The sequence below is a fragment of the Variovorax soli genome, assembly GCF_031454625.1.
Classification (GTDB): Bacteria; Pseudomonadota; Gammaproteobacteria; order Burkholderiales; family Burkholderiaceae_C; genus Variovorax; species Variovorax soli_A.
Map to the genome: position 1 here is coordinate 1 of NZ_JAVDRF010000001.1, position 54,725 is coordinate 54,725.

58 protein-coding genes (1 of these 58 running past the window's edge) are annotated in these 54,725 nt (G+C 68.7%); 21 read left to right on the forward strand and 37 right to left on the reverse strand.

The genetic code is table 11. The features are described 5' to 3' along the window. The 9 genes from J2739_RS00005 to J2739_RS00045 all read right to left on the reverse strand — a co-directional run. On the reverse strand, positions 1–92 hold a 92-nt coding region (locus tag J2739_RS00005; protein WP_082519739.1), incomplete at its 3' end, for a GTP-binding protein. Between the two features lie 150 nt (positions 93–242). Continuing rightward, the gene (gene fusA / locus J2739_RS00010; protein ID WP_309897649.1) at positions 243–2,342 is read right to left on the reverse strand and encodes an elongation factor G; all 2,100 of its coding nucleotides are present in this window, start codon (positions 2,340–2,342) and stop codon (positions 243–245) included. A gap of 85 nt (positions 2,343–2,427) precedes the next feature. After that, positions 2,428–2,901, reverse strand: a complete 474-nt coding sequence (gene rpsG / locus J2739_RS00015) for a 30S ribosomal protein S7 (protein ID WP_028249583.1) — start codon at positions 2,899–2,901, stop codon at positions 2,428–2,430. Positions 2,902–3,045: 144 nt separating this feature from the next. Then, the gene (rpsL, locus tag J2739_RS00020) at positions 3,046–3,423 is read right to left on the reverse strand and encodes a 30S ribosomal protein S12 (protein ID WP_028249584.1); all 378 of its coding nucleotides are present in this window, start codon (positions 3,421–3,423) and stop codon (positions 3,046–3,048) included. Positions 3,424–3,659: 236 nt separating this feature from the next. Next, a complete protein-coding gene (locus J2739_RS00025; protein ID WP_309897650.1) occupies positions 3,660–4,832 on the reverse strand; it encodes a D-alanyl-D-alanine carboxypeptidase family protein in 1,173 nt (390 codons plus the stop codon). 22 nt (positions 4,833–4,854) lie between these two features. After that, positions 4,855–5,487, reverse strand: coding sequence for an alpha/beta hydrolase (locus tag J2739_RS00030; protein WP_309897651.1), 633 nt, complete (start codon positions 5,485–5,487; stop codon positions 4,855–4,857). 5 nt (positions 5,488–5,492) lie between these two features. Further along, the gene (locus tag J2739_RS00035; RefSeq protein WP_309897652.1) at positions 5,493–5,846 is read right to left on the reverse strand and encodes a (2Fe-2S) ferredoxin domain-containing protein; all 354 of its coding nucleotides are present in this window, start codon (positions 5,844–5,846) and stop codon (positions 5,493–5,495) included. A gap of 9 nt (positions 5,847–5,855) precedes the next feature. After that, the gene (locus J2739_RS00040) at positions 5,856–6,947 is read right to left on the reverse strand and encodes a VanZ family protein (RefSeq protein ID WP_405053796.1); all 1,092 of its coding nucleotides are present in this window, start codon (positions 6,945–6,947) and stop codon (positions 5,856–5,858) included. 30 nt (positions 6,948–6,977) lie between these two features. Then, a complete protein-coding gene (locus tag J2739_RS00045; protein ID WP_309897654.1) occupies positions 6,978–7,406 on the reverse strand; it encodes a CopD family protein in 429 nt (142 codons plus the stop codon). 302 nt (positions 7,407–7,708) lie between these two features. On the opposite strand from J2739_RS00045, the gene hemB reads away from it, so the two are divergent. Both hemB and J2739_RS00055 read left to right on the forward strand, forming a co-directional pair. Next, complete coding sequence (gene hemB, locus J2739_RS00050; RefSeq protein WP_309897655.1) at positions 7,709–8,713, forward strand: porphobilinogen synthase; 1,005 nt, start codon at positions 7,709–7,711, stop codon at positions 8,711–8,713. Positions 8,714–8,784: 71 nt separating this feature from the next. Next, the gene (locus tag J2739_RS00055; RefSeq protein WP_309897656.1) at positions 8,785–9,918 is read left to right on the forward strand and encodes a magnesium transporter CorA family protein; all 1,134 of its coding nucleotides are present in this window, start codon (positions 8,785–8,787) and stop codon (positions 9,916–9,918) included. A gap of 53 nt (positions 9,919–9,971) precedes the next feature. Here the strand turns inward: J2739_RS00055 and J2739_RS00060 are convergent, their stop codons facing one another. The 3 genes from J2739_RS00060 to J2739_RS00070 all read right to left on the reverse strand — a co-directional run bounded on the left by J2739_RS00060 (position 9,972) and on the right by J2739_RS00070 (position 11,956). Next, on the reverse strand, positions 9,972–10,340 hold the full coding sequence (locus tag J2739_RS00060; protein WP_309897657.1) for a DUF4148 domain-containing protein: 369 nt from the start codon (positions 10,338–10,340) through the stop codon (positions 9,972–9,974). 290 nt (positions 10,341–10,630) lie between these two features. Then, positions 10,631–11,314: a dienelactone hydrolase family protein gene (locus J2739_RS00065; RefSeq protein WP_309897658.1), complete on the reverse strand. Its 684-nt coding sequence runs from the start codon at positions 11,312–11,314 to the stop codon at positions 10,631–10,633. Between the two features lie 39 nt (positions 11,315–11,353). After that, a complete protein-coding gene (locus tag J2739_RS00070) occupies positions 11,354–11,956 on the reverse strand; it encodes a 2-hydroxychromene-2-carboxylate isomerase (RefSeq protein ID WP_309897659.1) in 603 nt (200 codons plus the stop codon). A gap of 73 nt (positions 11,957–12,029) precedes the next feature. Between J2739_RS00070 and J2739_RS00075 the strand changes: the two genes are divergently transcribed. Next, on the forward strand, positions 12,030–12,776 hold the full coding sequence (locus J2739_RS00075; protein WP_309897660.1) for an SDR family oxidoreductase: 747 nt from the start codon (positions 12,030–12,032) through the stop codon (positions 12,774–12,776). After that, the gene (locus tag J2739_RS00080) at positions 12,776–13,432 is read left to right on the forward strand and encodes a MarC family protein (RefSeq protein ID WP_309897661.1); all 657 of its coding nucleotides are present in this window, start codon (positions 12,776–12,778) and stop codon (positions 13,430–13,432) included. The genes J2739_RS00075 and J2739_RS00080 overlap by 1 nt, the downstream gene beginning before the upstream one ends. Positions 13,433–13,436: 4 nt before the next feature. Here the strand turns inward: J2739_RS00080 and J2739_RS00085 are convergent, their stop codons facing one another. From J2739_RS00085 to J2739_RS00105, 5 genes are read right to left on the reverse strand one after another with little or no spacing between them, the layout of a single operon-like run. Further along, positions 13,437–13,901, reverse strand: coding sequence for a metallophosphoesterase family protein (locus tag J2739_RS00085; protein ID WP_309897662.1), 465 nt, complete (start codon positions 13,899–13,901; stop codon positions 13,437–13,439). A 14-nt stretch (positions 13,902–13,915) separates the two neighbouring features. After that, positions 13,916–14,596 (reverse strand): ABC-type transport auxiliary lipoprotein family protein, encoded by a 681-nt coding sequence (locus J2739_RS00090; RefSeq protein WP_309897663.1) that lies wholly within the window; start codon positions 14,594–14,596, stop codon positions 13,916–13,918. A 5-nt stretch (positions 14,597–14,601) separates the two neighbouring features. Beyond that, positions 14,602–15,585 (reverse strand): MlaD family protein, encoded by a 984-nt coding sequence (locus J2739_RS00095; RefSeq protein ID WP_309897664.1) that lies wholly within the window; start codon positions 15,583–15,585, stop codon positions 14,602–14,604. 5 nt (positions 15,586–15,590) lie between these two features. Further along, positions 15,591–16,448, reverse strand: coding sequence for an ABC transporter ATP-binding protein (locus J2739_RS00100; protein WP_309897665.1), 858 nt, complete (start codon positions 16,446–16,448; stop codon positions 15,591–15,593). Continuing rightward, a complete protein-coding gene (locus tag J2739_RS00105; RefSeq protein WP_309897666.1) occupies positions 16,445–17,614 on the reverse strand; it encodes an MlaE family ABC transporter permease in 1,170 nt (389 codons plus the stop codon). Before J2739_RS00105 ends, J2739_RS00100 begins: the two co-directional genes overlap by 4 nt. A 185-nt stretch (positions 17,615–17,799) precedes the next feature. On the opposite strand from J2739_RS00105, the gene J2739_RS00110 reads away from it, so the two are divergent. Both J2739_RS00110 and J2739_RS00115 read left to right on the forward strand, forming a co-directional pair. Next, positions 17,800–19,440 (forward strand): GMC family oxidoreductase, encoded by a 1,641-nt coding sequence (locus J2739_RS00110; protein ID WP_309897667.1) that lies wholly within the window; start codon positions 17,800–17,802, stop codon positions 19,438–19,440. Between the two features lie 147 nt (positions 19,441–19,587). Then, positions 19,588–19,740, forward strand: coding sequence for a hypothetical protein (locus J2739_RS00115; RefSeq protein WP_309897668.1), 153 nt, complete (start codon positions 19,588–19,590; stop codon positions 19,738–19,740). A gap of 17 nt (positions 19,741–19,757) precedes the next feature. On the opposite strand, the gene mrdA is transcribed toward J2739_RS00115, so the two are convergent. The 4 genes from mrdA to J2739_RS00135 form a co-directional block, all read right to left on the reverse strand. Further along, positions 19,758–21,725, reverse strand: a complete 1,968-nt coding sequence (gene mrdA, locus J2739_RS00120; protein ID WP_309897669.1) for a penicillin-binding protein 2 — start codon at positions 21,723–21,725, stop codon at positions 19,758–19,760. Positions 21,726–21,782: 57 nt separating this feature from the next. Further along, the gene (gene mreD / locus J2739_RS00125) at positions 21,783–22,304 is read right to left on the reverse strand and encodes a rod shape-determining protein MreD (protein WP_309897670.1); all 522 of its coding nucleotides are present in this window, start codon (positions 22,302–22,304) and stop codon (positions 21,783–21,785) included. Next, positions 22,301–23,338 (reverse strand): rod shape-determining protein MreC, encoded by a 1,038-nt coding sequence (gene mreC / locus J2739_RS00130; protein ID WP_309897671.1) that lies wholly within the window; start codon positions 23,336–23,338, stop codon positions 22,301–22,303. Before mreC ends, mreD begins: the two co-directional genes overlap by 4 nt. 130 nt (positions 23,339–23,468) lie before the next feature. After that, complete coding sequence (locus J2739_RS00135) at positions 23,469–24,512, reverse strand: rod shape-determining protein (protein ID WP_309897672.1); 1,044 nt, start codon at positions 24,510–24,512, stop codon at positions 23,469–23,471. A 241-nt stretch (positions 24,513–24,753) separates the two neighbouring features. Here J2739_RS00135 and gatC point away from each other — a divergent pair, with 241 nt between their 5' ends. The 3 genes from gatC (at position 24,754) to gatB (ending at position 28,217) form a co-directional block, all read left to right on the forward strand. Next, positions 24,754–25,053, forward strand: a complete 300-nt coding sequence (gene gatC / locus J2739_RS00140) for an Asp-tRNA(Asn)/Glu-tRNA(Gln) amidotransferase subunit GatC (protein WP_309897673.1) — start codon at positions 24,754–24,756, stop codon at positions 25,051–25,053. Beyond that, positions 25,050–26,540: an Asp-tRNA(Asn)/Glu-tRNA(Gln) amidotransferase subunit GatA gene (gene gatA, locus J2739_RS00145; protein ID WP_309897674.1), complete on the forward strand. Its 1,491-nt coding sequence runs from the start codon at positions 25,050–25,052 to the stop codon at positions 26,538–26,540. The genes gatC and gatA overlap by 4 nt, the downstream gene beginning before the upstream one ends. Positions 26,541–26,729: 189 nt before the next feature. After that, entirely contained in the window at positions 26,730–28,217 is a 1,488-nt protein-coding gene (gene gatB / locus J2739_RS00150) for an Asp-tRNA(Asn)/Glu-tRNA(Gln) amidotransferase subunit GatB (RefSeq protein WP_309897675.1), read from the forward strand. 14 nt (positions 28,218–28,231) lie between these two features. Here gatB and J2739_RS00155 read toward each other — a convergent pair whose 3' ends face one another. After that, positions 28,232–28,864: a DUF4124 domain-containing protein gene (locus J2739_RS00155; protein WP_309897676.1), complete on the reverse strand. Its 633-nt coding sequence runs from the start codon at positions 28,862–28,864 to the stop codon at positions 28,232–28,234. A gap of 55 nt (positions 28,865–28,919) precedes the next feature. Then, complete coding sequence (pyrE, locus tag J2739_RS00160; RefSeq protein ID WP_309897677.1) at positions 28,920–29,591, reverse strand: orotate phosphoribosyltransferase; 672 nt, start codon at positions 29,589–29,591, stop codon at positions 28,920–28,922. A 32-nt stretch (positions 29,592–29,623) separates the two neighbouring features. Here pyrE and J2739_RS00165 point away from each other — a divergent pair, with 32 nt between their 5' ends. Further along, entirely contained in the window at positions 29,624–30,427 is an 804-nt protein-coding gene (locus J2739_RS00165) for an exodeoxyribonuclease III (RefSeq protein ID WP_309897678.1), read from the forward strand. A 10-nt stretch (positions 30,428–30,437) separates the two neighbouring features. Here the strand turns inward: J2739_RS00165 and J2739_RS00170 are convergent, their stop codons facing one another. After that, entirely contained in the window at positions 30,438–31,328 is an 891-nt protein-coding gene (locus J2739_RS00170; protein WP_309897679.1) for a LysR family transcriptional regulator, read from the reverse strand. Between the two features lie 106 nt (positions 31,329–31,434). On the opposite strand from J2739_RS00170, the gene J2739_RS00175 reads away from it, so the two are divergent. Then, positions 31,435–32,697 (forward strand): flavin-dependent oxidoreductase, encoded by a 1,263-nt coding sequence (locus J2739_RS00175; RefSeq protein ID WP_309897680.1) that lies wholly within the window; start codon positions 31,435–31,437, stop codon positions 32,695–32,697. Between the two features lie 25 nt (positions 32,698–32,722). After that, a complete protein-coding gene (locus J2739_RS00180; protein ID WP_309897681.1) occupies positions 32,723–33,685 on the forward strand; it encodes a tripartite tricarboxylate transporter substrate binding protein in 963 nt (320 codons plus the stop codon). Between the two features lie 116 nt (positions 33,686–33,801). On the opposite strand, the gene J2739_RS00185 is transcribed toward J2739_RS00180, so the two are convergent. The 13 genes from J2739_RS00185 to J2739_RS00245 form a co-directional block, all read right to left on the reverse strand. Further along, complete coding sequence (locus J2739_RS00185; RefSeq protein ID WP_309897682.1) at positions 33,802–34,536, reverse strand: GntR family transcriptional regulator; 735 nt, start codon at positions 34,534–34,536, stop codon at positions 33,802–33,804. A 10-nt stretch (positions 34,537–34,546) separates the two neighbouring features. Further along, positions 34,547–35,209, reverse strand: a complete 663-nt coding sequence (locus J2739_RS00190; RefSeq protein WP_309898672.1) for a cysteine hydrolase family protein — start codon at positions 35,207–35,209, stop codon at positions 34,547–34,549. A 17-nt stretch (positions 35,210–35,226) separates the two neighbouring features. Beyond that, positions 35,227–36,825: an ABC transporter ATP-binding protein gene (locus tag J2739_RS00195; protein WP_309897683.1), complete on the reverse strand. Its 1,599-nt coding sequence runs from the start codon at positions 36,823–36,825 to the stop codon at positions 35,227–35,229. Positions 36,826–36,840: 15 nt separating this feature from the next. Then, the gene (gene biuH / locus J2739_RS00200) at positions 36,841–37,542 is read right to left on the reverse strand and encodes a biuret amidohydrolase (protein WP_309897684.1); all 702 of its coding nucleotides are present in this window, start codon (positions 37,540–37,542) and stop codon (positions 36,841–36,843) included. Positions 37,543–37,558: 16 nt separating this feature from the next. Then, positions 37,559–38,479, reverse strand: coding sequence for an ABC transporter permease (locus J2739_RS00205; RefSeq protein WP_309897685.1), 921 nt, complete (start codon positions 38,477–38,479; stop codon positions 37,559–37,561). Beyond that, positions 38,476–39,663, reverse strand: coding sequence for an ABC transporter permease (locus J2739_RS00210; RefSeq protein ID WP_309897686.1), 1,188 nt, complete (start codon positions 39,661–39,663; stop codon positions 38,476–38,478). The genes J2739_RS00205 and J2739_RS00210 overlap by 4 nt, the downstream gene beginning before the upstream one ends. Positions 39,664–39,685: 22 nt before the next feature. After that, positions 39,686–40,801, reverse strand: coding sequence for a BMP family ABC transporter substrate-binding protein (locus tag J2739_RS00215; protein WP_309897687.1), 1,116 nt, complete (start codon positions 40,799–40,801; stop codon positions 39,686–39,688). A gap of 41 nt (positions 40,802–40,842) precedes the next feature. Next, on the reverse strand, positions 40,843–41,238 hold the full coding sequence (hpxZ, locus tag J2739_RS00220) for an oxalurate catabolism protein HpxZ (protein ID WP_309897688.1): 396 nt from the start codon (positions 41,236–41,238) through the stop codon (positions 40,843–40,845). Next, complete coding sequence (locus tag J2739_RS00225) at positions 41,235–42,662, reverse strand: AtzE family amidohydrolase (protein ID WP_309897689.1); 1,428 nt, start codon at positions 42,660–42,662, stop codon at positions 41,235–41,237. The genes hpxZ and J2739_RS00225 overlap by 4 nt, the downstream gene beginning before the upstream one ends. Further along, entirely contained in the window at positions 42,659–42,865 is a 207-nt protein-coding gene (locus tag J2739_RS00230) for an AtzG-like protein (protein ID WP_309897690.1), read from the reverse strand. The genes J2739_RS00225 and J2739_RS00230 overlap by 4 nt, the downstream gene beginning before the upstream one ends. Positions 42,866–42,986: 121 nt before the next feature. Beyond that, a complete protein-coding gene (gene atzF / locus J2739_RS00235; protein ID WP_405053797.1) occupies positions 42,987–44,705 on the reverse strand; it encodes an allophanate hydrolase in 1,719 nt (572 codons plus the stop codon). 153 nt (positions 44,706–44,858) lie between these two features. Continuing rightward, positions 44,859–45,296: an SDR family NAD(P)-dependent oxidoreductase gene (locus tag J2739_RS00240; protein WP_309897691.1), complete on the reverse strand. Its 438-nt coding sequence runs from the start codon at positions 45,294–45,296 to the stop codon at positions 44,859–44,861. 146 nt (positions 45,297–45,442) lie between these two features. Next, the gene (locus J2739_RS00245; protein WP_309898677.1) at positions 45,443–46,276 is read right to left on the reverse strand and encodes a M48 family metallopeptidase; all 834 of its coding nucleotides are present in this window, start codon (positions 46,274–46,276) and stop codon (positions 45,443–45,445) included. 37 nt (positions 46,277–46,313) lie between these two features. Here J2739_RS00245 and J2739_RS00250 point away from each other — a divergent pair, with 37 nt between their 5' ends. The 9 genes from J2739_RS00250 to J2739_RS00290 all read left to right on the forward strand — a co-directional run. After that, complete coding sequence (locus J2739_RS00250) at positions 46,314–47,672, forward strand: AmpG family muropeptide MFS transporter (protein WP_309897692.1); 1,359 nt, start codon at positions 46,314–46,316, stop codon at positions 47,670–47,672. A 21-nt stretch (positions 47,673–47,693) separates the two neighbouring features. Continuing rightward, entirely contained in the window at positions 47,694–48,011 is a 318-nt protein-coding gene (locus J2739_RS00255) for a FitA-like ribbon-helix-helix domain-containing protein (protein ID WP_309897693.1), read from the forward strand. After that, complete coding sequence (locus J2739_RS00260) at positions 48,008–48,451, forward strand: type II toxin-antitoxin system VapC family toxin (protein WP_309897694.1); 444 nt, start codon at positions 48,008–48,010, stop codon at positions 48,449–48,451. Before J2739_RS00255 ends, J2739_RS00260 begins: the two co-directional genes overlap by 4 nt. Positions 48,452–48,537: 86 nt before the next feature. Continuing rightward, the gene (locus J2739_RS00265; protein ID WP_309897695.1) at positions 48,538–49,734 is read left to right on the forward strand and encodes a beta-ketoacyl-[acyl-carrier-protein] synthase family protein; all 1,197 of its coding nucleotides are present in this window, start codon (positions 48,538–48,540) and stop codon (positions 49,732–49,734) included. After that, positions 49,731–50,531, forward strand: a complete 801-nt coding sequence (locus J2739_RS00270; protein WP_309897696.1) for a beta-ketoacyl synthase chain length factor — start codon at positions 49,731–49,733, stop codon at positions 50,529–50,531. Before J2739_RS00265 ends, J2739_RS00270 begins: the two co-directional genes overlap by 4 nt. A gap of 7 nt (positions 50,532–50,538) precedes the next feature. Next, positions 50,539–52,167: an NAD(P)/FAD-dependent oxidoreductase gene (locus tag J2739_RS00275; protein ID WP_309897697.1), complete on the forward strand. Its 1,629-nt coding sequence runs from the start codon at positions 50,539–50,541 to the stop codon at positions 52,165–52,167. Between the two features lie 146 nt (positions 52,168–52,313). After that, positions 52,314–53,030, forward strand: coding sequence for a response regulator (locus tag J2739_RS00280; protein ID WP_309897698.1), 717 nt, complete (start codon positions 52,314–52,316; stop codon positions 53,028–53,030). 7 nt (positions 53,031–53,037) lie between these two features. Further along, positions 53,038–54,222 (forward strand): ATP-binding protein, encoded by a 1,185-nt coding sequence (locus tag J2739_RS00285; RefSeq protein WP_309897699.1) that lies wholly within the window; start codon positions 53,038–53,040, stop codon positions 54,220–54,222. Positions 54,223–54,321: 99 nt separating this feature from the next. Next, positions 54,322–54,725: the start of an O-antigen ligase family protein gene (locus J2739_RS00290; RefSeq protein WP_309897700.1), read on the forward strand. 874 nt of this gene lie beyond the right edge of the window; only the first 404 of its 1,278 coding nucleotides appear in the window; it begins with the start codon at positions 54,322–54,324; its stop codon lies off the right edge, out of view.

Here is a 54,725-nt window from a genome sequence, read left to right on the forward strand (position 1 = left end):
GCCGCCGTCAGGGTGGTCTTGCCATGGTCCACGTGACCGATCGTGCCCACGTTCACGTGCGGCTTCGTGCGGGTGAATTTTCCTTTTGCCATTTTTCAATCCTTGAAAGAGCAGGCCCGTGTGTTGGTTTTACGTCTGCACCTTGTTGCTGGTTCCTCCGCCACGGGCAACGAAGGGCACAAGATCGCAGACAGAACCGGAAAGAACGAGGACGGCCGGGCCGCCTCGTTCAGGGCGCACGATTACTTGGTGCGCGCAGCGACGATGGCTTCGGCAACGTTTCGCGGTGCTTCCGCGTATTGCTTGAATTCCATCGTGTAGGTGGCGCGGCCTTGCGACATCGAGCGCAGCGTGGTCGAGTAGCCGAACATCTCCGACAGCGGGACTTCGGCCTTGATGGCTTTGCCACCGCCGACCATGTCTTCCATGCCCTGGACCATGCCGCGGCGGGAGGACAGGTCGCCCATGACGTTGCCGGCGTAATCTTCAGGCGTCTCTACTTCCACGGCCATCATCGGCTCGAGGATCACGGGGTTGGCCTTGCGGGCACCTTCCTTGAAACCGAAGATGGCGGCCATCTTGAAGGCCATTTCGTTCGAGTCCACATCGTGGTACGAACCGAAGTGCAGCGTGACCTTGACGTCCACGACCGGATACCCGGCCAGCACGCCCTGCGTCAATGCTTCCTGCACCCCCTTTTCGACGGCGGGGATGTACTCGCGCGGCACCACACCGCCCTTGATGGCGTCGACAAACTCGAAGCCCTTGCCGGCTTCCTGCGGCTCGATCTTCAGCACGACATGGCCATACTGGCCCTTGCCGCCCGACTGGCGCACGAACTTGCCTTCGGCCTCCTCGACGGTCTTGCGGATGGTCTCGCGGTAAGCCACTTGCGGCTTGCCCACGTTGGCTTCCACACCGAACTCGCGCTTCATGCGGTCCACGATGATTTCGAGGTGCAGTTCGCCCATGCCCGAGATGATGGTCTGACCCGATTCCTCGTCGGTCTTGACGCGGAACGAAGGGTCTTCCTGCGCAAGACGCTGCAGGGCAATGCCCATCTTTTCCTGGTCGGCCTTGGTCTTGGGCTCTACGGCCTGCGAGATCACAGACTCGGGAAACACCATGCGCTCGAGCATGACGATGGCACCCGGATCGCACAGGGTTTCGCCCGTGGTCACTTCCTTCAGGCCCACGCACGCGGCGATGTCGCCGGCGCGGATTTCGCTGACTTCTTCGCGGTTGTTGGCGTGCATCTGCACGATCCGGCCGATGCGTTCCTTCTTGCCGCGCACCGGGTTGTAGACGCTGTCGCCCTTGGACAAGACGCCCGAGTAAACGCGCACGAAGGTCAGCTGGCCCACGAAGGGGTCGGTCATCAGCTTGAACGCCAGTGCCGAGAACTTTTCTTCGTCGTCGGCCTTGCGCACCACCGGTGCCTCGTCCTCATCAGTGCCGGCCACCGGGGGAATGTCCGTCGGCGCGGGCATGTATTCGATGACAGCGTCGAGCATGGCCTGCACGCCCTTGTTCTTGAAGGCCGAGCCGCACAGCATCGGCTGGATCTCGCCGGCGATGGTGCGCTGGCGGATGGCCTTCTTGATTTCTTCCTCGGAAAGCGTCTCGCCTTCCAGGTACTTGTTCATCAGCTCTTCGCTGGCTTCGGCCGCGGCTTCCACGAGCTTCTCGCGGTACTCGTTGCAGACATCGACCAGGTCGGCCGGGATCTCGCCATAGGTGAAGGTCACGCCCTTGTCCTCGTCCCAGATGATGGCCTTCATCTTCACGAGGTCGACGATGCCGCGGAACTTGTCTTCGGCGCCGATTGGGATCTGGATCACGACGGGGTTGGCCTTCAGGCGGTCGACCATCATCTGGCGGACGCGCAAGAAGTTGGCGCCGGTGCGGTCCATCTTGTTGACGAACGCGAGCCGGGGCACCTTGTACTTGTTGGCTTGGCGCCAGACGGTTTCCGACTGAGGCTGCACGCCACCGACCGCGTCATAGACCATCACGGCGCCGTCGAGCACGCGCATGGAGCGCTCCACTTCGATGGTGAAGTCCACGTGGCCGGGGGTGTCGATGATGTTGATGCGGTGCTCGGGGAAGTTCTGCGCCATGCCCTTCCAAAAGCAGGTGGTGGCAGCCGAGGTGATGGTGATGCCGCGCTCTTGCTCCTGCTCCATCCAGTCCATCGTGGCGGCGCCATCGTGCACTTCACCGATCTTGTGGTTCACACCGGTGTAGAACAGGATGCGCTCGGTCGTGGTGGTCTTGCCGGCGTCGATGTGCGCAGAGATACCGATGTTGCGGTAGCGCTCGATGGGGGTCTTGCGGGACATGAAATTACTCCATTAACGGATGAAAGCCCGCCCACCACAGGATGGGTCGGGCTTCCAGCCAGTGCTCTGGTGAAGAGCGGTTTTCTTAGAAGCGGAAGTGGCTGAAGGCCTTGTTGGCTTCGGCCATGCGGTGCACTTCGTCGCGCTTCTTCATCGCGCCGCCGCGGCCTTCCGTGGCTTCCATCAGCTCGTTGGCCAGACGCAGGGCCATCGATTTCTCGCCGCGCTTGCGGGCGGCTTCCTTGATCCAGCGCATCGACAGCGCCAACCGACGCACAGGACGCACTTCCACGGGAACCTGGTAGTTCGCACCACCGACGCGGCGCGACTTCACTTCGACCATCGGCTTGACGTTGTTGATGGCCATGGTGAAGGCTTCGAGCGGGTCCTTGCCCGGGTTCTTCTTCTCGATCTGGTCGAGGGCACCGTAAATGATGCGCTCGGCCACTGCCTTCTTGCCGCCTTCCATGATCACGTTCATGAATTTGGACAGCTCGACATTGCCGTACTTGGGATCCGGCAGGATTTCACGTTTGGGGACTTCGCGACGACGTGGCATTTTTCTAACCTCTTTGCTTCAGTTGGCGTCTCTTCGAGACACCGCGAGAACCGACGGGAGTTCTCACTTACTCGACCCGACAGCGGGTCACTTCGTTCGATGCACCCACCAGGCGCGCCGAACACCGATTGAACATTCGAAGGCTCAAGCCTTCTTGGGACGCTTCGCGCCGTACTTGGAACGCGACTGCTTGCGATCCTTCACACCCTGCAGGTCCAGCGAGCCGCGCACGATGTGATAGCGCACACCGGGCAGATCCTTGACACGACCGCCGCGAACCAGCACCACGCTGTGTTCCTGCAGATTGTGGCCTTCACCGCCGATGTAGGAAATGACTTCGAAGCCGTTGGTCAGGCGCACCTTGGCGACCTTGCGCAGCGCCGAGTTCGGCTTCTTGGGGGTCGTGGTGTAGACCCGGGTGCAGACGCCGCGGCGTTGCGGCGAGTTCTGCATGGCAGGGCTCTTCGACTTGATCTTTTCGACCTCGCGACCCTGACGCACCAGTTGATTGATGGTTGGCATGAATGAATGAATCCCAAAACACCCGGATCGAAGCCCTCACCGTGACATGAGGAAACCGGGAGATGACGAAAACGTGAAACCCTTCGGATTTTTCCGAAAAGCCCGCGAGTATAACACCCACTTCAGGGCCTGCCCACTCCGCCTGCCCGGCAACGCCCTCGTCCGGCACGCTGCCAGCGGCGAACGAAACCAAGCCGCCGCGGCCAGTTGGAAAGAGGCGGATCCCGGCCGGTGCTCTACTTGATCCAGAGGCGCACGGCGTCCCAAGCGCGCCCCAGCGTGCCTGCCTGCTCGACCGGTTCGAGGGCGACCAGCGGCACGTCAGCGACCGGCTGGTCGGCCAGGGTGATCCTCAGCGAAGCGATCGGCTGGTTGCGAGCGAAAGGGGCCACCAGTGGATCAGGCCGCGCGATCTGTGTCTTGATCTTGCTCGCAAAGCCCGCGGGCACGGCCACCACGATGGGCTCGGCGCGGCCGAGCTTGACGGTGTTTTCCTTGCCCTTCCAGACCGGCGGCGCAGCGACCGGCTGGTTGGCATCGAACAAGCGCACCGCGTCGTAGGCGGTGTAGCCCCAGTTCAGCAGCTTCTGCGACTCGTTGGCGCGCGCGTTCTCGCTGGCCGCACCGAGAACGATCGACAACAAGCGCCGCCCGCCTGAGAGATTCGGGAAGTCGCGTTTCGAGGTCACGACCATGCAATAGCCGGCCGCCTCGGTATAGCCGGTCTTGAGACCGTCGACGGTGGGGTCGCGAAAGAGCAGCAGGTTGCGGTTGGTGTCGTTGGTCGAGGGGGTGCCGGGATAACGGTACTTCTTGATCGAGTAGTAGTGCACGTACTCGGGAAAGTCGCGAATCAGCCGCGTTGCCAGGATGCTCAGATCGCGCGCCGTGGTCGTATGGCCGGGTGCGGTCTGGCCCTCGGGGTTCTTGTAGCGGGTGTTCTTCATGCCCAGCGCCTTGGCCTGCTCGTTCATGAGCTCGACGAAATGCTCCACCGTGCCGCCCACGCTCTCGGCCAGTGCGACAGTGGCGTCGTTGCCCGACTGCACCACCAGGCCCTTGATCAGGTCTTCGACCGGCACCTGCATCTTCGGGTCGATGAACATGCGGGAGCCAGGCATCTTCCAGGCACGGGTGCTGACCGGCAAGGTCTGCTGCAGGGTGATTTTCCTGGCCTTGAGCGCGTCGAAGACCAGGTAGGCGGACATCAGCTTGGTGAGCGAGGCCGGCTCGACAGGCGAGTCGATGTCCTTCTGCGCCAGCATCTGGTTGGCCGTCATGTCCAGAAGCAGGTAGCTGCGCGCGGCGACTTCGGGCGGCTGCGGCACCTGGGCCGCGGCGATGAGGCAGAAGAAGAATGCGGCGGCAGCCGCGGCGAAGGTGCGCAGCGCGCCCGGAAGTCGATTCATGGCGTTGCGAAAAGAGACGAAACTAACCCGCCCGCAGATGGCGGACGACCAGACTCTTGAGCAGCGGCAATTGCCCGTGAAAGAAGTGGGCGCCCCCGGGGACGACTGTGACAGGAAGTGCCTGCGGCCGGGCCCAATCCAGCACGGCCGCCAGGGGGACGGTGTCGTCCTGCTCGCCGTGCACGACCAGCGTGCGCTCATGCGCGTCGGCAGGCAACGTCGCCACCGAGAATCGCGAGGCGGCAGTGCCGACCAGCACCAGTTGGCGGATGTCCCGACGCGTCCACAGCTGCTCGACCGCACGGCTCGCCACGAAGGCGCCGAACGAGAAGCCGGCGATGGCCAGCGGCCCCTCGGGAGCCACCTGCTCGATGACCTGGAGCATGTCCTCGCGCTCGCCGCGACCCTCGTCGTGCACGCCCTCGCTGCCGCCCACACCGCGGAAATTGAAACGCACCGCGGCCCAGCCACAGGCGACGAAGGCCCGTGCCAAGGTCTGCACCACCTTGTTGTCCATGGTGCCGCCGAAAAGCGGGTGCGGATGGGCGATCACCGCGACACCCCGCGCCTGAACGCCCTCGCCCGCGGCATCGCGCAAAGCGGCGATCGCGCCTGCGGCGCCCTGGAGCTGGAGCTTCTCGGTCTTCGAATTCATGAGCCTCAGCGCCCCACGTCCGGTGGCAGCAACAAACGCTCGACCACCTTGCCGTCACGCAGGTGCGAATCGACGATCTCGTCGATGTCCTCCTCGTCGACGAAGGTGTACCAGATGGCTTCCGGATAGACCACCGCCACCGGCCCGCCGGCGCAGCGGTCGAGGCAGCCGGCCTTGTTGACCCGCACCTTACCCGGTCCGGCCAGCCCCATCTCCTTGATGCGCGCCTTGCAACGGTCGAAGCCTTGCTGCGCGTTGTGCTGCGAGCAGGAGTCCTCGCCGTTCTTGCGCTGATTCAAGCAGAAGAAGATGTGGCGGCCATAGTAGCCGCGCGGCGGCGCAGTGCTGGAGGTGGACATCCGGTCATTCTATTGAGCGTGCGCCGCCCCTCGGCGCGACAAGGCCGCCAGCACGTAGACCAGCGTTGCAAAGGGCCAGAGCCAGCCCAGCCATTGCGCCAGCCCATGAAAGCGTATGAATCGCCCCTGCTCCCAGGTCGCCAGAGTCTGGGCGAAATAGGCGCTCTCCGGCGCCTGATTGAGCAGGCTCAGGTGCACGACCAGGGCGATCAACAGCAGGGCCGCGCACAGACGGCGCGACGCGGGCAGCAGCAGCACACCGAGGAAGAACGCGGCCGCGATCCCGACCTGCACCGGCAGGCTCAGCCAGGCCCAGGCGTGCTCCGGGCCGTAGCTCAGCGCGGCCGAGAGGGCAGAGGCCGCCACCCCGCTCAGCAGCACCAGCGGCAGCAGCACGGCCCGGCGCACGACCGGCCGCGTCACCAGGAAGGCCAGCAGGCAGGGCACCAGCGCACCCAGCGCGACGCACAGCAGTTCGACGCCCGGCACCAGCGGCTCGAGCTCGAACTGCCGCACCGGCATCCAGTCGATGAAAGGCGTGTCCGACAGCCACTCGGAGATGGCCGCTTCCAGGCGCTCGAAGACCTGGCCGAGCCCGAAGGTGACCGCGGCCGGGAACAGCAGCGCCAATGGCCAGAGCGCCAGCAGCACCAGCGCGCCGCGCGAATCCTCGACGAACCAGTTCGAACGCGTGCGATGCCAGTGCGCCACGGCGCCCAGACGCTCGAGCGCCGAAGCCAGCACGGCGCCCGCCAGCGCACCAAGGCTGTTGAGTCCCAGATCCACATTCGACGGAATTCGCGCGGGCAGGTAGCTCTGCAGCGTCTCCATGGCGAAGGAAATCGCGATGCCGATCGACGTCGCGGCCAGCGCCGCACGCACCGGTCCGAGGGCGGGTCGCGTGCGCAGCAGGGCGATCGCCGCCAGGAAGCCGAGCGGCATGTAGCCGGCCACGTTCACGCCGAAATCGAAGCCGGTCCAGTACTTGGGCCAGGACGCGGCCAGGTAAGACCAGGGGGCGATGCCCTGGTCGCGCCAGTCCGCGAAGGGGTAGAGGCTCGCGTAGACGATCAGCGCCGCATAGGCGAGTGCCAGGGGCAAGGCCGCGGACTTGTGCTGTGTCGCCACCGCTCAGAAAGGCTTGACGACGACCAGCACCACGATCGCCAGCAGCAGCAAGACCGGCGCCTCGTTGAACCAGCGGTACCAGCGCTCGCCGTACCGATCCTGGCCGGCCACGAATCTGCGCAGCAGCACACCGCAGCCGTGGTGGTAGCCGACGACACCCAGCACCAGCGCCAGCTTCGCATGCATCCAGCCGTTGCCGGGTCCGCGGCCGATGCCATAACCCAGCCAGAGCCACAAGCCGAAGCCGAGCGCCGGGACCGCCAGCAAGGTGGTGAAGCGGAACAGCTTGCGCGCCATCAACACCAGGCGGGCACGCTCGGCCACCGACTCCGGCGCCACCATGGCCAGATTCACGAAGATGCGTGGCAGGTAGAACAGCCCGGCGAACCAGCTGGCGACGAACACGATGTGCAGCGATTTGACCCAGAGCATGGCGGCAGTTTAGTGGGGGGCCGTTCGCAGACGGGGCCACCGCCAGGGCAAAAAAAAGCCCGGCGCCAAAACGCCGGGCTGGGAAGCCCTTTTGCTGTCACACATCAAGGCACCCGCTCAGGGAGGAAAAGCGGGGAGCGGCAAGCCGCCCACCGCGGAATTTAGCAAAGGCATTACGTACGATCAAGCAAGTTCTAATTTTTCTGCTGCTTTTTTGCAGATCAAGTAGTTCTAAGGTGTTATTAATTTGGGCAGACGTGCCGCCATCGTCGCTCAAACGCACTTGGGGCACAATTTTCGGCATGACCCTCCACGCCCCCTTCCCTTCAGGCCGGCCGCGCCGGTTGCGCCGGGACGCCTTCACGCGCAACCTCGTACGTGAGCACACGCTCAGCGTCCATGACCTCATTTATCCGGTGTTCGTGCAGGAAGGCGAAAAGCGGCGCGATGCCGTGCCGTCCATGCCCGGTGTCGAGCGGCTCAGCCTGGACCTGTTGCTGCCGGTGGCAGAACAATGCCTCTCGCTCGGCATCCCGGTGATGGCGCTGTTCCCGGTGATCGAAGCCAGCCGCAAGACCCCGGCCGGCGACGAGGCCTTCAACGCCGACGGGCTGATTCCGCGGGTGGTGGCGGGGCTCAAGTCGCGCTTCCCGGAACTCGGCGTGATGACCGACGTTGCACTCGACCCCTATACCAGCCATGGGCAGGACGGCCTGCTCGACGAAACCGGCTACATCCTCAACGACCCGACCGTCGAGGTGCTGGTCAAGCAGGCGCTGGTGCAGGCCGAGGTGGGCGTGGACATCGTCGCGCCCAGCGACATGATGGATGGCCGCATCGGGGCGATCCGCGGCGCCCTCGAATCGGCCGGCCAGATTCACACCCGGATCATGGCTTACAGCGCCAAGTACGCGAGTGCCTTCTACGGCCCGTTCCGCGACGCCGTGGGTTCGGCCGCCAACCTTGGCAAGAGCAACAAGAAGGTTTACCAGATGGACCCGGGCAACAGCGACGAGGCACTGCGCGAGGTTGGCATCGACATCGCGGAAGGCGCCGACATGGTGATGGTGAAGCCCGGCATGCCCTACCTGGACATCGTGCGCCGCGTGAAGGACGAGTTCCGCGTACCGACCTTCGCCTACCAGGTCAGCGGCGAGTACGCGATGCTCAAGGCTGCGGCGCAGAACGGCTGGCTGGACCACGACGCCGTGATGATGGAGAGCCTGCTGGCGTTCAAGCGAGCCGGCGCCGACGGTGTGCTCACCTACTTTGCGCTCGACGCCGCGCGGCTGTTGCCGAAGCCCTAGCCTGTAGCGATCGGAACGGCCCCGAGCGCGGACCGTCTCTCTCTAGCCAGAAGAAGAACAGGACCGCCTGCATGCGAATCTTCGAGATCAGCGGCCCCCGCGTCACCGAGCATTCCACGCTGGCGCCAATGGCCGCGCCCGGCGCCTGTGCCGGCTATTTGTGGCTGTCGCTCACGCGCGGCGAATTCCGCAGCGCGCTGGCCGAGGTTCAGGGGATCCTGCAGTCGATCTGCGGCTCGCAGCTGGTCGACCTCCACGTGGCGGATCTCCTCAACGACCACCTCCCGTCTCGTTACGACTACACCTCGCAGTACGACGTGCTCGTGTTTCGCCGCCTCGCCGCCGCCAATGGCCAGGACGCCGCGGGCACCGGGTCCGACCTGCAGCGCGTCGGTCCGCCGGTACTGCAGCGCATCGATACGCGGTCGGTCGGCTTCGCGGTCTTCGATCGCGTGCTGCTGTCCGTCCATCCGGACGAAGGCACGGTGCGCGACGCCTTCGCCGCCCGCCTCTTGAACGCCGCGACACCCGATGTGCGCGGCGGCCCCGCGGCGCCCGCGCTCGACGTGCGTGCCGTCTCGGCCCGCGTACCGGCCGGTCCTGCCGACCTGATGCTGCGCGTGATCAACCTGATCGTCGACGCCTACCTGGACCTGCGCCGCGACCTCACCCGGCAGCTGGACCACTGGCAGGCCGAGCTGATCGACCCGCGCAGCCACTTCACGAACTGGAGCGCGCTGATGCAGGCGCGGCAGGCGCTGCACCATCTGGGCGAGATCTGCGAAGACCAGCGCGCCGCGGTGCAGGATTGGATCGACGCCTTCGAAGCCCTGCCCGCACCCGAAGGCACGGCCGAGTCGCGCGAACGCGAGCTGATCATGGTGCGCAGCCGCGATGTACTCGAGCACATCCAGCGGGTGGTGCATCACGTGCGGCGGCTCGAGCAGAACGCCGAGACCGCCGTACAGCTGCATTTCAGCGTCCAAAGCCACCGTACCAACGACATCATGCGGATACTGACGGTGCTCACAGCCGTCTTCCTTCCACTGAACCTCATCGCCGGCATTTTCGGCATGAACTTCGAGTTCGTCCCGCTGGTGCACAAGGCAGGCGGCTTCTGGATCGCCATGGCCGCGATGGCTTCGATCGCAGTGCTGCTGGTGCTGGTGTTCTGGCGCAAGCGCTATCTGGCGAGGAACAAATAAAAAACCGGCCAGCGCATCGGCGCTGGCCGGTCTTCCGATGCGCCATCGATGAATTACTTCGCCGCAGGCGCGCCTTGCTTCTGCGCTTGCTGCAGCGTGTCGGCGCGGTTCGGCATGGTCGAGATCACGCGGCTGTTGACGCGCGATCCGCTGCTCACGTTCTGGTCCGGCGCGCTGGCGGTCGCCACGGCCTGGGCATACACGGATTCCGAACTGGCGACCGCCTTGAAGGGCTCCGCGCCGCGCGAACCGCGCACCACGTTCTGATTGGGCGCTGAAGCGGCGCGGGCGGCTTCGGCCTCGACGTCGGCGCGGTTCACCGCGGACACCGGCGCTTGCACGCCTTCGTAGTTTTCTGCATGGGCACCGGCTGCGGCCAGAACGGAGAGCGCAGCGGCGGCGAGGATGTGAGAGGTCTTCATGTCAGGTCCTTGGGTTCGTCGGAGGCGGTTTAAAACCAGGCCTGCGGGTGGGGCGGGCCTGTGCGACGAAGTGTCCGGTCGAAGAACCTCGGGAAATCCATTGGAAAAGAGATACGGCGTTTCCCGGATCGAAACAATCCGGAGGCGCCGGTTGGAAGGCGACGACCGCGCGAGGCTGCGGATGCCGGCCCGTTCGAGGCACTCGGAACAGCGCCGCCGCGTGCCTCTGGGCGATGCGCGGCCCCCTTCTTCGGCGGCCGCACGCCTAGCCGGCGGCGGCAGCCACTTCCTCAGCCGAGGTGCTTCGCAAAGAATGCCAGCGTTCGCTCGCGCGCCAGCTTTGCGGCCTCGGCGTTGTAGGAGCCGCGCTGGTCGCAGTTGAAACCATGGCCCGATTCGTAGACATGCACCTCCACCTCGGGGTGCGCCTTCTTGAAGGCCTCGATGGTGTCCAGCGGAATCCAGTGGTCGTTGTTGCCGAAGTGGGCCATTACCGGCACCTTGGGCGTGATCGCGCTTTCCTCCGGCGTGGTCATCCCGCCGCCGTAGTAAGGCACGGCGGCCGACAGGCCTGACACCTTCGCCGACGCGCGCCAGGTCAGGAGCCCGCCCCAGCAGTAGCCGACGATGCCCACCTTGCCGGCACGGGCCGCGTACTCGACCGCGGCCTGGATGTCCTGCAGCACGCCAGGCGCCGGCAGTGCATCGACGGCGGTCTTGAGCGCGAAGCCGGCTTTCATGTCCTCTTCGCTGTAGCCCAGGTCGACGCCCGGCTTGACGCGGTGGAAGGTCGAAGGCGCGACGGCCAGATAGCCCTCCGCTGCATAGCCGTCGGCCACCGAGCGAATGTGCGAGTTGACGCCGAAGATCTCCTGCACGACGACCACTGCGCCCTTGGGCTTGCCCGACGGCTCCGCGACGTAAGCGGGAAAACTGAAGCCATCCTTGGCGGTGAGGTCGATGAATTGGCCCATGGTCATGCTCCTGTGATGGTGGGTGGGGTTGTTGTTGCTTCAATGCGCGTTCAAGGCGCGCGCGACGAAATCGAGCCGGTCCTGGCCCCAGAAGATCTCGCCGTCGATCACGTAGCTGGGCGCGCCGAAGACCTTGGCATCGATGGCCTGCTGCGTGTAGTCCTCGTAGCGCTCCTGCACGGTCTGGCTCTGCGACTGCTCGATGCGCTTGGCAGCCAGGCCGCACTCGGCAGCCAGGGCGTCGAGCACCTTCGGATCCGCGATGTTGCGCTCCTGCACCCAGACCGAGGCGAACACCGCCCCGCACAGTTTCATCGCCGCCTCGCAGCCGTCGTGCAGATCGACCGCGATGATCAGCTTCGCGGCATCGTCCCCGGCGACGGGAAAGAATTTCGGGGTCGGATTGAGCGGGATGTCCAGGTGCCTCGAGAAGCGCGCCAGGTCGGCCAGCCGGTAGGCTTGGCGCTGCGGGGCGCGCTTGCCCAGCGGCAGGCCTCCAGAGACGGGATAGACCGCGCCGAGATCGATCGGCCGCACGCGCACCGCGGCGCCGGCGGCCTTGGCGAGCGCGGCGAAGCGCGCGTGTCCCAGATAGGTCCAGGGGCTCTGGGGCGTGAAGTAGTAGTCGACGTTTCGGGTCACGGGCCTCTCCTCGATGATGTAATCGACGTCGACGGTTTTAACTGAGGCACGGCTTTCGTGCAGGAGGCGGGATTTGGACCAGGTGCTCTTGATCACAGGCGGCAGTCGCGGAATCGGTGCCGCGACCGCACTGCTCGCCGCGCGGCGCGGCTTCGCGGTGGCTGTCAACTATGCCAGCAATTCCCTGGCCGCCGACGAGGTGGTGCGCGCGATTCGCGACCAGGGCGGGCGCGCGATGAGCGTGCAGGCCGACGTGGGCGACGAGGCCCAGGTGATCGCGATGTTCGAAAAGGTCGATGCCAAGTTCGGCCGTCTCGGCGCGCTGGTCAACAACGCCGGCGTGGTCGACGTGCAGGCGCGGGTGGACGGCATGAGCGTGGCTCGGCTGGAACGCATGTTGCGCATCAACGTGATCGGCAGCTTCGTCTGTGCGCGCGAGGCGGTGCGGCGCATGAGCACCAAACAAGGCGGCAGCGGCGGCGCGGTCGTCAACCTCTCCAGCGCCGCGGCGCGCCTGGGCTCGCCGGGCCAGTACGTCGACTATGCGGCCAGCAAGGGCGCCATCGAGAGCTTTACCGTCGGGCTGGCCAAGGAGGTGGCGGACGAAGGCATCCGCGTCAACGCGGTGCGCCCGGGCCTCATCGACACAGAGATCCACGCCTCGGGCGGCATGCCGGACCGCGCCTTCCAGCTCGCGTCCACCGTGCCGATGAAGCGCACCGGCAGCGCGCAGGAAGTCGCCAACGCGATCGTGTGGCTTCTCACCGAGGAGGCGAGCTACGTCACCGGCGCTTTCCTGGACGTCACCGGGGGGCGCTGATGGCCACTCCCGCCATGGACCTGGTCAAGCCGTTGATCACGCTGATGGCCATCGTGAACCCGCTGGCGATCGTGCCCTTCTTCATCCACTACACGCAGGGCTACACCGAGGCGCAGCGAAAGCGCACGGCCTGGGTATCGGCCTTCAGCGCCTTCGTGGTCATCGCGATCAGTGCGCTGCTCGGGCTGCAGCTGCTGGCCTTCTTCGGCATCTCGATCGCGAGCTTCCAGGTGGGCGGCGGCATGTTGCTGCTGATCAGCTCGCTCAACATGCTCAATGCGCAGCCGGCGGAATCCAAGAGCAACGAGGAGGAGATCCGGGCCGCGGAAATCAAGGCTTCGCTGGGCGCCTCCATTGCCGTGGTGCCGCTGACCATCCCGCTGCTGACCGGGCCGGCCACCATGTCGACCATGGTGATCTATGCCGATAAGACGCAGCATGTGTGGGAGCTCGCGATCCTGGTGGGCTACGGCGTGGTGGTCGGGCTGGTCACCGGCGTCATCTTCTCCCTGGCCGACCCGATCGCGCGCGTGCTCGGCAAGACCGGCATCAATGTCATGACCCGGCTCATGGGCCTGATCCTCGCGGCGCTGTCGGTGGAAGTGATGGCCGACGGCCTCTCCACGCTGTTCCCGGCGCTGGCCCGCGCGCACTGACCGGTCAGCGCTTCACCAGCTCGACGATGCACGGCATGACGGCGCCGTCCGCCACGCGCAGCTCCGCCGCCGAGATCGGCAGCCGGAAGCGCGGTGGCCCGGCGCTGCCGGGGTTGACATACCAGACGCCGCCGCGCTCCTCGGCCTTGGGCCGGTGCGAATGGCCGCTGACCACCACGCGCACGCCCGCGGCCGCCGGGTCGATGCGCAGGTCCGCGAGGTCATGGATCACGTAGAGCCGAAGGCCGTCGAACTCGACCTGCGCCGTCGCCGGCACGGCTTCCGCCCAGGCGCCGCGATCGTTGTTGCCGCGCACTGCCGTCAGCGGAGCGAGCGCGGCCAGCTGGGCAAGGATGCGCGAATCGCCGATGTCGCCGCCGTGCACGATGTGCTCGCAGCCCTGCAGGAACGCCAGCGCCTCGGGCCGCAGCAGCCCATGCGTGTCGGAGATCAAGCCGATGCGACGCATGGCCGGCTTCGTTTTCAGCGGACCTGGTCGACCCAAGCCACCAGCTCGGCCACCGCCGCATCGCTCGCGGCCGCCAGTCCCTTGACGCCGCCGGCCGCATCGGGGCTGGGCGCCGGCCGCTGCACCGCGAAGCCGCGTTGCGCCAGCACCCGATCGCCGCCGCTGCCGCTGCGGATCAGCGTGGCGCGCAGGCGCACGAGGCCCACGCTCTTGGCCGGCGACTCGAAGTAATGGCTGAACTCGTCGAGCGAGACCCGCAGGGTGTCGGGCACCCGGCCCTCGGTGCGCGCGATGGTTGCAGTTTCCTCCGGGCCGAGGACCGTGCGCCGCATGGCCAGCGCATCGCGCAGACGCTGGTGCAGCAGCTGGGCCGGCGCGAGGCTCCAACGCGCCTGGCCATAGGGATGCAGCTCGTTGGCGTCGGCGTAGCCCAGGCGGTAGAGCAGCTGCGTGCCCTCCAGCCGCATGCTCGCATCGATCTCGGGCAGTGAGATCGGCGGCAACGCCGAAGCGTTCGTCGATGCCGGCGCGGCCGCCGCCAGGTTGGGTCCGAAATCGTAGAGCGTCGCGCGGCTGGGCTTGTCCGGCAGTGCGCCGCAACCTGCCGCGAGCAGTGCGGCGCTTGCGGCGAGGACGGCGAGGATCGGCAGGTGCCGGGCAGGCGCGCGTGGGCGCGAGTGTGCGTTGTTCTTCATGTTCGTCACGGTGAGGGGCGCGCGGCCGGTGCGGAAAAGCCGGGCTCGCCCGGCCCCGCCACCACGCCTCCGTTGCCGAAGAGCAGCGATTGCGGGTTGTCGTTGATGCTGTCGGCCGTGCGTCCCAGGCGGCGCACTGCCCGCGAGGTGTCGTCGGCGACGCGGTTCACGCGCGGCAGGGTGGCGGCGTTGAAGGAGTCGACCGCATGCGCCAGCGCCCGCGTGCCGTCGCCCAGGCGCTCGACCGGGCCGTCCTTCGCGTTCAGCCGGTTCACCGTGGTGTTGGCATTGTTCGCCACGCGCGAGACGTCGCTGGCGGCCGCTTTCACCGTGCCCATCGTGTCCCTGGTCCGCTCGATGAGCGGCGGCAATGCCGCCAGTGCCGGGTTGAGCCCGTTCTTGACCGTGTTGTCGAGCGAGCGCGTGAGCTGGTTGGCGCTGGCGGTGGCTTGCGCGATGCTCTCCAGCGCCTCGGCGATGCGCTTCTGGTTGGGGTCGCCGAGAAGCGTGTTGGCGCGCTTCGTCACTTCCTCGATCTGGCCGATGATGGCCTCGCCGCGGTCCTGCAGCTGCGCCAGCACCGAGGGCTTGAGGGGGATGCGCGGCGGGTCGTCGTTGTTCGGGGAGAGCGGCGTCTGCGATTCGCCCTTGTCGTCCAGCGCGATGAAGGCCAGGCCGGTCACGCCCTGGTAGGCCAGGGTGGCGTAGCTCGAAGTGGTGAGTGGCACCCGCTGGTCGACCGTGATGCGCACCCGCACATTGCCCTTGATCTTGGGGTCGAAGTCGATCAGGGACACCTTGCCGACCGCGATGCCGCGGTAGCGCACCATGGCCTGCGGCTGCAGGCCGCTGACGGCGTCGCGCGTGGACAGTTCATAGACATTGCGAACCGTTTCGTCGCGCGTGAGCCAGACCACCAGCGCGATCAGCGCAGCGGCCAGCCCGAGCACGAAGGCGCCGGCGGCGATGGCATGGGCCTTGTTTTCCATGGCAACTACCTTTCAGTGGAGGGGACCGGGCGCGCGCCGGAGCGCCCTGCGACGAGCGCCGAGGGCGCGCCTTCGTGCAAGGCCTCCATGGCGCGCTGGCCGCGGCCGCCGAGGAAGTACTCGTGAATGAAGGGGTGCGGGTAGGCAATGACGTCGCGCGCGGTGCCGGCGACGATCACGCGCTGGTCGGCCAGCACCGCGATTCGGGTGCTCAGGTCGAACAGCGTGTCGAGGTCGTGCGTGACCATCACCACGGTGAGCCCGAGCTCGCGGTGCAGGCCGCGCAACAGGTCGCAGAAGCCGTCGGCGCTCTCGGGGTCCAGTCCGGCGGTGGGCTCGTCGAGCAGGAGCAGCGGCGGGTCCATGATCAATGCGCGTGCCAGCGCCACGCGCTTGATCATCCCGCCCGAAAGGTCTGCCGGGCTCTTGGTGGCATGCTGCGGCTCGAGGCCGACCATCTGCAGCTTGACCAGCGCGGCATCGCGGATCAGGTCCTCCGGCAACAGCTTGAGCTCGCGCAGCGGGAATGCGATGTTGTCGAGCACGCTGAAGGCCGAGAACAGCGCGCCGTGCTGAAACAGCATGCCGACCTGGGCTGCACCGGTGGCGCTCATGCGCCCGGGCGGATGGCCGAGCACCGAGACTTCGCCCTTGTCGGGGTTCTCGAGGCCAAGGATCTGGCGCAGCAATACGGTCTTGCCGGTGCCCGATCCCCCCACCAGCGACAGCACCTCGCCGCGGTAGATCGTGAGGTCGAGGTCGCGGTGCACGACCTGGTCGCCGTCAGGGGACTCGAACACGGTCCAGAGCTTGCGGATCTCGACGACCGCTTCGCCGCTGCCCTTGCCGTTGCCATCGCTCATGCCCGGAACCCCACGCCCTTGAACAGCACCGCGAACAGCGCATCGACCAGGATCACGATCGTGATCGACGCCACCACCGACGAGGTGGTGCCGCGCCCCAGGCTTTCGGTATTGGGCTTGACCTTCATGCCGAAGTAGCAGGCGATCAGCGCGATCAGCACGCCGAACACGGCCGACTTGCCCATCGCCAGCCACAGGTTGGACAGCGGCACCGCGCGCGGCAGCGCCGTCATGAAATAGGCCGGCCCGATGTCCAGCGTGAGATCGGCTGCGATCATGCCGCCGATCAGCGCTGCCATCGAGGTCCACATGCTGATCAGTGGCATCGCGATGGCCAGCGCCAGCACGCGCGGCATGACCAGGCGGAACCCGTGCGGGATGCCCATCACGCGCATCGCGTCGAGCTCCTCGGTCACGCGCATCACGCCGATCTGCGCGGTGATGGCCGAGCCCGAGCGGCCGGCGATCAGCACGGCCGCCAGCACCGGGCCGAGCTCGCGGATCAGCGACAGGCCGAGGATGTTGACGATGAAGGCCTCTCCCCCGTACTGGCGCAGTTGCTGCGAGGTCAGGTAGGCCAGCACGACGCCGATCAAAAGCCCCACCAGCGCGGTGATCGGCAGCGCCGTGGCGCCGAAGTGATAGAGATGCCCCGAGAAGTCACGCCACGGCGCGCGATGCGGCGCGCGCAGCAGCTTGCCGATGTCGAGGGTGAGCTGGCCGATCAGGCGCAGAAAGTCGCGCGCCACGAACATGATGCGCGGGCCGATGTGAGCGAAGGCGCGCAGGTGCTCGGCCAGGGTCTTGCCCGGCTCGGCCGGCGGGCGGCAGGTGTATTGCGCCACCTGGTCGAGCACGGCCTTGTGCTGCGACTCCATCTCCAGCCGCGCCGGCCATTCGTGCTGCCAGTGGTTCCACAACAACTGGGCGCCGATGTGGTCGAGCTGGTCGATCGGGCGCAGGTCCCATGCCCGGCCGTCCTGCGCCGGCGCGCCCGCGAGACTCTTCTCGAGCGCATCCCAGGTGGTGCGGGAAGACATGGCCATGGCGGTCCAGCGACCGCGGGCGACCGCCCACTGCCCGCCGGCCTCCTCGCGTTGCTCGACGCGGGGACGCACGCTGTCCGCGGCTTGTGCGGGAGCGGGCGGCAGCGACTCGGTCGGCATGGAGAGCAGGTGCTTCTGGAGAACGGGGATCGCGACATCGTAACCGCGCGACTTGACGGCCGGTCAAGCGATCGTCGCGTTGGCGGCCGCGCAATGCCGGTCGGGCTTTGCCACAATGGCCGGCTCGGCATTGCGCCGGGACCGGCAGCGGGCGAACAGGCACAACGACAGCGAGACAGACAGGCATGAGCGACACGACTTTCGACTACGTCATCATTGGCGCCGGCACCGCCGGCGCGCTGATGGCCAACCGCCTGAGCGCCGACAAGAACGTGCGCGTGCTGCTGATCGAGGCCGGCCGCAAGGACGATTACCACTGGATCCACATCCCGGTGGGCTACCTCTACTGCATCGGCAACCCGCGCACCGACTGGCTCTACACGACCGAGCCGGACGCCGGCCTGAATGGCCGCAGCCTGCGTTATCCGCGCGGCAAGACACTGGGCGGCTCCTCCTCCATCAACGGCATGATCTACATGCGCGGCCAGTCGCGCGATTACGACCGGTGGGCTGCGCTCACCGGCGACGACACCTGGCGCTGGGAGCAGGTGCTGCCGGCCTTCAAGCAGCACGAGGACCACTACCTGGGGGCAGACGCGTTGCACGGCGCCGGCGGCGAGTGGCGGGTCGAACGCCAGCGCGTGCGCTGGGACATCCTCGACGCCTTTGCCGAGGCGGCGCAGCAGGCCGGCATCCCGCACACGACCGACTTCAACCGCGGCAGCAACGAGGGCGTCGGCTATTTCCAGGTGAACCAGAAGAATGGCTGGCGCTGGAACACCGCCAAGGCTTTCCTGCGGCCCACCTGCTACAGCCGCCCCAATTTCGAGCTGTGGACCGGCGCGCAGGTCTCGCGCCTGCTGCTCGACACCAGGCCCGACGGCCGAAAGCACTGCAGCGGCGTGCAGGTCTGGGACGGCCATGAGATGGTCGTGGCCCACGCGACGCGCGAGGTGATCCTGTGTGCCGGCAGCATCGGCTCGCCGCAGATCCTGCAGCTTTCCGGCATCGGGCCGGCCGAGCTGCTGCGCCGGCACGGCATCGAGGTGGCGCTCGACGCGCCCGGCGTCGGCGCCAATCTGCAGGACCACCTGCAGATCCGCGCCGTCTACAAGATCAAGGATGCGCCGACGCTCAACATGATGGCGTCGTCCTCCTACGGCAAGGCCAAGATCGGCCTCGAATACCTGTTGAAGCGCAGCGGGCCGATGAGCATGGCCCCGTCGCAGCTCGGCGTCTTCACCCGCAGCTCGCCCGAGCACGAGTGGCCCAACCTCCAGTACCACGTGCAGCCTCTCTCGCTCGACGCCTTCGGCGAGCCGTTGCACAGCTTCCCCGCGTTCACCGCGAGCGTGTGCAACCTGAACCCGACCAGCCGCGGCACGGTGCAGATCAAGAGCCACCGCTTCTCGGATGCGCCGGCCATTGCGCCCTGCTACCTGAACACGGAGGAGGACCGCAAGGTCGCGGCCGATTCGCTGCGCGTCACGCGCCGCATCACGGCCCAGCCCGCGCTGGCGAAATACCGGCCCGAGGAATGGAGGCCCGGCCTCGAATTCCAGACCGACGAGGAGCTGGCGCGGCTGGCCGGCGACATTGCCACCACCATCTTCCACCCGGTGGGCACCACCCGGATGGGCGCCGACGGCGATCCGATGGCCGTGCTCGATTCGCGCCTGCGGGTGCGCGGCATCGCCGGCCTGCGCGTGGTCGATGCCGGTGCCATGCCCATCATCACCAGTGGCAACACCAACAGCCCCACCCTGATGATCGCGGAGAAGGCCGCAGGCTGGATTCGCGAAGCCGCAGATTCAGCGCAGTCGTAGCGAGCTTTGTTTCCGCTTGTTGCAGATGGCGGGTAATCCCCGATGCACTGGCACGGTGCGTCCGCCTAAAGTCTCGCCACTCGCAAACGGGCCTGCCCGCAGCGCGGGGGACCGAGGAGACAACTCGCCGAAGAACCAGAACAAGCTATGGACAAGGCATCCGTACGAGATGCCGTTTTTTTGATCAAGGCGCCGCTGGTCGGCGCCTTTTCTTTTTCACCGGACCCGCTTGCCGCCGGCGCCGAACATCGCGAAATCCACGAAGCGCGAGCCAGTCTGCCCTCGAAGCTTCTGGGTTAACCCGATGCCAGTGCGGCTCAGGGCGCGGTCGACGCGCCGCTCACGATGGGCCAGGGCATCTCGCTTGCGACCCGCGGCTTGCCCATCGGCGCGACGGCCTTGCCGGCCTGCACCGCCGCCAGGTCCTGCTCGTTCGGGTACTGGTCGGCCAGCCAGTAGTCGAAGACGCGGCGCACGATGGGCGCCGCCGCCGCGGCGCCGAAGCCGGCGTTCTCGACGATGATGGCAATCGCGATCTTCGGCGCCTCGGCGGGCGCGAAGGCCGCGAACAACGAGTGGTCGCGCTGGTGCTCCTCCAGCGCCTTGGCGTTGTACTTGGTGTTCTGGCCCCACGCCACCGCCTGCGCGGTGCCGGTCTTGCCGGCCGAGCTGTAGGGTGCGCCGGCGAACACGCGCGTGCCGGTGCCGCCCTTGTTCACCGCCACCAGTGCATTGCGCACCAGATCGACGTGCTTGGGCTGAAAGCCCAGGTTCTCGCCCGGCGGCTGCACGAGCTCGGTCACCTCGCCGGTGACCGTGTCCTTGATGGCCTTGACGACATGCGGCCGGTACTTGGTGCCGCCATTGGCCAGTGTGGCCTCGGCCACCGCCAGTTGCAGCATGGTGAAGTTGTTGTAGCCCTGGCCGATGCCCAGGGAAACGGTCTCGCCCGGGAACCACTTCTTCATCTCGGGCCGCTTGTAGGCCTCGCGCTTCCAGGTGGTGCTGGGCAAGAGGCCGCGCACTTCGCCCTGGACGTCGATCCCCGTGATCTGGCCGAAGCCCAGCGGCTTCATGAAGTCATGGATCGTGTCCACCCCCATGTCCACGGCGAGCGAATAGAAGTACGTGTTGCTCGACATCTGGATCGCGCGGTGCATGTCCACGCCACCCAGGCCGCCTTCGTGGCTGCGGAAGGTGTGGCCGCCGAAGGTGTAGAAGCCGGGGTCGTTGACCACCAGGCTGGGGGAGCGCTTGTTGAGCTGCAGCGCGGCCAGGGCCATGAAGGGCTTGTAGGTGGAACCGGGCGGGTAGGTGCCGCGCAGGGCTCGGTTCAAGAGCGGCTTGTCGATCGATTCGTTGAGCGCCTGCCAGCTCTCGCTGTCGATGCCCTCGACGAACAGGTTCGGGTCGAAGGTGGGCTTGGAGACGAAGGCCAGGATCTCGCCGGAGTTGGGATCGATCGCAACCAGCGCGCCGCGGCGCTCGCCGAACATGTCCTCGATCAGCTTTTGCAGCTTGATGTCGAGCGAGAGTTGGACGGTGTTGCCCGGCGTCGCCGGATGGCTGGCCAGCCTGCGCACCGCCCGGCCGCCGGCCGAGGTTTCCATCTGCTCGACGCCGGTGTGGCCGTGCAGCGTCTTCTCGTAGCTCTGCTCGACGCCCAGCTTGCCGATGTAATCGGTGCCCTTGTAGTTGGCCTGGTCCTCCTCGCTCCAGTCCTCCATCCCTGCCTTTTCGCGCTGGTTGATGCGGCCGATGTAGCCGAGCACGTGGGAGGCGAGCTCGCCGTTCGGGTAGTTGCGGAACAGCCGGGCCTTGATCTCGACGCCGGGGAACCGGTAGCGCTGGGCTGCGAAGCGGGCGACCTCCTCGTCGCTCAGGCGGGTGCGGATCGGGATCGAGTCGAAGCTGCGCGAGTCTTCGCGCAGGCGCTTGAAGCGGCGGCGGTCGCGCTGCGAGATCTCCACCACCTCGCCGAGGCTGTCGATGGTGTCCTCCAGGCTCGCGACTTTGGAGGGCGTGATCTCCAGCGTGTAGGCCGAGTAGTTGGAAGCCAGCACGATGCCGTTGCGGTCGAGGATGAGGCCGCGGTTGGGCACCACCGGCACCACGGCCGTGCGGTTGCTCTCGGCCTGTTCCGCCAGGTCCTCGTGCCGCACCACCTGCAGGAAGAAGAGCCGCGCGCACAGCAGCCCGAAGGCGACCAGCACCACCAGGCCGATCACGATCACCCGGCGCTTGAAGCGCGCGAGATCGGCGGCGACGTTGCGCAGTTCGGTCATGGCGCGCGAAGCCTACGCTGCCCGGGGCAGCGCGACAAGACAGGAGCCGCCGGGCTGTTACAAAGGCCGGTTGGCATCGGGTTCGGGGGCGCGCCGTTGCGGCGCCAGCAACAGCAGGGTCACGAAAGGCCAGAGGGCCGCCTCGATGGCCGGCGCAAGCAGGAAGCTCCAGCCGGGGAAGATGCCGCCGCCGACCATGCGGATGGCCATCTCGATCAGGTGGGAGATCGCGAACAGCGGCAGCACCTGCAGCGCCTGCGACAGCAGCGGATACCAGAGCAGCCGCCGGTGGATCATGATCGCGAAGAAGCCCAGCGTGGTGTAGGACAGCGCATGCTGGCCCAGCAGCGCCGTCTGGTGCACGTCCATCAGCAGGCCGAACACGAAGGCCACGCCGATGCCGATGCGCGCCGGCTGGTGCACGCTCCAGAAGACGATCGACAGCGCCAGCAGGTCGGGCAGCCAGGCGGCACGGCCCAGCGGCACCATGTTGATCAGCAGCGCCACGATGAGGCTGGCCCACAGGAACAAGGGGTTGACCGGCAGCAGGAGCTGCTGGTGGCCGGGACGCATGATCATGGCGTGCGGCCCTCTTTCTTCTCGGCCCTGCCGGGCTTGTCGCCCTTGTCGGCCTTGTCCGCCTTGTTGCTCTTGTCGCCCTTGCCGGCCTTGTCGGACTTGGGGCCCGACTTCTCGGCCTTCTTCCTGGCGGCGAGGCTGGCGTCGGCCGCCGCCGGCGGCGCCGGCTTGGGCATCTGGTTGGCGGTGGGCGCCAGCACCAGCACGTAGCGCGCCGCCGTCACATGACCCATGGGCAGGCAGTGGATGCGGGCGAAGGCGGAATCGGCGCGGCGATCGATGCGATCGATCTTCGCCACCGGCAGTCCCGGGGGGTAGACGCCATCGACCCCGCTGGTGGTCAGCAGGTCGCCCTCCTGCACGTCCGCGTTGGCGGCGGTGAAGCGCAGCTCCAGCCCCTCGCCATGGGCACTGGCATCGCCGAAGGCCACGCTGCGAGCGCCGGTGCGCACGTTCTGCACCGGGATCGAGAGATCGCGGTCGATCACCAGCGTGATCTCGCTGGTGAAGGGCTGGACCTGCGTCACCTGCCCCACCACGCCATGCTCGTCGATCACCGGCGAGCCGGGCGCGATGCCATGGGTCAGGCCCTGGTCGATCACCAGCTTGCGGGTGTAGGGGTCGGCCGCGTCGTAGAGCACCTCGGCCGCGCGTCCCGGCGTCTGCGTGATCTGGCGCAGCTCGAGCAGCGAGCGCAGCCGGGCGTTCTCCTGCGCGAGGGTGTCGGCCTGGCTGGCGCGCTCTGACTGGAGCGCCAGCGCCTTGCGCGCATCCGCCTCCCTGGCTTGCGCGCTCTGCAGATCCTCCAGATAGCGGCCGCCGCCCATCGCCAGTTGCACCGGCTTCAGGGCCAGCCACTGGACCGGGTAGAGCACTGCTCCGATGCCCGCGCGCAGCGGCTGCACGATGTTGAAGCGCGCATCGGCCACCATCAGGAACAGCGCCAGCGCGCTGAAGAAGATCAGCTTGCTGAGTGCCGACGGTCCCTGGTTGAACAGGGGCGGCGCGGTGCGGTCAAGGGTGCCGAGCGGCATGCTGCTTTATGCCACGAGCGGGACGGTTCTGGGGGTGCCGCGGGACCGGCCTTGCCGGACCGCAGGCGCCGCCCCCGGTCGGGGATGGGAGCGCGACACGGAGTGCGCGCGACCTGGGGGCGGGGAACATCTATTCGCTGGTGAAAATGCTGCCCAGGCGGTCCATGCGCTCCAGGGCGATGCCGCAGCCGCGCACCACGCAGGTCAAGGGATCTTCGGCCACCAGCACCGGCAGGCCGGTCTCCTCTGCCAGCAGGCGGTCCAGGTCGCGCAGCAGGGCACCGCCGCCGGTCAGCATCATGCCGCGCTCGGCGATGTCGGCGCCGAGTTCGGGCGGCGTCTGCTCCAGCGCGTTCTTGACGGCCGACACGATGTTGTTGAGCGGATCGGTCAGCGCCTCCAGCACCTCGTTGCTGCTGATGGTGAAGCTGCGCGGCACGCCTTCGCTCAGGTTGCGGCCCTTGACCTCGATCTCCTTGACCTCGGAGCCCGGGAAGGCCGAGCCGATGCTCTTCTTGATGACTTCGGCGGTCGGCTCGCCGATCAACATGCCGTAGTTGCGGCGGATGTAGTTGATGATGGCTTCGTCGAAGCGGTCGCCGCCGACCCGCACGCTGCCCTTGTAGACCATCCCGCCCAGCGAGATCACGCCGACCTCGGTCGTGCCGCCGCCAATATCGACCACCATCGAGCCGCTGGCTTCGGAGACCGGCAGTCCGGCGCCGATGGCGGCGGCCATGGGTTCCTCGATGAGGTAGACGGAGGTGGCGCCGGCGGCCTCGGCCGCATCCTTGATGGCGCGGCGCTCGACCTGGGTCGAGCCGCAGGGCACGCAGATGATGATGCGCGGGCTGGGCGTGAGCAGCGATCGCGGGTGCACCATCTTGATGAACTGCTTGATCATCTGCTCGGTGATCACGAAATCGGCGATCACGCCGTCCTTCATCGGACGGATGGCTTCGATGTTGCCGGGGACCTTGCCCAGCATCGCCTTGGCCTCGCGGCCCACCGCCTGGATCACTTTCTTGCCGTGCGGCCCGCCCTCGTGGCGGATGGCGACGACCGACGGCTCGTCGAGCACGATGCCCTTGTTGCGGGCAAAGATCAGGGTGTTGGCGGTGCCGAGGTCGATCGCGAGGTCGGTCGAGAAGTACCGACGGAAAGCTCCGAACATTGTGGAATCCTCTGGAGCACGGCATGCGCGTCGGCATGTCGTCGCCCTCTAGCTGGTCGTTTTTAGACGGGGATGGATGGACGTTTTTGCAGCAAATGCCGGCGCGTTCGCGTGGGTTGCGGCAAAGGCGGGATAATACCCGAATCCCCTCCGCATCCCGCCTTCGGCGCGCCCTGCCGACGTGCAAAGTTACGCCGTTTCGGCCGCGGCGCAGGGCCTTGCTTTTCCATCGCTGAATCCGATGTCCCTCACTTCTTCAGATATCGCGCGCATCGCGTCGCTTGCCCGGCTGGAGCTCGCGCCCGGCGAGAGCGAACGCATGCTCGGCCAGATCAACGGCTTCTTCGAGCTGGTCGAGCGCATGCGCGCGGTCGACACCGCCGGCGTCGAACCGCTGTCCCACCCGGTGGCAGCCATCCAGGACGTGACGCTGCGCCTCGCCGACGACGTGGCCAGCGAGCCGAACCTGCGCGAGCTCAACCAGCGCAGCGCGCCCGCGGTGGAGAACGGCCTCTTCCTGGTGCCGAAGGTGATCGAATGAAGGCCGAACTTCACCAGATGGGCGTGGCCGAGCTGGCCCGCGCCCTGCGCCAGCGGGAGGTCTCGGCCGTCGAGGCCGCGCAGCACCAGCTGGCCCGCATCAGGCAACACCAGGACCTCGGCGCCTTCCTGGCGCTGGACGATGAAAAGGCGCTGGCCCAGGCCCGCGCGGCCGACGAACAGCTCGCCGCCGGCAACGCGCCCGCGCTGGCCGGCGTGCCGATCGCGCACAAGGACATCTTCGCCACCGCCGACCTGCCGACCACCGCCGGCTCGCGCATCCTGGCCGGCTACCGCTCGCCCTTCGATGCGACCGTGGTGCGCAAGCTCGCCGAAGCCGGCGCCGTCAACCTGGGCAAGCTCAGCTGCGACGAGTTCGCCATGGGCTCCTCCAACGAGAACGTGGCCGTACCCGCCGTGGGCTTCGACCACGCCGTGCCCGTGCGCAACCCCTGGGACCGCACGCGCATTCCTGGCGGCTCCTCCGGCGGCAGCGCCGTCGCGGTGGCCGCGCGCCTGGTGCCGGCCGCCACCGGCACCGACACCGGCGGCTCGATCCGCCAGCCCGCCTCCTTCTGCGGCGTGACCGGCATCAAGCCGACCTATGGCCGCGCCTCGCGCTACGGGATGGTGGCCTTCGCCTCCAGCCTGGACCAGGCCGGCCCTTTCGCCCGCTCCGCCGAGGACTGCGCGCTGATGCTGTCGGCCCTGTGCGGGCCTGACCCTGAGCACGATTCGACCTCGCTGGACCGGCCGGCCGAGGACTTTTCGCATCACCTGAGCGATTCGCTCGACGGCCTGCGCATCGGCGTGCCGCGCGAGTTCCTGGGCGAGGGCGTGGCGCCCGGCGTGCGCGCTGCCATCGAGGCGGCCCTCGGCGAATACGAGAAGCTCGGCGCCAGACGCGTCGAGGTCACGCTGCCGCGGACCGAACTGTCGATTCCCGTCTACTACATCATCGCGGCGGCCGAGGCCAGCTCGAACCTGAGCCGCTTCGACGGTGTCAAGTTCGGCCACCGCGCAAAGAACTACCGCGACCTGGCCGACATGTACGCCAAGACCCGGGAGGAAGGCTTCGGCGACGAGGTCAAGCGCCGCGTCATGATCGGCACCTACGTGCTGTCGCACGGCTACTACGACGCCTACTACCTGCAGGCGCAGAAGGTGCGCCGCATGATCGCCGACGACTTCCAGCAGGCCTTCGCGCACTGCGACCTGATCGCCGGTCCGGCGGCGCCCACGGTGGCCTGGAAACTGGGCGAGCACGGCGATGACCCGGTGGCCGACTACCTGGCCGACATCTTCACCCTGCCCGGCTCGCTCGCCGGCCTGCCCGGCATGAGCGTGCCGGCCGGCTTCGACGGCGGCATGCCGGTGGGCCTGCAGCTGATCGGCAATTATTTCGGCGAGGCGAAGCTGCTGAACGCGGCGCATCGCTTCCAGCAGTCGACCGACTGGCACCAGCGCACGCCGGAGGGCTATGAATGAGCTCTCCCCCATGCTTGCCCACTTCGTGTGGCCGCCAAACGCGCTGCGGCCAGAGGCCTTGCCCTTCGGGCCGTCCAAGCCTGCGCAGGCAGGCTTGGAGCCGCGGCCCTCAGCCCTCACCAGGGCAACACCAGCGGCCCGGCAAAGCCCGTTCCGCGGTGTTCCCCGAACAAACCGGATTCCTCTGAAATGAGTGCTGCCATCTCTTTCGAAAAAGCGCAGGAAGGCCGCCCCACCGGCCCGCTGGTGCAGGGTTACGAAGTCATCATCGGCTTCGAGACCCACGCCCAGCTTTCGACCGCGAGCAAGATCTTCAGCCGCGCCTCCACCGCCTTCGGCGCCGAGCCCAATACCCAGGCCAGCGCCGTCGACCTGGCGCTGCCCGGCACGCTGCCGGTGATGAACAAGGGCGCGGTCGAGCGCGCCATCAAGCTCGGGCTGGCGCTCGGCTCGCACATCGCGCCGCGCAGCGTGTTCGCGCGCAAGAACTACTTCTATCCCGACCTGCCCAAGGGCTACCAGATCAGCCAGTACGAGATCCCGGTCGTGCAGGGCGGCTGCGTCAGCTTCTTTCTCGGCGACGAGAAGAAGACCGTACGCCTCGTGCGCGCCCACCTGGAGGAAGACGCCGGCAAGTCCCTGCACGAGGACTTCGTCGGCCAGTCGGGCATCGACCTGAACCGCGCCGGCACGCCGCTCCTGGAGATCGTCACCGAGCCCGACATGCGCTCCACCGCCGAGGCCGTGGCCTATGCGCGCGAGCTGCACAAGATCGTGACCTGGATCGGCATCTGCGACGGCAACATGCAGGAAGGCAGCTTCCGCTGCGACGCCAACGTCTCCGTGCGGCGGCCCGGCGCGCCGCTGGGCACGCGGCGCGAGATCAAGAACCTCAACAGCTTCAAGTTCATGCAGCAGGCGATCGACTACGAGATCCGCTGGCAGATCGGCGAGCTGGAAGATGGCCGCGCGATCCAGCAGGCCACCGTGCTGTTCGACCCCGAGACCGGCAAGACCCGCGCCATGCGCACCAAGGAGGACGCGGCCGACTATCGCTACTTCCCCGACCCCGACCTGCCGCCGCTGGCGATCGCGCCCGAATGGATCGAGCGCGTGCGCGCCGGAATGCCGGAGCTGCCGCGCGCGATGGCCGAGCGCTATGGGCGCGAGCATGGGCTGTCGGACTACGATGCCACGCAGCTCACCCAGAGCCCGGCGCTGGCTCGCTACTTCGACGAGGCCGTGCGCGCGGGCGCGGCACCCAAGCTCGCGAGCAACTGGATCACCGGCGAAATCGCGCGCCGCCTGAACCTGCAGGACATCGACATCACCCGCGCGCCGGTCACGGCCGCCCAGCTCGCCGCGCTCATCCGACGCATCGGCGAGGGCGTGGTGTCGAACAATGCCGCGCGCCAGGTCTTCGACGCGCTGTGGACCGGCGAGGGCAGCGACATCGACGCCATCATCGAGGCCAAGGGCCTCAAGCAGATGAGCGACAGCGGCGCCCTGGAGAAGATCGTCGACACCGTGCTGGCGGCCAACCAGAAGAACATCGACGAATACCGCGCCGGCAAGGACAAGGCTTTCAACGCGCTGGTCGGCCAGGTCATGAAGGCCAGCCAGGGCAAGGCCAACCCGGCGCAGGTCAATGCACTCTTGAAGGCGAAGCTGGGGTAGGCCTCGGAGGGGCCCTAGCGGCTCGAAGTGGCCGGCGCAGTGCCGGCCCACAAGGGCCGCAGGCGAACCCGCTCCTCGTCGAAACGCGCGTTCACGCGCTTCTTCTCGTCATCCTGGTCGGCGATGAAGCGGTTCTGCACCGCCATGCTCTTGCTGTTGTCGTCGAACTTGCGCCGCAGGGAATCGGGCGCCTTGGCGACGTCCTTGGCGTAGAACTCGAGCTCGTCGTCGATCTTGCGGCGCTCCTCGGCCAGCTCGCTCAGGCGCTTGCGCGCGGCGGTGATCACCGCATCGATCTGCACCAGCGCCTCGGCGCGCTCGCGGTCGTGCGCGGCCGGGTTGGGATAGCGGATCAGCAGCGCGCGCTCGCGCCGGCGCTCCTCGAGCACGCGGGCGGCCTGCAGCTGCGCCTGGCGCTCGCGATCCTCGCGCTCGGCCTGCTCGCGCGCCGTGTAGGTGGGTTCGAGCCTGCGCCGCACGCTGCCGCTGGGGCTGAGCTCGCGCTGCTCGCGGTCGGCGCAGTCGGCGATCGGCCGGTCCGCCGTGATGGTGCGGCCTCGCGAGTCGGTGCAGGTGTAGATGCCGGGTCCGGCAGCGCTTTGCTGGGCGTGGGCCGCGCCGGCTGCAGCCAGCAGCAGGAATCCCATGGAACCGATGCGTATGTACTGCATGCGCGCCAACGTCGACCCTTCAGATGGTTGATCACCCCGCGCCGTAGCGGGCCCGATAGTCCAGCACTGCCTGGCGATGGGCGCTCAGTTCGTCGTCCGCCCGTCCGGACAGATACTGTAACAAGTCGTCAAGCGTGGCAATCGCCTCCACCTGCATTCCCAGCTGTTGGCGGACGTATTGCACGGCGCTGTGGTCTACGTCGACGCCGTTCTCGGTCGCCTTCTCCTGACGGTCCAGCGCGATGACCACGGCATGCGGCGTGGCGCCGGCGCTGCGGATGGCGGCGATCGACTCCCGGACCGCGGTGCCGGCCGACATCACGTCGTCGACGATCAGCACGCGCCCCGACAAGGGCGCGCCGACCAGCGTGCCGCCCTCGCCATGGTCCTTGGCTTCCTTGCGGTTGTAGGCGAAGGGCACGTTGCGGCCGCGCCGGGCCAGTTCCGCGGCTAGGGTGGCGCCCAGCGGAATGCCCTTGTAGGCCGGGCCGAAGATCATGTCGAATTCGAGGCCGCTCGCGATCAACCGGTCTGCATAGAATGCCGCCAGCCGCGCGAGCTTGGCGCCATCGTCGAACAGCCCCGCATTGAAAAAATAGGGGCTTATGCGGCCGGCCTTGGTCTTGAACTGGCCGAAGCGCAGCACGCCGGATTCGAGCGCGAACTGCACGAAGGCCTGGGCCAGCGCGCCTTCTTCTGTCATTGCCACTTCTCCAGCCATCGGGAACGTTCCTCGTGTTCAAACTCACCAGCCTCAACCTCAATGGCCTGCGCTCGGCCGCGACCAAGGGCGTCGCCGACTGGGTGGCCGAACTGGCGCCGGATTGTATTTGCATGCAGGAAATCCGCGTCCAGGCCAGCGACATCGAGGGCCGCTTCGAGGCCATGGCCGGACTCAAGGGCTACTTCCATTTTGCGGAGAAGAAGGGCTACGCCGGCACCGCGGCTTACACGAAGCACGAGCCCAGCGAGGTCGTGGTGGGCTGGGGCGACCCGGAATTCGACGCCGAGGGACGCTACCTCGAGCTGCGCTTCGACACCCCGAAGCGCAAGTTCTCGGTGATCAGCTGCTACTTCCCGAGCGGCTCCTCGGGCGAGGAGCGGCAGGCGGCGAAGTTTCGCTTCCTGGAGGGCTTCTTCCCGCACCTGATCGCGCTCAAGCGCGAGCGCGAGTTCGTGCTGTGCGGCGACATCAACATCGCGCACAAGGAGATCGACCTCAAGAACTGGCGCGGCAACCAGAAGAACAGCGGCTTCCTGCCGGAGGAGCGCGCCTGGATGACGAAGCTGCTCGACGCGGGCGTCGAAGGCGCAGGCCTGGTGGACGTCTACCGCCTGCTCAAGCCCGACACGACCGACGAGGCCTACACCTGGTGGAGCAACCGCGGCCAGGCCTACGCGAAGAACGTGGGCTGGCGGCTCGACTACCACCTGGCCACGCCGGGCACCGCCAGGCTCGCGCGCAACGAGCAGATCTTCAAGACCCTCAAGTTCAGCGACCACGCGCCGATCACGGTGGACTACGACCTCACGCTCTGACGGCGGCGCGCTATCGCGACAGCGCCGGCAGCGCCTTGACGAGGGTTTTGCAGAAGGCCTGCGCCGCCTCGGTCTCCTGCACCCCGCGCCGGGTGATGCGGTAGAAGTCCAGCCCCACCTTGGGCTTGGCCAGCAGATCGGTGCGCACCCGGTGCCGCCGGCAGGCCGCGAGCGCGAAGGTCGGCATCACGGCGCTGCCGAAGCCGGCCTCGACCATCGCGATCAGGGTGCCGAAGAAGTTGAAGGCGAGGCGGTCCGGATCGGCAGCGCCGACAGCTGCCAGATGCGTATCGATCAATTTCTGGATCGGATTGCTCGCCGGCAGGCCCAGCAGCTGCGCGCCCTGCAGCGAGGACCAGGGGACGCTGCCGACGGGTGGCACTTCGCCGGCGTCGCAAGCCGCCACGCGCATCAGCTGGAAGTGGCCCACCGGCAGGCGCTCCAGCCCGGGGGCGGCCTTGAAGAAAAAGCCCAAACCCATGTCCGCCTGGCCCTCCACCACCGTCGCCTCCACGCCGCGCAGGTCGGCATCGAAGAGCCTGAGCTTGATGTGCGGGTGGCTCTTGCGAAAGCGCGCGAAGACCTGCGGCAGCAGGTGCGAGGACACCAGCGGCGTGGCCGCGATGCGCAGCGTCTGGCGCGCCGCGTCGCCCTCGGCGCCGAGCCGGCCAGTCACTTCCTCGAGCTCGCCGAGAACGCGCTCCACCACAGGCAGCAGGCGCCGGCCCGCGGTGGTGAGCCCGACCATGCGCGTGGTGCGGTCGAACAGGCGGACGCCCAGCTGGCGCTCCATCTCGCGCACCAGGGTGCTGAGCCCGGCCTGCGTCATGTGCGCCTGCTCGGCCGCGCGCGTGAAGTTGCCGATGCGCGCCACATGCAGAAAGGCGCGCATCTGGCGCATGGACAGATTCATACCGGTTCATGATAAATCCATACGACATCTAAATTTCCCATATGAACGCCGGCCCGGTCTAATTTCGGCTTTCCCCCTGCGAAGAGACGGAGACATGAACGAGACATCGACCCCAGTGATCGTGATGGGTGCCGGCATCGGTGGCCTGACCCTGGCGCTGAGCCTGCACCAGGCCGGCATCCGCTGCCGCATCTACGAAGCGGTGCCCGAACTGAAGCCGCTGGGCGTGGGCATCAACCTGCTCCCGCACGCGGCGCGCGAGCTCGATGAGCTGGGCCTGCTGCCGGCGCTCGACGCCGTGGCCGTGCGCACGCAGGAGGCGGTGTTCTTCAACGCCCACGGCCAGCTGGTGTTCCGCGAGGCCGCGGGCACGGCGGCAGGCTACGACTGGCCGCAGTACTCGATCCACCGCGGCGACTTGCACACCGTGCTGCTGGATGCGGTGCGCGACAGGCTCGGCGCGGACAGCGTGGTCTGCGGCCACCGCTGCGCCGGCGTCGAGCAGGACGACACCGGCGTGACGGCGCGCTTCGTGGCGCCCGACGGCGCGCGGCTGCCCTCCGTGCGTGCCGCGCTGGCGGTGGGCTGCGACGGCATCCATTCGGTGCTGCGCAAGCAGCTCTATCCGAAGGAGGGTGCGCCGCGCTACTCGGGCGTCAACATGTGGCGCGGCACGGCGAAGCACAAGCCCTTCTTGACGGGCGCGAGCATGGTGCGCGCGGGCTGGCTGGACCAGGGCAAGATGGTGATCTACCCGATCCGTAACGACGTCGATGCCGAAGGCAACCAGCTCATCAACTGGGTGGCCGAGATCCATGCGCCGCAGCCCGCGCTGCAGGACTGGAGCCGGCCCGGCCGGCTCGAAGACTTCATGCCCGCCTTCGAGAACTGGCACTTCGACTGGCTGGATGTGCCGGCCTTGATCCGCTCTTCCGACGCGATCCTCGAATACCCCATGGTCGACCAGGACCCGCTGCCCCGTTGGACGCATGGCCGCCTCACGCTGCTGGGCGACGCCGCGCATCCGATGGTGCCACGCGGCTCCAACGGCGCCGGCCAGGCCATCATCGATGCGCGCTACCTGGCCGGCGCGCTGCATCGGCTGGGCGTCGGCCCCGAGGCGCTCGAGGATTACGACCGCGCGCGCGTGCAGGCCACCACCCGCGTGGTGCTGACCAACCGCAGCAACCCGCCGGACGCCATCCTGCGCGAGGTGTTCCAGCGCTCCGGCGGCAAGCGCTTCGAGCGGCTGGAGGACGTCGTCAGCACCGCGGAGCTGCAAGCGATCTCCGACCACTACAAGCGCGTCGCCGGCTACGAGCCGGCGGCATTGAAGGCGCGGCCTTCCTACCTTTGAACCCTGACGCCCACGGAGACGAGCCATGCGACCCTTCAAGAAGATCCTCGCCGCCCTGCTGCTGGCCACCGGTGCCGTGGCCGCCCAGGCCTGGCCCGACCAGCCGATCACGCTGGTGGTGCCCTACACGCCCGGCACCGGCATCGACCTGATCGCGCGCCAGCTCTCGGCCCGGCTGCCGGCCGCGCTGGGCCAGCCGGTGGTGGTCGACAACGTGGCCGGCGCGAGCGGCAACATCGGCAGCGAGAAAGTCGCGCGCGCCAAGCCCGACGGCTACACGCTGCTGGTGCAGGTCAACACGCTGGTCATGAACAAGAGCCTCTACAAGTCGCTGGCCTACGACCCGCTGAATGACTTCACGCCGGTCTCCCTGACCTCCTGGGGCACGCTGCTGCTGGTAACCAACCCCAAGGTGCAGAAGACCACCTCGGTGGCGCAGGTGGTCGCCGCGGCCAAGGCCAACCCCGGCAAGCTCACCTACGCCACACCGGGCGTCGGCACGCCGCACCACCTGTCGATGGCGCTGCTGCTGCAGAGCACCGGCGCCGAGATGCTGCACGTGCCCTACAAGGGCACCGCCGGGGCGGTGACCGATCTGTTGGGGGGACGCATCGACTACATGTTCCTGCCGGTGCACGTGGCGCTGCAACACATCCGGGCCGGCAAGCTGAAGGCCATCGCGACCGGCAGCGACAAGCGCCTGGCGCAGTTGCCCGAGGTGCCGACGCTGGCCGAGGCGGGCATCCAGAGCGGCAACGTCGACATGTGGTACGGCGTGCTGGCGCCCAAGGGCACGCCGGACGACGTGGTCACGCGGCTCAACAAGGAGATCGCAGCGGTGCTGAAGCAGCCCGATGTGGCGACGGCCTTCGAGTCGCAGGGCATGGTGCCGGCGAGTTCGACGCCTGGCGAGTTCAAGGCGCTGATGGCCAAGGATGCGCAGCGCTGGGCGGGGGTCGTTCAGCGCGGCGGCATCACCGCAGAGTAAAAAGCTCTCCCCCAGGTTGGCCCACTTCGCGTGGCCGCCCACCCCCTCACCGGGGGCAACACCAGCGGCCCAGCCAAGCCGGTTCCGCGGTGTTCCTGGAACAGGGACAAGAGGCCTTAGCGGCGGCCGGCGGTCCTCGCCATGTGGACCTGGTGCAGCGTGATCTTGCGCACCTCCGCCTGGCTGGTCTCGATGTGCGCGCGCAGCAGCATCGCGGCCTGCTCGCCGCGATTGGCACGGATGGCCTTGAGAATCTTGGCGTGCTCCTCGTAGGTGGCGTCGATGCGCGGCTGCTTCGTGAAGTCCAGACGGCGAATGATCCGGATGCGGTCGGTCACGTCGCGGTGCACGCGGGCCATCTCGGCGTTGCCGGCGGCAGCGACCAGGGCGCAGTGGAATTCCTCGTCCCATTGCGCCACCTGCACCGTGTCGGAACTGCGCTGCGCCGCGGGCACCAGCCAGATGCGGGCCAGGCTGTCGAGCAGGCTGCGGTCGACCCGATGGCCGCTGTCGCAGAGCCGATGCACGGCGGTGGTCTCCAGCACCATGCGCAGGTCGTAGAGCTGCTCGAACTGGTCGAAATCGAAAGGCAGCACGCGCCAGCCGCTGCGGAACAGCACCTCGACGTAACCCTCCTGCTGCAGCCGGAACAGCGCCTGGCGCACCGGCGTGCGCGACACGCCCAGCCGCTCGCTGATCTCGCTTTCGGTGAAGCGGTCGCCCGGCACCAGGCTGAACTCGGCGACGTCGCGCTTGAGCTGGGCGTAGACCTCGTCCGCGCGGGTGCGGAAGGCTGCGTCCTGGGACGCGTGCCGTTCGGGGCCGGGGCGGGTCTTGACGGAGGTGGGCACGGCGAGGATGTTAGTCGCCCAGCGCGGCGAGCAGCTTTGCGCTCGGCGCGGTCCAGCCGACGATGGCGCCCTGGGCGCGGATCATCTCCAGCGCGGCGGCCTTGAAGGCGGGGAAGTAGCTCTCGGTGCAGTCTTCCAGCAGCAGGCTGTCGTAGCCGCGGTCGTTGGCCTCGCGCATGCTGGTCTGCACGCAGACCTCGGTGGTGACGCCCATGAAGACCAGGCTGCGAATGCCGCGCTGCTGCAGCAGCGACTGCAGGCCCGTCGCGTAGAAAGCGCCCTTGCCGGGCTTGTCGATCACGATCTCGCCATCGACAGGTGCGAGCGCATCGATGATCTGGTTGCCGGGCTCGCCCGCGACCAGGATGCGGCCCATGGGGCCGGGGTCGCCGATGCGCAGCGTGGGCCGGCCGCGGTTGCGCTTGGCCGGCGGACAGTCGGCCAGGTCCGGACGGTGGGCTTCTCTCGTGTGGACCACGAGGCCGCCTTTTGCTCGCCATGTGTGAAGCACCGAACGGGTGGCGGGGACGATGGCCTGGAGCAGCGAGACGTCATTGCCCAGGGTCTCGCCGAAGCCGCCGGGTTCGATGAAGTCGCGCTGCATGTCGATGATGACGAGGGCCGTGCGCGCGAGCTCGCACTCGAACGCGAAAGGCTCGGCATCGACCTGCATGAAGGTCTCCCGGGCGCTCATGCGTGATGCCCTCCGCCCATGTGCGCGCCCAGCACATGCCGCTCGGCACTCGCCGCCGCCGTCTCGAACACGATGCGGCCTTCGCTCATCACCACGATCCGATCCGCCATCTCCAGCAGCTCGTCCAGATCCTCGCTGATCAGCAGCACCGCGCCGCCGCGCGCCCGCACCTGCCGGATGCGGCCATGGATCTCGGCCACCGCCGCGAAGTCCAGCCCGAACACCGGATTGGCGGCGATCAGCACATTGATCTCCCCCGCCAGCTCGCGCGCCAGCACGGCGCGCTGCACATTGCCGCCCGACAGGCTGCGGATGGGCGCACCCTCGCCGCGGGTCTTCACGCCGTACTCGGCGATCCAGCTGCGGGCGCGGCTGCGCCAGGCCGCGAAGTTCAGCACGCCGGCGCGCGCCAGCGGCGGTTGGTCGAAGTCGCGCAGCGCCATGTTTTCTGCGACGCTGAGATCGCCCACGCAGGCATTGCGCAGCGGCTCCTCGGGCAGGCTGCGCACCTTCAGGCGGCGGTTTTCCGCGCGTCCGGCGGCATAGGGCTCGCCCATCACCTGGACGCCGCCGGCCAGCCGTGCGCGCTGGCCGACCAGCGCCTCGACCAGCTCGCGCTGGCCGTTGCCGGAGACGCCGGCCACTCCGAGGATCTCGCCGGCGCGCACCTCGAGGCTCAGGTCGCGCACGGCCAGCGTGCCGCGGTCGCCCTGCGCGCGCAGGGCATCGACCTGCAAGGCCACGGGCGCGTCGGCAAGCGCGGCCGCTTGCGGACCGTCCACCGCCGACCTTGGCGCGGCATCGCCTTCGGGCGGCGGCGCCTCGCCTTCCCCCATCATCGCGGCCGCCAGCCGTGCCGGGTCGGTCTCATCGACACGGCAGTGATGCACCGCCTTGCCCCGGCGCAGCACGGTCACGCTGTCGGCATAGGCCATCACCTCGCGGAACTTGTGCGTGATGATGAGCACCGTGCACAGGCCGCTCTGCGCGAAGGCGCGCACATGGCCCAGCACCTCGTCGGCCTCCTGCGGCGTCAGCACCGAGGTCGGCTCGTCCAGGATCAGAAGGCGTGGCTTCAGGTAGAGCTGCTTGAGCAGCTCCAGCTTCTGCTTTTCGCCGGCCGCCAGCTCGGCGGGGCGCAGGTCGAGGTCCAGCCGAAAGGGCGTGGTCGCCAAAAATTCCTCGAGCTCGGCGCGCTTGCGCTTCCAGTCGATGATGGCCGGCGCGCGGCCGCCGGCCAGCAGCAGGTTCTCGGCGACCGTCATGCCCGGCGCGAGCGTGAAGTGCTGGTAGACCATGCCGATGCCCAGCGCACGCGCCACCACCGGATTGGCGATCTCCTGCTCGCGCCCGTCGATCAGGATGCTGCCTTCCTCCGCACGTTGATAGCCCGCCACGCACTTGACCAGCGTGCTCTTGCCCGCGCCGTTTTCGCCGAGCAGCGCGTGCACGCTGCCGGGCTCGACGCGCATGCTCACGCTGTCCATGGCGGTGAAGTCGCCGAAGCGCTTGGTCAGGCGGTAGGTGTCGAGTGCGAGGGCCCCGGTGGCGGCGGGCAAGGCACCGATGGGCGGTTGCAGGAGCGGATCGACCATGAGCAAGGCTCCCTGCTACAGCGCGGCCAGCGCATCGAGCAGCGCGGCCGAGCCGGCGTGCGCGCCGAACACGCCGCCCTGCATGGTGATCATCTTCAGCGCCGCGAGGTGGTTGCCGGGGTCCGTCGCCGCGGTGCAGTCCGACAACAGCAGGCATTCGAAGCCGCGGTCGTTGGCATCGCGCATCGTGGTGTGCACGCAGACGTCGGTGGTGATGCCGGCGAGGATCAGGTTCTCGATGCCGCGCGTGCGCAGCACCAGCTCGAAATCGGTGGCGTAGAAGGCACCCTTGCCGGGCTTGTCGATCACCACCTCGCCGGGCCACGGCGCCAGCGCGGGAATGATCTCCCAGCCCGGCTCTCCGCGCACCAGGATGCGCCCGCACGGGCCCTCGTCACCGATGCCGACGCCGCCGGCGCCGATCTGGCGCGAGCGCCATCGCTTGTTGGCGGGCAGGTCGGCCAAGTCGGGCCGGTGGCCTTCGCGCGTGTGGATGACGTGGAAGCCCAGCGCCCGCATGCGCGCCATCGTCCGTGCGATCGGCTCGATCGGCGCCTGCACGAGCGACAGGTCGTAGCCCATCACGTCGACGTAACCGCCCTTGCCGCAGAAGTCGGTCTGCATGTCGATCACGACCAGGGCCGTGTTGTCGGGCCGCAGCGCGCCGTGGTAGGGCCAGCGGTAGGGGTCCGCATAAACGAAGCGTTCAGTGCTCATCGATCGATGCCTCGGGTCAACGTGTGGAAGACAGCTCGCCGGGACTGCCGGCGGCCACGCTGCCCGGCTTGCAGGTCAGCACCAGGATCACCAGCGTGAGCACGTAGGGCACCGTGTTGAAGAGGTGGTAGCCCCAGCCCACGCCGATGGACTGCAGCGCCGGCCCGATCGCGCCGGCGCCGCCGAAGAGCAGCGCCGCGACGATGCAGCGCAGCGGATTCCAGCGCGCGAAGATCACCAGCGCCACCGCGATCAGCCCCTGCCCGCTGGAGATGCCCTCGTTCCAGCTGCCCGGGTAGAAGAGCGTGAGCGAGGCGCCGCCCAGCCCCGCGATGAAGCCGCCGGCGGTGGTGGCCGCGATGCGCAGCCCGGCCACCGAATACCCCAGCGCCCGCGTCGCATTGGCCGAGTCGCCCGCCATGCGCACCAGCAGTCCGATGCGGGTGCGCGCAAAGCCCCACCACAGCACGAGTGCGAGCACGATGCCCACTGGCACCAGCGCATTGATCTGCAGGGCGGAGCGCACCACCGGGTTCTCGCTCCAGTTGCCCAGCGGTATGGCCGGCAGCTGCGGCGCCTGCGGCTGGATCAGTGGCTTGCCGAGGTAGAACGCGAGCCCGGTGCCGAACAGCATGAGCGCGATGCCGGTCGCCACGTCGTTCACGCGGTCGAGCGAGCACAGCAGGCCATGCAGCAGCGCCAGCAATGCGCCCGCCGTCGCGCCGATCAGCACGCCCAGCCAGGCCGACCCCGTGAGCCAGGCTCCCCCGAAGGAGGCCATGGCGGAGAGCACCAGCACGCCTTCGAGACCGAGGTTGATGCGGCCCGACTTCTCGGTCAGGCATTCGCCGAGGCTCACGAACAGGAAAGGCGCGCCGACGCGCAAGGCGCCGCCGACGATGCCGGCGACGAGGGCGGTCCACTGGTCGGGCGTCATCGCGTCACCTCCTGCAGCCGGGCTACGTCGTGCGCGACGCGCACGCCGTGGGGAATGGGAGGACGGGCGGGTTCGAGCGGGCGCACGGCAGCCGGCTCGTCGTGCATCGGCGGCTCCTTGCGCAACGCCGGTTCGTGCACCCGGGGGGCACGGCTGTTCAGCAAGGCCTTCCAGTCGACCATGCGCAATCCCTCGCTCGCGAGGATCAGCACGAAGGCCATGCCCTGCAGCACCAGCACCGAGGCATCGGGCAAGCCGACGCGCCGCTGCAGCAGGCTGCCGGCCGCGCCGAAGCCGCCGAAGAGGATCGCCACGGGAATCACGGCCACCGGGTTGTGGCGCGCGATGAAGGACACCAGGATGCCCGCATAGCCATAGCCCGCGATCAGCGAGGCATTGGCGTTGGTGTGCACCGCCGCCACTTCCACCGCGCCCGCCACGCCGGCGCAGGCGCCGCCCAGCCCGCACGCCGCCAGGATCAGCCGGCTGGCCGGAAGGCCCACCAGCTGCGCGGCGCGCGGATTGCCGCCCACCACGCGCACCGCAAAGCCCGAGGGCGTGGCGCGCAGCCACAGTCCGGAGACCAGGCAAGCCGCGACGCCGATCGCCAGGCCCCAGTGCACGTCCGAGCCGCCGATGCCGCCGATCGCAAGGCCCTCCGCCAGCGAGCGCGTGGCCGGCTTGTTGAGGCTGGCGGGATCGCGCAGCACGCCTTCGACCAGGTGCTTGAACAGCCCGATCGCGACATAGGCCAGCAGCAGGCTGCTGATGGTCTCGTTGATGCCGCGGTATTGCCGCAGCCAGCCGGCCAGCATGATCCACAGCGCGCCCGCCAGCGCGCCGGCGATGCACAGCGCGAGCGATCCCAGCGCATTCGCCGGCAGCGGCAGCACGTAGGGCAGCGCCGCGCAGGCCAGCCCGCCCAGCACCAGCGCGCCCTCGCCGCCGATGACGACCAGCCCCGCGCGCGCGGGGATCGCGACGCACAGCGCGGTCAGCATCAGCGGCGCCGCGCGCTGCAAGGTGTTCTGCCAGGAGAACCAGTCGCCGAAGGCGCCCTTGAAGAGGATCAGCCAGACCTCGATCGGACTGGCGCCGGCGAACCAGACGAAGACGCCGAACAGCAGCAGCGCCGCCGCGATGGCGAAGACCGGCAGGGCCGCTTCCTTCAGTACGCTGCGCATGGTGGACGCGACGGATGGAGGATCAGCCGATCGAGCCGACCACGCCTTCGACCAGGTAGTTCATCTTCTCCAGCTCGAGGTCGGTCTGCTTCAGCGCCTTGCCGGCCGGGATGACGACCACGCCCCTGTTGTCCTTCAGGCCTCCCTGGAAGATGTCGAAGGTGCCGGCCAGCATCCGGGCCTTGATGTCGTCGGCATTCTTCTTCGCCGCGTCGCTCACCATGGGCCCGTAGACCGACATCTTCACGTAGCCCTCCTTCAGCCCGCCGCGCAGGAAGTTGGGATGCGGCTTGCCGGCCTGCGCCGCCTCGATGACGGTCTTGTAGGCCGTGAGCCAGTTCCACTCGGCGCCCGTGAGGTAGGCGTTCGGCGCCAGCTTCGCCTGGCTCGCGTGGTAGCCGCAGACCATCTTGCCGCGCTTGGCCGCGGTCTCGACCACCACCTTGGGCCCGTCCACGTGCATGGTGAACACGTCGCATCCCTGGTCGGCCAGGCTGTTGGTGGCCTCGGCTTCCTTCACCGCCATCGACCAGTCGCCGGTGAAGATCACGCTGCAGGTGATGCCGGGCTTGACCGAGCGCGCGCCCATGGTGAAGGCGTTGATGTTGCGCAGCACCTGCGGGATGGGCTTGGCCGCGACGAAGGCGATCTTGTTGCTCTTGGTCATGTGGCCGGCGATCACGCCGTTGAGGTACTGGCACTCGTCGATGTAGCCGAAGAAGCTGCCCACGTTCTTCGGATGCTTGCCCTCGGACCACAAGCCGCCGCAATGCGAGAAGCGCACGTCGGGGTTCTTGGGCGCGACCGCGAGGATGTGCGGGTCGAAGTAGCCGAAGGAGGTCGGGAAGAGCAGCGTGGCGCCGTCCTGCGCGATCATGCCCGTCATGGTCTTCTGCACGGCCGCGGTCTCGGGCACGTTCTCTTCCTCGACGAGCTTGATGCCCGGCAGCTTCCTGAGCTCGGCCGCGGCCTGCGCATGCGCCTGGTTGTAGCCGTAGTCGTCGCGCGGACCGACGTAGATGACGCCGACGGTCAGCGCTTTCTGTGCCTGCGCCAGCGCGCTCCAGCCGCCCAGGGCGGTGGCCGACGCAAGCGCGGCAAGGGACTTGAGGGATTCGCGGCGGCTGAACTGGCTCATGGTGTGCTCCAAGTGGTGAGGGTGTTGTTGGCTGGGATGGGTCAGGCGAGCAGGCTCACGTGGGCCGCGACCACGCGCCAGCCCTGGCCGGTGCGCACCCAGGTCTGGCTCTGGCGGCCGGTCTTCGTGCCGCCTTCGCGCCGGAACTCGCAGTTGGCTGTGGCGAAATCGCGGCCGTAGGTGGTGATCACGGTACGCAGCAGTTCGCGCGCCAGGCCCTGCGAAGGGCGCGCTGCGCGAAAGGCCCGGATGGCTTCGTGGCCGTAGAGGTTCTCGGTGGCGCCGTAGCGCAGCGTGTGCGGGCTGTCCCAGAACAGCGCATCGAGCACGTCGACCTTGTTGTGGACCAGCGCGTCCTCGTAGCGCGCGAAGGCGGCCGTGACCTCGGCCAGCACGTCGGGACGGTTGATCTCGGACGTGGCCATGCGCTCGCTCATGCCAGCCTCGCCACCGGCGCGCGTACCACCCCGGCCGACTCGAGCGTCGCGGCGACGCGCAGCACCAGGTCCTCGCGCCAGGGCGCGCCGATCACCTGCACCCCGATCGGCAGGCTGGCATGCGCGCCCCACACCGGCACCGCGCAGACCGGCAGGCCGAGGCACGAGATCGGCTGGGTCAGCACGCCCAGGTTGGCGCGCAACGGGAGCCGCTGGCCGTCGAGCTCGATCCACTCGGCGCCGATCGGCGTCGCGGCGCAGGGCGTGGCCGCGGCCAGCAGGATGTCGAAGCGCTCGAACACGCGCGCGGCCTGTGCCGCATAGAGCCGGCGCACGCGCTGGGCACGCGCGACCCAGGCCGCCGGCAGCAGCGCACCCGCGAGGAAGCGGTCGCGCGACAGCGGCTCGAAGTCCTGCGGGCGCGTGCGCAGGTCGTGCAGATGCAGCGCGGCGCCCTCGGCATTGGTGATCAGGAAGGCGGCGGCGCGACCGGCCTCCACCATCGGCAGCTCGACGGTGCGAACCGCGCCCAGCGCGAGCGCCACCGCATCGACCGCGGCCAGCGCCTCGGCCTGCGCGTGCTGGCGGAACCAGCCGCCCAGCACGCCGATGCGCAGGCCCTGCACGCCGCGCGACAGCGAGGTGACGACCGGCTCGACGGCGCGCTGGGCGCAGCCGGGGTCGCGCGGTGCGAGGCGCTCCGGCCCCTGCATCGCGTCGTAGGCCAGCGCCAGGTCGCGCGCCGTGCGCGCGAAAGGGCCGAGATGGTCGAGGCTGGACACGAAGGGGTAGCTGCCGGTGCGCGGCAGCCTGCCGAAGGTGGGCTTGAGCCCGAACACGCCATTGAGCGAAGCGGGCACGCGGATCGAGCCGTTGGTGTCGGAGCCCAGTGCCAGCGGCACCTGGCCCGCCGCCACCGCGGCGCCCGAGCCGCCCGAGGAACCGCCCGCGATGCGCTCGAGGTCGTGCGGGTTGCGGGTGGCGCCGACGTGGCTGTTCTCGGTCGTGAAGCCGTAGGCGTACTCGTCCATGTTGAGCGCGCCGACCAGCACCGCGCCGGCGCTCTCGAGGCGGCGCACCAGCGTGGCGTCGCCGCGCGCGGGTTCGCGCTCGCGCTCGATCTTCGATCCCGCCAAGGTGGGCAGGCCGGCGACGTCGAAGAGGTTCTTGACCGCGAAGGGCACGCCGAGCAGCGGCAGCTCGCGCGTGCGCACGCCGTGCGAGGAGGCGAGCGAGGCATCGACCTGGCCCGCGCGCCGCAGGGCACGCTCGCGCACGACGTCGGTGAAGGCATTCACGTGCGCATCGGTAGCGGCGATGCGCTCCAGGCTGGCCTGGGCCAGCGCGACCGCGCTCACCGCGCCCGAGCGCACGGCCTGCGCCATGGCCGCGGCGTCCTGCAACAGCAGCGCAGCCGGCGTCATTCCGGAATCTCCGCGGGCAGCACGGGCGAGAAGTGCACCGCGCTTTCATCATGGGGATCGAGCCGCACCGCCTCCACGATGGCCGCGTAGTGCGCCGCCAGGCCGAAGTAGCGCAGCACGCCGGGGCGGTGCTGGGGCAGCAACCGAAGGTCCACCGCGGCGGCGGCAGCCTCGACGAAGGCCTCGATCTGCAGGGGTGTCATGGCGGCTTTCCTCTCGTCTCTGGTCAAGGCACCCACGCGAGGACCATGCCAGGAACGCCACGGTGCCGGCTTGCCGCTCGCGCCGCCGCCGGGTGCCGGAGATCGATCGGCTTGCGCTCGTTCATGCCGGGAGGGATTCGATGTAGCGACGCCAGCCGCCCAGGTGCGTGATGTCCTCGGCGCCTTCGAGCGCCAGGCCTTCGCACAGAAAGCCCTGCACGCTGCTGCCGTCCGCCAGCGCGAGCGTGCCGATGCCCAGCGGCGCGGGAATGAGCGAGACGAAGCTGCCGTAGTGCGCGAGCGGCATCTCCCAGACCTCGATCGCGATCGCCGCACCCTGCGCCGGCGGGACGCGCACCAGGCCCGGCTTGGGCGGCACCGTGCCGGGCAGCGCATAAAGCCGGTACTGCGGTGCGGTCGCGGTCCGTGCCACCAAGGTGGCGCCGCGCTCGACCAGCTGGCCGTTCAATGGCATGCCGGAGAGGTGGGCGCCGACGACGGCGATCTTCACCAGCGGCTGCGGCGCAACAAGCGGCAGCGCTTCCGGCGCCGGCAGCGGACGGCCGGTGGCGCCCACGGTCAGGCCGGTGGCGTGGTGGAAGCGCTGACCCAGCTCGGCCAGCTGCAGGTCGCTGCCGCAGGGGCCGATCAGGGTGATGCCGAAGGGCAGCCCGTCCCCGCGCAGACTGGCAGGCACCGAGAGCGCCGCGTAGTCCAGGAGGTTGACGAAGTTGGTGTACTCGCCGAGGTTCCGGTTGAGCGCAACCGGCGCCGCACGCATCGCCTCGATGGTGTAGTGCGCGGGCGCCGTGGGCACCAGCAGCAGGTCGATGTGCTCCCACATCGCGCCCGCGCGCTGGCCGAGCGCCATGAGCCTGGTGCGCGCATCGACGAAGTCGGCCGCGCTGTAGCGCCGGCCATCGGCCAGGATGCCGCGCACCGGCTCGATGACCGCATCCTCGTTGCCATCGAAGAAGGCGCGCACCGCGGCATAGCGCTCGGCCACCAGCGCACTGTCGTAGAGCAAGGCAGCGGCCTCGGCCAGCGGCGCGTAGTCGATGGCGACGGGCGTGCCGCCGAGCGCCTGCATCTGTCCGAGCGAACGCTCGAAAGCCGCGGCCGACAGCGCGTCGCCGAAGAAGCGCGGCGCCCGCGGCACGCCGAAGCGGAAGCGCGCCGGCAGCGGCCGCTCGATGAGCGCAAGGCGGCGCGCATACGGGTCTTCGGCGTCGAAGCCCATCGCCGTTCGCAGCACGCGCACCGCCAGGCCCACGGTCGGCGCGAAGATCGACACGCAGTCCACGCTCTGCGCCGCCGGCACCACGCCGCGCGTGCTGATCAGGCCGCGCGAGGGCTTGAGGCCGACGATGTTGTTGAGCCCGGCCGGCACGCGGCCGGAGCCGGCGGTGTCGGTGCCCAGTGCGAAGTCCACCTCGCCGGCGGCAACCGCGTACGCCGAGCCCGAGCTGGAGCCGCCGCTCACGTAGCGCGCATCGAAGCTGTTGGGCACGGCGCCGTAAGGCGAACGTGTGCCGTTGAGGCCGCAGGCGAACTGGTCGAGGTTGGTCTTGCCCGCGAGGCATGCACCGGCATCGAGCAGCCGCTGCACCACATGCGCGTGCGCGGCCGGCGTACGCGCGAAGGCCGGGCAGCCGGCCGTGGTGGGCATGCCGGCGACGTCGATGTTGTCCTTGGCGGCGAAACGCAGCCCGGCGAGCGGCCCCTGCGCGGCGCCGGCCAGCGGCGGATCGATGCGCGCGATCCAGGCCCGCGCAGCCGCCACGTCGCCATCGATCGCCGAGGCCTCGCCACGCGGCGAGGCTGTTTCATGCACCATCATCAAGCATCCTGTCTTGTGTACAAGATGAGATGCAAGGTGCGTGCCACCGCCTTGCGGTCCTCCGGCCGGTCAGGCAGGCCATTCGTGGAACGCCGCGGAGGCGCCCTGCCCGCCCGCGGGCGTTCCACGCTCGATGGCGGATTCGGCGCTCGGCTACATCAGCTGGGCAGCCCTCCGGGAGCGCTCGATGTCGCCCCCGTCCGCGCTCGCCGGTCGCTCGATCGCGAGGACGATGGCGCCGGGAAGGTCGTCGGGCGAGATCGCGATCTGCGGGCAATCGCACTCCCACTCCGGCGGATAGTGGTCGGTCCCTGGCGGGTCCGCATGGACGATCACGTCGACGCGGCCGAAGACCCCGGTCGCCTCTTCGATGAAGCACTGCATGCTCTTGGGCCGGGTGACGTCGAGCGCCTGGAAGTGCGCCGAGCCGCCGGCCTCGACGATCTCGTGGGCGAGCGCGTACAGCCGGCTGATCCCGAGCGCGCCCAGCATCACCTTGGCGCCGCGAGCGGCCAGCAGCCTGGCGGCGGCTTCGCCGATGTCGCTGCTGGCGCCGGTGATGGCGACGACCTTTTCCTGGATTCCCGACATGCTGCGCTCCTTGAAGACGACCCCACGCACGTGCGGCGGGGACAGGAGCAAGTCTAGGAACGGGGCGGCTGGAGGCGGTAGCCGATTCGAGGACGCTTCTTGCCCGATTCTGCAAAGGCGAGGCAGAAAGCCGGAAGCGGTTCGATCTAGCTCCGCCTGGCCGCGCGATAAAGCCCTTCGACCTTCGGCACGTTGGCCTGGAGCTTGGCGATGCGATCGGGGCCGCTGGGGTGCGTCGACAGGAAGCTCAGGCCGGCCCCGCTCTTCGAGGCCTCGCCCATCTTTTTCCAGAGCGAGACCGCGGCCTGCGGGTCGTAGCCGGCGCGCGCCGCGAGCTCGAGCCCGACCAGGTCGGCATCGGTCTCGTCGCTGCGGCTGAACTTGAGGGTGATCAACTGCGTGCCGGCGCGCGCCGCGAGATCGCCGGCCTGGCCGAGGCCCAGCAGTTGAGCCCCGAACGACAGCGCCGCGCCGGTGCCGGCGCTCTTGGCCAGGCGGGCACGCGCATGCTCGCGCAGGGCATGCGCCATCTCGTGGCCCATCACCATCGCCACCTCGTCATCCGTGAGCTTGAGCTGATCGAGGATGCCGGTGAAGAAGGCGATCTTTCCGCCCGGCAGGCAGAAGGCGTTGATCTGCTTGCTGCCGATGAGGTTGATCTCCCACTTCCAGCGCGCGGCGCGCTCGTTCCACCGGGCCGCGAAGGGAATGACGCGCGCCGCGATGGCACGCAGGCGCTGCAGCTGCGGGTTGCCGTCACCGGCCAGTGCGCCCTTCGCCTTGGCCTGCGCCAGCAGCTGGTCGTACTGCTGCACGCCGGCCTGCTCGACGTTCTCGGCCGGCACGAGGTTGCGCGCGACGGAGGACTTGCCCACCTCCACTTGCGCCAGGGCGGGCGCCGCTGCGGCAGCGGCGGCGGCGAGCAGGAAGGCACGACGCTGCTGCCAGAGATCGGAGCGGGAGGGGCAGTGCAGGCACATGCGGGAATAATAAGAGCGCTCCCAAAGACCTTCCTTCATGTCCGCACCCCCGGCCGAACAGACCCCACCTTCCTTGCCTTGGCGCGATGCGCTCAAGGTGTACCTCGAACCCGCCACCCTGCGCATGCTCGCGCTGGGCTTCTCCGCGGGACTGCCCCTGTTGCTGGTGCTGGGCACGCTCAGCTTCCGGCTGCGCGAGGCCGGCGTCGACCGCACCACCATCGGCTACCTGAGCTGGGTCGGCCTGGCTTATGGCTTCAAGTGGGTGTGGGCGCCGCTGGTGGACCGGCTGCCGGTGCCGCCGCTGACCACGCTGCTGGGCCGGCGCCGCGGCTGGCTGCTGCTGGCGCAGATGATCGTGATCGCCGGGCTCGTGGGCATGGCGTTCAACGACCCGCGCGCCGGGCTCGCGCCGCTGGTGTGGTGCGCCCTGCTGGTGGCCTTCGGCTCGGCCACGCAGGACATCGCGCTGGATGCCTTCCGCATCGAATCGGCGGCCACGCGCAAGCAGGCCGCGCTCGCCGCTGCGTATCAGACCGGCTACCGCCTCGCCATGATCTGGGCCGGCGCCGGCGTGCTGTGGATCGCGGCCTGGGCCGAGCTCGCCGCCAGCGCGGGCTACCAGGACGGCGCCTGGAAGACCGCCTACCTCGCCATGGCGGCTTCGATGTCGGTGGGCGTGCTGACGGTGCTGCTGTCGCCCGAGCCGGCACGCGTGGCGCTGCCGAAGGCGAAGAACGCCGCCGAATGGCTGGAGAGCGTGCTCATCGAGCCCTTCGCCGACTTCTTTCGCCGCTACCGCTGGCAGGCAGCGCTGATCCTCGCGCTGATCGCGATCTACCGCATCAGCGACGTGGTGATGGGCATCATGGCCAACCCTTTCTACGTCGACATGGGCTTCACCAAGGACGAGGTCGCCACCGTCAGCAAGGTCTACGGCGTGGTCATGACGCTGGCGGGCGCCTTCATCGGCGGCGTGCTGTCGATGCGGCTGGGCGTGATGCGGGTGCTGATGCTGGGCGCGGTGCTGAGCGCGGCGAGCAACCTGCTGTTCGCCGGGCTGGCCTCGCGCGGGCACGACCTGACGGCGCTGGTGCTGGTGGTCTCGGCCGACAACCTGGCAGGTGGCATCGCCTCGGCCGCCTTCATCGCCTACCTCTCGAGCCTGACCAACATCAGCTACTCCGCCACGCAGTACGCGCTGTTCAGCTCGCTGATGCTGCTGCTGCCCAAGTTCATCGCCGGCTACTCGGGCGCGTTCGTCGACGCCTACGGCTACCACGCCTTCTTCACGGCCACGGCGGCCCTGGGGGTGCCGGTGCTGCTGCTCGTCGCGCTGGCGGCGCGAAACGCCCCGGCGCGGCCGGTTGGCACAGGCTCCCAAGTGACGCCATAATGGCTCCATTTTGGAGCCGACATGGCAAGTCTCTCGGTCAAGGACGTTCCCGACGAATGGGCAGAGCGGCTGCGGCAGCGCGCGGCGCGCAACCACCGGTCGCTTCAGGGGGAACTGATGGCCATCATCGAGCAGGCTGTCCAAGAGGCCGAGCAAGTCCTCGCGCCCTTGCCACGGCCCACCGTCGTCGGCGTCGGCTGGGGCGGTCGCCCGATCTTTCGTCGCGGCAGCAAGACCATTGAGCAGATCGCAGCCGAACATCGGGCGCGGTTCCCGGAACCCATCCGCGGCGTCCCCGAGGCGGTGGACATCATTCGCGCCGAGCGCGACGCCCGATGAGCGCCCCGGCTCCGGCCTTTTACGTCGCCGAGCCACCGGCAGCCTTCAAGGTGCGCCCGCCCATCGTGGTGGATTGCAGTGCGCTCAGCGCCATCCTCTTCGATGAGCCGGCCCGCGACGAAGCCCTGGCGCGGCTGGTTGGCCGCAGCCTGCACGCCCCGGGCCTGCTGGAACATGAACTCGTGAGCGTCGCGCTCAAGAAGGCCCGCAAGGACGGCCAGGCCGATGCGCTAAGGCAGGCGCTGCATGACTTCGCAGCCCACGACATCGAGCTTCATCCCGTCGACCTGATCGCCCAATTCGAACTGGCAAGACGCTACGAGCTCAGCGCCTACGACGCCGCCTACCTCTGGCTCGCCGCCGAGCTCAGGGCACCGCTCGCCACCTTCGACCGTCGTCTCGCCGAGGCGACCCAGGCGCACCTGGGCACCTTGTCCTGACAGGGCCGTAGGACATTCACGCCCCCGCGAAGGGCGGAGTAGCTGGTAGGCTGTGGCGTTCTTCACGCTCCGCATCACCGCCTACCGTGCCGCCCTCCCGCATCCCTCCCCTCCAGATCAGCGCCTTCACCGCAACCTCCGCCGCCGGCGTCGGCAAGGAAACGCTCTTCAGCGCACTCGAGCAATCGAAGAGCGGCCTGCGCGCCAACGACTTCGGCGCCACGCCGCTGCCCACCTGGATCGGCCGCGTCGACGGCCTCGAAGACATCAGCCTGCCCGAGGATCTCGCGGGCTGGGACTGCCGCAACAACCGGCTGGCCTGGCTCGGGCTGCAGGCGGACGGCTTCATCGAAGCGGTGGCCACGGCGCGCAAGCGCTACGGCCCGGCACGCATCGCCCTGATCCTGGGCACCTCCACCTCGAGCATCGGCGAGACCGAGTTGGCGTATACCCAGCTGGACGCCGACGGCCGCTTCCCCGCGGAGCAGCGCCGGCCGCGCGTCCACACGCCGCATTCGCTCGCGATGTTCGTGCAGGAGGCACTGGGCCTCGAGGGGCCGGCCGAGACGATCTCCACCGCCTGTTCCTCCAGCGCCAAGGTGTTCGCTTCGGCCGAGCGGCTGATCCGGCTGGGCCTGGTCGACGCGGCCGTGGTGGGCGGTGTCGATACGCTGTGCGGCAGCGTGCTCTTCGGCTTCAATTCGCTGGAGCTGGTCTCGCCCGAACCCTGCCGCCCTTTCGATGCCGAGCGCAATGGCATCAGCCTGGGCGAGGCCGCGGGCTTCGCGCTGCTGGAGCGCGGCCCCGGCCGGCTCCAGCTGCTGGGCTACGGCGAGGCGAGCGACGCTCACCACATGTCCACGCCCCACCCGGAAGGCCTGGGCGCCGAGCGCGCGCTCGACGACGCGTTGGCGCGCGCCGGCCTGGCGGCCGAGGCCATCGACTACATCAACATGCATGGCACGGCCAGCGCCAAGAACGACGAGGTGGAGGGGGCGCTGGTGGCGCGCCGCTTTCCGCCGGGCACCCATGCGAGCTCGACCAAGGGCTTCACCGGCCACACGCTGGGCGCGGCCGGCATCGTCGAGGCGGTGATCAGCCTGCTCGCGATCGAGCGCGGGCTGATGCCGGGCACCGTCAACACCACCGTGCCCGATCCCGGCTGCGGCCCGCAGATCCGGCTCCAGCCCGCGCACGGCGAGGTGCGCTACGCGCTTTCCAACTCCTTCGGCTTCGGCGGCAACAACTGCGCGCTGGTGTTCGGCCGGGGAGCTGGCGCATGACGACCACGCTCTTCATCGAAGGCCCGGCCTTCTGGGCTTCCACCCTGCCAGGCTGGCACAACGCCCGCGCGGTCTTCCGCGGCGAGGCGGCGCCAGCCGATCCGCCGGCCAGGCGCCCCTCGCCGCAGATGCTGGCGCCTGCCGAGCGGCGGCGCGCGCCCGACACGGTCGCGCTGGCGCTGGAGGTCGCGGCCGCCGCGGTCGAGGCCTCGGGCCGCGCCGCGAAAGACCTGCCCTGCGTGTTCGCCTCGGCGCATGGCGACCTGGGGATCAACGATTACATGTGCGCCACGCTGGCGAGCGACCCCAAGCTGCTGTCGCCGATCAAGTTCCACAACTCGGTGCACAACGCCGCGGTCGGCTACTGGACCATCGGCACCGGCTGCACGGCTGCGAGCAATTCGCTGGCGGCCTACGACCACAGCTTCGCCGCCGGCCTGCTGGAGGCCGCGACGCAATGCGCGGTCGACCGGCAGGCCGTGCTGCTGGCCGGCTTCGACATCCCGTCGGTCGGCGCCCTGGGCTCGGTGATCGACAGCCGCGAGCTGCTGGCCGTGGCCCTGGTGGTCGCGCCCGCGCGCACCGAGCGCACGGTGGCGGCCCTGACGTGGTCGCTGGCCGCCGGCAAGCCGGCGCCGCAACGTCCGCTGTCGGATGCGGGGGCGGCGCTGAAGGCCAACGCGATGGCCGATGCGCTGCCCTTCTTCGAGGCGCTGGCGCGCGCCGAGCCGGAATCGCTGGACCTGCCGCTCGGGGAGCGCCTGTCGCTGCGGCTGCGGCTGGAGCCGCAGGGCTGACCCGGCCATGCACGCGACGCCCTCCCACCACGATGTCGTCATCATGGGCGGAGGGCTCGGAGGACTCACGCTCGCGCTGCAGCTCAAGCGGCGCTTTCCCGAGATCGATGTGCTGGTGCTGGAGCGGCGCGACCATCCGGTGCCGCATGCCGCGCACAAAGTGGGGGAGTCGTCGGTGGAGATCGGCGCCCACTACTTCGACACGGTGCTGGGCCTGAAGACCCACATGCACGGCGCGCAGTTGCGCAAGTTCGGCTTTCGCTTCTTCTTCAGCGAGGGCCGGCGCGACATCGACCAGGTGACCGAGATCGGCGCCAGCCGCTACCTGTCGGTGCCCAGTTACCAGATCGACCGCGGCATTTTCGAGAACTACCTCGCCGAAGAAGCGACGCGGGCCGGCGTGCGCTTCATCGATGGCGCGCTGGTGCGCCGCATCGCCCTGGCCGAGGATGCCCGCACGCCGCACCGGGTCGAATGGACACGGGAGGGCGAAACGCACGCCGTCCATGCCCGCTGGCTGGTCGACGCCTGCGGCCGCGCCGGCCTGCTCAAGCGCAAGCTGGGGCTGGCGCAGCCCAACGCGCATGTCTGCAACGCGGTCTGGTTCCGCGTTGGCGCACGCATCACCATCGACCATTGGTCCGACAGCGAGGCGTGGCGTGCGCGCTGCGAGCCGCAGGCGAGATGGCTGTCGACCAACCACCTCGTCGGCACCGGCTACTGGGTCTGGCTGATCCCGCTGGCCTCGGGCTCGCACTCGGTGGGCATCGTGGCCGACCCGCGGCAGCATCCGCTCGAGTCCATGGACAGCTTCGACAAGGCGATGGCGTGGCTGCGCACCTGGCAGCCGCGCCTCTTCGACGAGCTCGACGGCAAGCGCCACCTGCTGCAGGACTTCGCCTTCTTCCGCGACTTCTCCTACGGCTGCAAGCAGGTGTTCTCGGGCCAGCGCTGGGCGCTGACCGGCGAGGCGGGGCTCTTTCTCGATCCCTTCTACTCGCCGGGCAGCGATTTCATCGCGATGAGCAACACCTACATCACCGACCTCATCGGGCACGACCGCGCCGGCCGTTCGGTGGAAGCGCGTGCCAGGCTCTACGACCAGATCTACCACTCCTTCTACGAGAGCACGCTCGCGCTCTACACCGATCAGTACGCGCTGTTCGGCGACCCGGAGGTGCTGCCGGTCAAGGTGATCTGGGACTACACGTACTACTGGGGCGTGCTCTCGCAGATCTTCTTCCAGCAGCGCCTGACCGACCTCGCGCTGCTCGGCAGCCTTCGCGAGGAGCTGCAGCACTGCCAGCGCCTGAACTTCGCGATGCAGGATTTCCTGCGTGCCTGGTCGAAGAAGAGCGCCAAGCGCAACCCGGCCGTGATGCTGGACCAGGCTGCCCTGCCCTGGTTCGCCGATCTCAACCGAAGCCTTGGCGACCCGCTGGACGACGCCGCTTTCCAGGCGCGCATGCGCGCCTCGGCCGAGCAGCTGCATGCGCTCGCCGGCGAGATCCTGCAGCGCGCCGGCGGCGAACGCCTGGGCCCGGACAGCCAGGCCCTGCGCGCTGCCCTGGCGGAGCGCAGCGGCCCCGCGCCGCCCGCCCGTGGCGCGGCGCCCATGCTGTTCGCCCAGGCATGACCATGGATACGGCCGGCTGCGTCGTTTACGCCAACTTTACGGAGCGTTCAAGCCTGGTTGTCGCCCTCCGGCGACGCTAGGCTCCAGCATTCCCCGGCTTCCGGCCGGGCCGAGCAAACCGGCGGCAGCGCCGGCCGAGGACACCGATGAGCACACCCCAACTCCTGATGATCGAAGACGATGCGCGCCTGGCCCAGATGGTGGGCGAGTACCTCACGCAGTCGGGCTTCGGCTTTCACCACGCGCTCGACGGGGCCAGCGGCCTCGAGATGCTGCAGCAGCGCTCGCCCGACCTCGTGATCCTCGACCTGATGCTGCCGGACACCGACGGCCTCGAGGTGTGCCGCCGCATCCGCGCCATGCCCAGCAACGCGTTGGCCAAGGTGTCGGTGCTGATGCTCACCGCCAAGGGCGACCCGATGGACCGCATCATCGGCCTGGAGATCGGCGCCGACGACTACCTGCCGAAGCCTTTCGAGCCGCGCGAGCTGCTGGCGCGCATCCGTGCCGTGCTGCGGCGGCGCGGTGAAGGCGGCAGCGATGCGGCGCCCGCCGCCGTGATGCGCTTCGGCACGCTCGAGATCGACCGCAACGCGCGCACCGTGACGGTCGGCGGCATGGCCGCGGACCTCACCTCCTACCAGTTCGACCTGCTGGTCGCGATGGCCGAGCGCGCCGGCCGCGTGCTCACGCGAGACCAGATCATGGAGGCCGTGCGCGGCCGCGAGCTGGAGGCCTTCGATCGCTCGATCGACGTGCACATGGGCCGCATCCGCGCCGCCATCGAGGTCGACGCCAAGAACCCCAAGCGCATCCTGACGGTGCGCGGGGTCGGCTACGTCTTCGCCAAGCAGCAGGACTAGGGGCGCCATGCTGCTCAACCTGTACCGCCGCCATCTCTACGTCCGCATCTGGCTGGCGGTGGTGGGCGGCGTCGTCATCCTCACCCTGTGCGCCAACTGGATCGTGCGCGAAGCGGCGGAGAACGAACGCGAGCGGCTGTCGGGCGTGCCGCGCGAGGTGGTGGTGCTCGACGCCCAGGATCGCGCCATCGGCTCGGGCAGCGCCGTGCGCGTGCCCGGGCAGGGGCTGGAGTTCGACGTGACGCTCGAGGACGGGCGCGCGATGTCGCTGCGCGTCGCTCCGCGGCCCCATCCAACGGGCACGAGCGGCGTCGCGGCCTGGCGCACGCCCTTCGGCCTGGGCTGGATGGTGGCGCTGGTCGGCATGGCCGTGGCGCTGGGCGTCTACCCGATCGTGCGGCGGCTCACCAAGCGCCTGGAGGCGCTGCAGCGCGGCGTGCAGCGCTGGGGCGAAGGCGACCTGTCGGCGCGCGTCGCCGAGGATGGCCAGGACGAGGTGGCCGACCTCTCCAACCGCTTCAATGCCGCCGCGGCCCGCATCGAGGAGCTGGTGCGTTCGCACAAGTCGCTGCTGGCCAATGCCTCGCACGAGCTGCGCTCGCCGCTCGCGCGCATCCGCATGGGGCTGGAGCTGATGGGCGATCGGCCGAGTCCGACCGCGCGCGACGAGATCGCCCGCAACATCGCCGAGCTGGACCAGCTGATCGACGAAATCCTGCTGGCCAGCCGGCTGGATGCCAAGGAAGCCGACATGGGCACCGTCGAGACGGTGGACCTCACCGGCCTGGCCGCCGAGGAGTGCGCGCGTGTCGACGCCGAGCTCGAGGTGGCCGAGGACGCCAGCAGCGACGCGCTGACGGTGCGCGGCGTGCCGCGTCTCCTGCGGCGCGCGATCCGCAACCTGCTCGAGAACGCGCGCCGCTATGGCGCGGGCGAGATCAGCGTGGAGCTCGGCAGCCGACGCGGCGCGGCGGAGATCCGGGTCAACGACCGCGGCCCCGGTGTGCCGGCTGCGCTGCGCGATCGCATTTTCGAACCCTTCTATCGCCTGCCGGGCGCGAGCGAGCGCAACGGCGGCGTCGGCCTCGGGCTGGCGCTGGTGAAGTCGATCACCGAGCGCCACGGCGGCAGCGTGCGCTGCGAAGACCGGCCGGGCGGCGGCGCCAGCTTCGTCATCGCGCTTCCGAACTAGAAGACGCCGGGCGCCGTCCCGGCCAGCTCGTGTCGATGGGGCTGCGGGTGCGGTGGTAGTCAGGCAGCGCCGCAGTCGCGGCACCTAGAATCCGCCCCCATGCAGAGATCGCAACTCGTCCGCCCCGCAGCCATGTTCTGGGGGCTGACAGTGTTCATGCCGGTGGGCGTTCCCTATCTCGCCGCGATCCTGATGCTCCTCGCCCTGTTCGTGGCCGGGGACTGGCGCGATCGGGCACGGCGGCTTCGCGCCAATCCCATGTGGTGGCCGATCATGGCCTACGTGGCCTGGACCCTCGTGGTGCTGGCGCTGCGGCCCTGGTATCCGGAGACGCCGTCGAACCTGGCGCATGGCCTGCGCATTGCCGCCACGCTGCTGATGGCGCTGGCCCTCACGCGCGACGAGGCGATCTGGGCGCTGCGCGGCTTCCTGCTGATGGCGCTCTTCAACATCGTCCTGATCGCCATGTTCTGGACCGCGATCGCCCTGAAGATCTACTTCCC

Excerpts from the sequence above, each read along its gene's own strand:
- fusA (WP_309897649.1), bottom strand. The coding sequence starts at position 2,342 with ATGTCCCGCAAGACCCCCATCGAGCGCTACCGCAACATCGGTATCTCT.
- rpsG (WP_028249583.1), bottom strand. The coding sequence starts at position 2,901 with ATGCCACGTCGTCGCGAAGTCCCCAAACGTGAAATCCTGCCGGATCCC.
- rpsL (WP_028249584.1), bottom strand. The coding sequence starts at position 3,423 with ATGCCAACCATCAATCAACTGGTGCGTCAGGGTCGCGAGGTCGAAAAG.
- J2739_RS00025 (WP_309897650.1), bottom strand. The coding sequence starts at position 4,832 with ATGAATCGACTTCCGGGCGCGCTGCGCACCTTCGCCGCGGCTGCCGCC.
- J2739_RS00030 (WP_309897651.1), bottom strand. The coding sequence starts at position 5,487 with ATGAATTCGAAGACCGAGAAGCTCCAGCTCCAGGGCGCCGCAGGCGCG.
- J2739_RS00035 (WP_309897652.1), bottom strand. The coding sequence starts at position 5,846 with ATGTCCACCTCCAGCACTGCGCCGCCGCGCGGCTACTATGGCCGCCAC.
- J2739_RS00045 (WP_309897654.1), bottom strand. The coding sequence starts at position 7,406 with ATGCTCTGGGTCAAATCGCTGCACATCGTGTTCGTCGCCAGCTGGTTC.
- hemB (WP_309897655.1), top strand. The coding sequence starts at position 7,709 with ATGACCCTCCACGCCCCCTTCCCTTCAGGCCGGCCGCGCCGGTTGCGC.
- J2739_RS00055 (WP_309897656.1), top strand. The coding sequence starts at position 8,785 with ATGCGAATCTTCGAGATCAGCGGCCCCCGCGTCACCGAGCATTCCACG.
- J2739_RS00060 (WP_309897657.1), bottom strand. The coding sequence starts at position 10,340 with ATGAAGACCTCTCACATCCTCGCCGCCGCTGCGCTCTCCGTTCTGGCC.
- J2739_RS00065 (WP_309897658.1), bottom strand. The coding sequence starts at position 11,314 with ATGGGCCAATTCATCGACCTCACCGCCAAGGATGGCTTCAGTTTTCCC.
- J2739_RS00080 (WP_309897661.1), top strand. The coding sequence starts at position 12,776 with ATGGCCACTCCCGCCATGGACCTGGTCAAGCCGTTGATCACGCTGATG.
- J2739_RS00085 (WP_309897662.1), bottom strand. The coding sequence starts at position 13,901 with ATGCGTCGCATCGGCTTGATCTCCGACACGCATGGGCTGCTGCGGCCC.
- J2739_RS00090 (WP_309897663.1), bottom strand. The coding sequence starts at position 14,596 with ATGAAGAACAACGCACACTCGCGCCCACGCGCGCCTGCCCGGCACCTG.
- J2739_RS00095 (WP_309897664.1), bottom strand. The coding sequence starts at position 15,585 with ATGGAAAACAAGGCCCATGCCATCGCCGCCGGCGCCTTCGTGCTCGGG.
- J2739_RS00100 (WP_309897665.1), bottom strand. The coding sequence starts at position 16,448 with ATGAGCGATGGCAACGGCAAGGGCAGCGGCGAAGCGGTCGTCGAGATC.
- J2739_RS00105 (WP_309897666.1), bottom strand. The coding sequence starts at position 17,614 with ATGCCGACCGAGTCGCTGCCGCCCGCTCCCGCACAAGCCGCGGACAGC.
- J2739_RS00110 (WP_309897667.1), top strand. The coding sequence starts at position 17,800 with ATGAGCGACACGACTTTCGACTACGTCATCATTGGCGCCGGCACCGCC.
- J2739_RS00115 (WP_309897668.1), top strand. The coding sequence starts at position 19,588 with ATGGACAAGGCATCCGTACGAGATGCCGTTTTTTTGATCAAGGCGCCG.
- mrdA (WP_309897669.1), bottom strand. The coding sequence starts at position 21,725 with ATGACCGAACTGCGCAACGTCGCCGCCGATCTCGCGCGCTTCAAGCGC.
- mreD (WP_309897670.1), bottom strand. The coding sequence starts at position 22,304 with ATGATCATGCGTCCCGGCCACCAGCAGCTCCTGCTGCCGGTCAACCCC.
- mreC (WP_309897671.1), bottom strand. The coding sequence starts at position 23,338 with ATGCCGCTCGGCACCCTTGACCGCACCGCGCCGCCCCTGTTCAACCAG.
- J2739_RS00135 (WP_309897672.1), bottom strand. The coding sequence starts at position 24,512 with ATGTTCGGAGCTTTCCGTCGGTACTTCTCGACCGACCTCGCGATCGAC.
- gatC (WP_309897673.1), top strand. The coding sequence starts at position 24,754 with ATGTCCCTCACTTCTTCAGATATCGCGCGCATCGCGTCGCTTGCCCGG.
- gatA (WP_309897674.1), top strand. The coding sequence starts at position 25,050 with ATGAAGGCCGAACTTCACCAGATGGGCGTGGCCGAGCTGGCCCGCGCC.
- gatB (WP_309897675.1), top strand. The coding sequence starts at position 26,730 with ATGAGTGCTGCCATCTCTTTCGAAAAAGCGCAGGAAGGCCGCCCCACC.
- J2739_RS00155 (WP_309897676.1), bottom strand. The coding sequence starts at position 28,864 with ATGGGATTCCTGCTGCTGGCTGCAGCCGGCGCGGCCCACGCCCAGCAA.
- pyrE (WP_309897677.1), bottom strand. The coding sequence starts at position 29,591 with ATGACAGAAGAAGGCGCGCTGGCCCAGGCCTTCGTGCAGTTCGCGCTC.
- J2739_RS00170 (WP_309897679.1), bottom strand. The coding sequence starts at position 31,328 with ATGCGCCAGATGCGCGCCTTTCTGCATGTGGCGCGCATCGGCAACTTC.
- J2739_RS00175 (WP_309897680.1), top strand. The coding sequence starts at position 31,435 with ATGAACGAGACATCGACCCCAGTGATCGTGATGGGTGCCGGCATCGGT.
- J2739_RS00180 (WP_309897681.1), top strand. The coding sequence starts at position 32,723 with ATGCGACCCTTCAAGAAGATCCTCGCCGCCCTGCTGCTGGCCACCGGT.
- J2739_RS00190 (WP_309898672.1), bottom strand. The coding sequence starts at position 35,209 with ATGCAGGTCGATGCCGAGCCTTTCGCGTTCGAGTGCGAGCTCGCGCGC.
- J2739_RS00195 (WP_309897683.1), bottom strand. The coding sequence starts at position 36,825 with ATGGTCGATCCGCTCCTGCAACCGCCCATCGGTGCCTTGCCCGCCGCC.
- biuH (WP_309897684.1), bottom strand. The coding sequence starts at position 37,542 with ATGAGCACTGAACGCTTCGTTTATGCGGACCCCTACCGCTGGCCCTAC.
- J2739_RS00205 (WP_309897685.1), bottom strand. The coding sequence starts at position 38,479 with ATGACGCCCGACCAGTGGACCGCCCTCGTCGCCGGCATCGTCGGCGGC.
- J2739_RS00210 (WP_309897686.1), bottom strand. The coding sequence starts at position 39,663 with ATGCGCAGCGTACTGAAGGAAGCGGCCCTGCCGGTCTTCGCCATCGCG.
- J2739_RS00215 (WP_309897687.1), bottom strand. The coding sequence starts at position 40,801 with ATGAGCCAGTTCAGCCGCCGCGAATCCCTCAAGTCCCTTGCCGCGCTT.
- hpxZ (WP_309897688.1), bottom strand. The coding sequence starts at position 41,238 with ATGAGCGAGCGCATGGCCACGTCCGAGATCAACCGTCCCGACGTGCTG.
- J2739_RS00225 (WP_309897689.1), bottom strand. The coding sequence starts at position 42,662 with ATGACGCCGGCTGCGCTGCTGTTGCAGGACGCCGCGGCCATGGCGCAG.
- J2739_RS00230 (WP_309897690.1), bottom strand. The coding sequence starts at position 42,865 with ATGACACCCCTGCAGATCGAGGCCTTCGTCGAGGCTGCCGCCGCCGCG.
- atzF (WP_405053797.1), bottom strand. The coding sequence starts at position 44,705 with ATGATGGTGCATGAAACAGCCTCGCCGCGTGGCGAGGCCTCGGCGATC.
- J2739_RS00240 (WP_309897691.1), bottom strand. The coding sequence starts at position 45,296 with ATGTCGGGAATCCAGGAAAAGGTCGTCGCCATCACCGGCGCCAGCAGC.
- J2739_RS00245 (WP_309898677.1), bottom strand. The coding sequence starts at position 46,276 with ATGTGCCTGCACTGCCCCTCCCGCTCCGATCTCTGGCAGCAGCGTCGT.
- J2739_RS00250 (WP_309897692.1), top strand. The coding sequence starts at position 46,314 with ATGTCCGCACCCCCGGCCGAACAGACCCCACCTTCCTTGCCTTGGCGC.
- J2739_RS00255 (WP_309897693.1), top strand. The coding sequence starts at position 47,694 with ATGGCAAGTCTCTCGGTCAAGGACGTTCCCGACGAATGGGCAGAGCGG.
- J2739_RS00260 (WP_309897694.1), top strand. The coding sequence starts at position 48,008 with ATGAGCGCCCCGGCTCCGGCCTTTTACGTCGCCGAGCCACCGGCAGCC.
- J2739_RS00270 (WP_309897696.1), top strand. The coding sequence starts at position 49,731 with ATGACGACCACGCTCTTCATCGAAGGCCCGGCCTTCTGGGCTTCCACC.
- J2739_RS00275 (WP_309897697.1), top strand. The coding sequence starts at position 50,539 with ATGCACGCGACGCCCTCCCACCACGATGTCGTCATCATGGGCGGAGGG.
- J2739_RS00280 (WP_309897698.1), top strand. The coding sequence starts at position 52,314 with ATGAGCACACCCCAACTCCTGATGATCGAAGACGATGCGCGCCTGGCC.
- J2739_RS00285 (WP_309897699.1), top strand. The coding sequence starts at position 53,038 with ATGCTGCTCAACCTGTACCGCCGCCATCTCTACGTCCGCATCTGGCTG.